Below are 54,238 nucleotides of genomic sequence, written 5' to 3'. Positions count from 1 at the left end.
AGCCAACCTTTTATCCGCTGGACGCTAACCACACGTTAATGGACTCCGCGGTACTGCTCGATCTCCTCGGCAACGAGAACCGGCGGCGCATCCTCCGGCTTCTCGCCACCAAGCCGTGTTACGTCACGGAGATCTCGGAGTACCTGGACGTGAGCCCGAAGGCGGTGATCGACCACCTGCGGAAGCTGGAGGAGGCCGGGCTCGTCGAGTCGACGACGGACGACCAGCGGCGGAAGTACTTCCGGATCGCGCGCAGCCTCCGGCTGGAGGTGAGCGTCTCGCCGTACGGCTTCGGCGCGAAGAGCGCGTACCCGGCGAAGAACAGCCTCGACATGTCCGGTCGCTGTCCGCACCTCTCGATCGAGGGCCCCGACGGGTCGGGCACGACCGCCGACCTCGCGGAGCTCGCGGAGGAGTTCACCCGCCTCCAAGACCTCGACCGGGAGCTCTCGCTCGCCCAGCGGTGGGTCCAGGGCCGCGTCGAGGACACGCTCGCCGAGATCGACGAGCGGCTCGGCGGGCAGGCCGACAGCCGCTTCTTCGCGACCGTCATCGCCGCGGTGGTCGAGACCGACGGCACGCCCGCGGCGGTCGCCGACGAGGTCGGCGCGCGCGAGTCGACGGTCGCGGACGCCCTGCGGCGGCTCTCCGACGTGGGCGTGGTCGCCCGCGACGCAGACGGGTACCGGGTCCGCTGACGGCCCCCTCCCGTCGACCGGATCCGGCGACCGCGACCGTTTCCGGAACCTTTTGGCTCGCCGCCCGGAGACGACGACCGTGAGCCGTCTCAGAAACCTCTCGCTGTTCCTCGTCCTCGCCGCCGCGTGGGGCTCCGCGTTCGTCGCGATCAACGCGGGATTGGCGTACTTCCCGCCCGTGCTGTTCGCGGCGTTCCGGTTCGACGTCGCCGGCGTCGTCATGCTCGCGTACGCGGCGTACGCGGTCGACGACCCGGTCCCGCGCGGCCGGGACCAGTGGCTCGAGGTCGTCTCCGGCGCCGTGTTCATCATCGCCGCCTACCACGCCTTCCTGTTCGTCGGGGAGAGCGACCCGGCGGTGACGAGCGCCGTCGCGGCCGTTATCGTCAGCCTCTCGCCGGTGTTGACCACGGTGTTCGCCCGCGCCCTCCTGCCGGCGGAGCGGCTGACCGCGGTCGGCGCGCTCGGCCTCGGGATCGGCCTCGCCGGGGCGGTCGTCCTCGCGAACCCCGACCCCGCCAACCTGACCGGCGGCGGCACCGTCGCGAAGCTGCTCGTGCTGCTCGCGGCGACCTCGTTCGCGCTCGGCTCCGTCCTCTCGCGGGCCTCGGAGGCCGACATCGCCATCGAGACGATGGAGGCGTGGTCGATGCTCCTCGGCGCGGGGCTCACCCACCTGCTCGCGCTCGCGCTCGGCGAGTCGGTCGCCGACGCGACCTGGACGACGGAGTCGCTGCTCGCCTTGGGTTACCTCTCGGTCGTCGCCAGCGGGATCGGCTTCCTCATCTACTTCGACCTGCTCGACCGGCTCGGCCCGATCGAGATCAACCTCGTCTCCTACGTCGCGCCGGTGTTCGCGGCCGCCGTCGGCTGGCTCGTCCTCGACGAGGGGATCACCCCGACGACGGTCGCGGGCTTCCTCACCATCTGTGTCGGCTTCGCGCTGGTGAAACGCGACGCGATCCGCGAGGAGCTGCGGGCGGTCGGCGTCGCGGGCTGAGTCGGGGCCCCGACGGCCCCACCGACCGCCCGACAGCCGACCCCGCCGCAACCGTCTTGTCGGCGGGGCGACGACTTCCGGACCGTGAGCGCCGAACAGATCGACCCCCAGGCGGAACGCGTCGCCGCCCGACAGTCGCGGGTCCCGCTCCCGCACGGTCGCTACCGGCTGAAGCTCCTCCGTCGCCTGACCGACCCGCTGATGCGGATCCGGAACCGCGACCCGCCGAGCGTGGGCGCAACCGAGTCGCTGACCCTTCCCGGACCCGAAGACGACGACGCGCGGCGCGCCCTCGGCGACCGGGCGACGGTCGGCGACCTCGACGCGCGGCTCTACCTCCCCGCCGCCGAGCCCCCCTACCCGACGGTCGTCTTCTTCCACGGCGGGGGGTTCGTCCTCGGCAGCGTCGAGACCCACGACTGGCTCTGTCGGCACCTGACCCGGGAGAGCGGGTGCGCCGTCCTCTCGGTCGAGTACCGGCTCGCGCCTGAACACCCCTTCCCGGCCGCGGTCGCGGACGCGTACGCCGCCGTCGAGCGGGCCGCGGACGCGACCGAGCGGCTCCGCGGGACCGGCGACCTCGCGGTCGCGGGCGACTCCGCCGGCGGCACCCTCGCCGCGGTGACCGCCCTCATGGCCGCCGAGCGGGACGGCCCCGACATCGCCCGACAGGCGCTCCTGTACCCGGGGATCGGCGTCGACCCCGACCAGGAGTCGATGCGGAAACACGCCGGGACCGTCCTCTCCCGGGCGGACATCGAGTGGTTCTCGGCGGCCTACTACCGGAGCGACATCCACCGTCGGAACCCGTACGCCGACCCGATCAACGCCGGCGACCTCTCCGGCGTCGCGCCCGCGACGGTCGTCACAGCGGGCTTCGACCCGCTCCGGGACGGCGGGAGGGCGTACGCGGAGCAGCTCGTCGCCGACGGCGTGGCGACCCGATACGAGAACTACCCCGCGATGGTCCACGGGTTCATGACGATGCCGGAGGTCGACCGGGCGCGCGACGCGATCGCGAGCGTCGGCGGCGACCTCGCCGACGCCTTCGGCGACTGACGGCGTTCGACGACCGACGGCGGTCGGTGCCCGTGACAACCCGTCGCAGGGCGCCGGTGGAATTTATTCGGCGGGCGACGACGCTCACGACGTGTTCCCCGAGACCATCGAGACGGACCGGCTTCGGCTGGAGGTGCGGAGTCCCGAACACGTCGACCTCGACGAGTGCTATCGGATCTGCTCGTCCGATCCCGGCATCGACGAGGTGACCGAGTTCGTCACGTGGGACCCCCACGAGACGAAGAAGGAGACGCTAGAGTTCCTCGAACGCGGGCGCGAGCGCTTCGAGGACGCCGAGGCGGCGACGTACGTGATCTACCCCCGCGAGGGGGAAGACGGTGCGGGCGAGATAGCCGGCTTCGGCGGCTTCGGGGTCGACTGGGAAAAGCGGACTGCGACGCTCGGCACGTGGCTCCGCAAGCGGTTCTGGGGCCGCGGCTACTCCGGCGAGCGCGCCGCCGCGCTCGCCGAGGTCGCGTTCGCGGACCTCGACCTGGATGTCGTCGCCGTGGGCCACCACCCCGACAACGAGAAGTCGCGGCGCGCGATCGAACGGTACGTCGACCGTCTCGGCGGGCGACGCGAGGGGCGGCTCCGCAACGAGCTGGTCTACGCGGACGGCACCGTCCACGACGAGGTCCGGTACACGATCTCGCAGTCGGAGTGGCGCGAGGCGACGGCCTGATCCGACGGTGTCCGCCGATAGACGCACTCCTGCGGCCGTCGACGCGATCGTTTCGCGTCCCGATCCGACCCAACAAACACTTACGCCCGCCGAAACGATACCGGGCGCATGTCTTCGACAGCCAGCGGCGGATCGAGCGCGACAGGGGCGGAAAGGAGCCTCGGCCGCGGCGCGGTCGTCGGGGCGGTCGCGGGCGCGGTGTCGTACGTCCTCGGCTACCTGGTCGTCTACGTCACGCAGAGCGGCCGGGTCGAGGAGGGGCTCTCCGGGATCAACTTCTTCGCCGACCTGTTCGGCGGCGACACCATCTCGGTGTGGCGCGGCGTCGGCTGGGTGTTCTACAACGCGCACTTCGTGGACGTGAACGTGCCCTCGCTGATCGGCGCCGCCCGCTCGGTGAACTTCGTCGCGCAGAGCGACGCCGGGCTGACGTTCCTGTACGCCGTGCCGCCGCTGCTGCTCGTCGTCGCCGGGGTCGGGATAGCGCGCGCGGCCGGCGCGGCGACGCCGGTCGACGGCGCGCAGTCCGGCGCGCTCGCCGTCGTCGGCTACCTCCCGCTCGCGGTGATCGGCGCCTTCCTGTTCCGGTACGCCGTCGGCGACGGCGGCAGCGTCGCCCCGACGCTCGTCACGGCGGCGCTGCTCGCGGGGCTCGTCTATCCGGTCGTCTTCGGCGCGGTCGGCGGGGCCGCGGCCGGCGCCACGGCCGAGTGACTGGTGGATCAGTGAGCGACGGGCCGAGTGACCGGGAGAGCGGCGACGGGCGCGCCGGGTCGGCGCCTCAGTACGCCTCGTCCTCGGGGTCGAACCGGTCGCCGTACTCGCGGACGGGGTCGACCGGCTGCCCCCCGTCGGTCTCGGGCGCGACGTAGTCGATGAACGACTCGACGTCCGGCTCGCGGACGCGCACCTCGACGTCGATCTCACCGAGTTCGTCCGGATCGCCGACCGCGAAGTTGACGACGCCTTCGAGCGCCGCCTGCTTCTTCAACGAGAAGGCGAACCCGTCGTCGGTGCGGTTCTGTCGGAAGACGCGGCGGGCGGTGTCGAGGATCTCCTGCTCGTGGAGCACGTCGGAGAACGCGTCGAGGCTGTGCGTCTCGGAGACGAGCCGCCCGTCCTCGTGGACCGGCTCCGCGTCCGGGAAGACGTTCTCGACCGCGTCGGCGACCCGGTCGGTCACCTCCGTGTCGTGGACCGGCACCTCGATCCGAACGTCGACGCTGTAGATCACGCGCCGTCACCCCTGGCCTCGGCCGCCTCGGCGGCGTCGCCGTCCGAGCGGTCCGCGCCCTCGCCGTCGACGCCCAGCACTTCGCGGACGCGCTCGCGGAACGCCGCGAGGCTGTCGGTGTTGTCGATCTCGACGTCGGCGCGCTCCAACGTCTCGCCGAGTCCGAGGTCGATCTCGCGGGCGTCGCGCTTGCGGAGCGACGCCAGGTCCGAGTCGGAGTCGTCGCGGCCGCGCTCGCCCAGCCGCTCGGCGCGGAGCTTGAAGGGCGCGCGGATCGCGACGAGCGTGAAGTCGTCGCCGAACGCCTCGCGGAAGCGTTCGAGCTCGACGGTCGAGCGGAGACCGTCGACGACGACGGTCTCGCCGCGCTCGCTCTTGGCCGCCGCCTCCCGGATGCGCGGGAGCGTCCGAGCGGCGATGGCGTCGTCGCCCTCCTCCTCGCGGAGCGTGCCGGCCATCCGGCCGTGGTGTTGCGCCGGGTCGAGCCCGCGGCGGCGACACTCGGCGCGGACCACGTCGCCCATGACGACGACGGGGATGCCAGCCGCCTCGGCCACGTTTGCCGCCTCCCCCTTCCCGCTGCCGGGGAGGCCGACGGTTCCGATGACGTTCATTACCGGTCGCTACTCCGCTCGCGGACTTAGGTCTGCTGTTGGCCGGTGCTGAGCGGCCCGCCGCGAACCGCGGGCGTTTTTTAGACGCGGCGGATCAGAGTCGAGTGAGGGCACGTAGCTCAGCCAGGATAGAGCGTCGGACTTCTAATCCGATGGCCGTGGGTTCGAATCCCACCGTGCTCGCTTCGAACCCGTCGGTTCTCGGGTCGTCTGTCAAACACCCGAATTTGGGGTCGATCGCGTCTCTGCGATCGGATTGTTAAATCGTCCGAGACGCTGCGGTTCGGGTCCCGTTCCGCAGATTAACGGGTCCCTCGCACGCATCCGACTTTCACTGGACGCGGCGCTGAGATCGCCTACCCGTGTTGCGGTTCTCCGTGGACCGTCGACCGGAACCGGCTCGGCGGGACCCTCGTCCGGCAGGATCCGAAATCGACCGTCGACCGCGACGGAAACGATACCGAGCCCGGCGGTGTCGACACGACGTCTCTCGAACCACCGATACGGAGCAGTATCGGGCACGCTCGCCCCCGCCACGACCCGGACGGCATCGCCCGCAACCTCGCCAAAGCGGAATCACGGACCTCGGCGTCCTCGATCGATCCCTCGTCGTCGAAGACTGTTGGTGGAACAGGTAGCTGCGGCCTCAGAATGACCTGCGCCTGTACACCACCCCCGGTCAGCGGTGGCCGGCACACCTTGCGCGTGAATCCCGGTCTCATTCCGTCTGGACACAGAGAATCTATCTGGCACCGGATTCTAGCCCGCCGTGAACTCAAAGAAGGCGAATGGATGCGGTCGAGGGGTCGATTTCGACCTCACCGCCGATCGGGATGGGACACGTCGGGTACGTGTGTCCGAACTCGCAATTGAAGACAACGGGAGCGTTCGGATTGTACGTCTCGAACGCGTCACTAATCGCCTCGCGCTGGCGCTCCCGATACTCCGCTCGCCACTCTCGCGGATTCTCTTCGAGGTGTGAGCGAGCGGCGGGGCGTCCGACAAGCACACCGTCGAATCGTTCGAGAAGGCCGCGCTCGCCGAGTGCGCGAAGGTTCGCACCGACGACGGCCGGGTCAGGGACCAATTCGCTCGTCTCTAGCGCGAGGACAGTACCGGTCAGCGCGTCGGGGTCGGGCAGGTACCGATCGGCGAGGAACTGTTCGACGAGGACTGCGTAGCAACCGCCCCAGATCCGACCCGAGACCGCCTCTTCACCGCCGCGCCAGATCCGGCCGTCGGATTGTTCGATCTCGCGAGTAGTCTCGACCGACTCCGGATCTTCCCAGTCCCCGGCCTCGTCAGTGAACACCTCTGCTTCGGTCCAGTCGCCGATCGAGTCCTCGAAGAGCGCACGCCGCAGGTACTCCTCCGTGTAATCGAACATCTCTCCGTCCATCGCGTATTCGAGCAGCGTCGATCCGCCGTAGTACGAGACGATCCCCTGGTTCCAGAGGAACAGGGCCAGGTTCGTGTTGTCTGAGTACCCGTAGAACCGGGTCGGGTGTTCACGGAGTACGTCTCCGTCGAGATACGGGAGGATCGTGATCTGGTCGTGGCCTCCGATGTTTGCGATCACGGCTGAGACGTCCGGGTCGCGGAATGCGTTCATAACCTCCTCGGCGCGTGCCTCCGGATTGTCCGCAAGCCACTCCGGGTCGGCGGTCGCGGTCGGATACTCCACCGGATCGAGGTCGAAAACGTCGCGCATTCGCTCGAGACCGAGTTCGTAGACGAACCGCGCAGATTCGGGTGCGTTCGACGCCGGCGCGACGACCGCGACCCGATCGCCGGGTTCGACAGGGGGCGGAGTGAGGAACTCAGACACGACTGGGATCTACGAAGGACGTCATATATCTTTTATTCACCCGTGTGCCGCAGTATCAGGAATAATCGGGAGACTGGCACGAGACGCACGAGTGGACGCCCGATACCCGCTTCTCACTGCGCGAATTAAGCGTCGAGACGGTCTCCGTCCAGATTCACACGGCAGATCGCCCCGCAGAACACGGGAGAGTACAACGCTTGCGTTCTGCGTTCGGCACGCGCTCAGCGGACTCTCAGCGGGAGAGGGTTCAATTGCGCCGTGATAACGAGTCCAACGTCTCGTGAGCTACCCCTTCCGAGAGCCATACGCCCAAGTGCTCGCTCACCGCAGTGACACACGTGTACCGACGAGACCTCAGAGACACCGACTACGACGGGCTGCTCGCCGACATGGCCGTCGCAGACCGCGTTGTCCAAGCCACGGTCGGACCCGACGGGCGGATCGCGTACGCGAAGAACCGCGAGCTGACCACCGACGTCTGGCTGGCGACCGACGGCGAGGACCGCCGGCTCACGAGCCGGGGGGCGTCGGCCATGCGCTACGAGCGCACCGACGCGCGGTGGCTCGACTGGAGCCCCGACGGCGACCGGATCGCCTTCGTCACCGGTGACGCCGAGCTGGCGACCGTCGACGCCGACACCGGCGCGGTCGAGGTGCTGACCGACTTGGAGGGCGGCATCTCCGGCCTCGCGTGGGGCAAGCCCGGGATCGCGATCGTCACCGACGCCTTCTCGCGGGCGAGCCTCGCGGTCGTCTCCCCCGACGGCGACCGGATCGAGGCGATCGCGACCGGCGAGTACCTCTACGCCGACCCGCACTGGCAGGGCGACAGCGTCGTCGCGACGCGCTCGGCACACGCCGACCTGTTCGACTACGAGGCCGCGCTCGTCCGCGTCCCGTTCGGTGGCGACGGCAGCGGGGCCGTCACCGAACTGTTCGCCGAACCGGGCGTCCGGGCGGCCTGTCCGCGCCCGCGACCCGGCGACGACGAGGCGGTCGCGTTCGTCCACGACGGCAGCGGATACGACGCGGTGTACGGCGTCGGCGGCGACGAACCCGCGGCCGACGGGAGCGACTCGCCGACGCCGATCTACGGCGTCCCGGAGACCGAGATCGCCGCGCCCGAGTGGAACGACGCGGGCGACAGGCTCGCCGTGACCGCCACCGCGGGCGGCCGGACGCACGTCCACGCGGTCGACGTCGACGGCGCGCTCGCGGACGCCGGCCCCGGGACGGGCGCCGACCCCGACGCGGCCGCCGACGCGACCGCCCTCGCGACCAGCGACGCGATCCACGGCGCACCGCGGTGGGACGGCGACCGCGTGCTGTCGGTCCGGGAGACGCCGACCGAGCCGCCGACCGCGGTCGACGCGGCGACCGGCGAGCGACGCACGCCGACGGCGACGGCGGGGCTGTCGGACCGGCTTCCGGCCCCGGAGGCGTTCACCTACGACTCCGACGGGACCGGGGTCAACGCGGTGGTCCACCCGCCCGCGTCGGCCGCCGAGCCGGACTCCGTCCCGCTCCTCGTGAAGCCGCACGGCGGTCCGACCGCCTTCGACGGCTTCGGTTTCGACCACCGGGCGGCGTACTTCGCGGCGCTCGGCTACGCGGTCGTCCGCCCCAACTACCGCGGCTCCGACGGGTTCGGTCGGGCGTTCCGCATGGCGAACGACGGCGACTGGGGCGGCGGCGACCTCGACGACGTGATCCGCGCCGCGGACGCGACGGCGGCGCGCTACGACGCCGTCGACGGCGACCGCGTCGGGATATTCGGCGGCTCCGGCGGCGGGCTGATGACCGTGAACGCGCTCGGCAACAGCGACCGGTTCCGCGCCGGCGCCGCCTTCTACGGCGTGTACGACTACGAGTCGTTCGTCGACGACACCGACGACGTGGGGTGGCAACTACTCAAGCGCGAGCTGGGCGACTTCGTCGCCGACCTCGACGCCTACCGCGACGCGAGCCCGATCCGGGCCGTCCCCGACATCGACGACCCGCTCATGGTGCTCCACGGCGAGGAGGACGCCCGCGTCCCGATCAGCCAGTCGGAGCAGCTCGTCGCCGAGCTGGAGAAACACGACGCCCGCCACGAGCTCCGCCGGTACGAGGGCGAGCCGCACGGGTTCGGCGAACTGGACCACGTCCTCGACGCGTACACCCGTGTGGCGGACCTATTCGCGAAGTACCTGCGTCGGCTCCCGGACGACGGGAGCAGTCGGCCGTACGAGCCGCCGGAGTAGGCCCCGACCGGCGCGCCGACCGTCGGCGATCGCGGCGCGCTCCGAACGTCGGCGATCGCGGCGCGCTCCGCGCCCATCGGCCCAGGCCTCAGTCCGCCGCTGGCGGCGTCCCGAGGTACTTCTCGTTGAGTTCGTACTCGCCGTCGTCGCCCTCGACGAGGTACTCGCCGTAGTAAGGAACCCGATTGGCCACCACCTCCTCGAACGTCTCCGCGATCTCCTCGCGGGTCATCTCGCCCATCGACCGGAGGTCGTCGTTGCGGTTGAGACACCCCTTCAGGTACCCCTCGTGGGTGACGCGGACGCGGCCGCAGTTGGCGCAAAAGTCCTCGTTCTCGACGGGGTCGACGATCTCGACCATGCCGCCCGTCTCGTCGTCGCTCGCCTCGCCGACGAAGTAGCGCTTCCGGTCGTGCATCTCGCGGTGTTCGACGCGGTCCGCCTTCTCGGCAAGCCAGTCGTGGACGCGCCCGATGTCGACGTTCCACTCCGGCTTGCCGGTTAGCTCCGGCATGTACTGGATGAGCTGGAGCTGGAGCCCCTCGTTGTCGGCGACGTGCTCGACCATCTCCTCGACGTAGCCCGCGGTGTGCGTGAACACGACCATGTTGAGCTTCACGGGGTCGAGCCCGGCCTCGACCGCCGCCTTCACGCCTTCGAGGACCTGCTCGTAGGCGCCGGACTTCGTCACCTCGGCGAAGTCGTCCGGGTCGAGCGCGTCCTGCGAGACGTTGACGCGGTCGAGGCCGGCGGCCTTCAGGTCCGCGGCGCGCCCGGGGAGGAACGTGCCGTTCGTCGTCATCGACACCTCCATCGAATCTGGCGTGCGCTCGATGATCTCCTCCAGGTCCTGCCGGAGCATCGGCTCGCCGCCGGTGAACTTCACAGCGTCGACGCCGTATCCCTCGACGACCTCGAGGAACCGGACCACGTCGTCGGCGCTCATCTCCGCGTCGCTCGGCTCCATCGGCCCGCGCGTATCGCCTAACCCCTCGTTGTGACAGTAGACGCAGTCGAAGTTACACCGGTCGGTAAGCGAGATCCGCACCCCCGTCACCTCCCGTCCGAAGTCGTCCGCGAGTGGGCCGGCCATGGAAGACAGGAACGACCACGCGCGCTTAAATATCCGGGTCGTTCGTGCGGATAGGTAACGTTTGCCGGTTACGTCCAAGCCGACGTGCGGCCGACCGACGGTTACGTCGAGACCGGTGAGCGGCCGACCGACGGCAACGTCGAGACCGGTGAGCGGCCGACCGACGGTTGCGGTCCGAGTCCGCGCAGCGGTCACAGCGACACGCGCAGTCCGTCGGCCGCGGCCCGTACCTCGCCGTCGAACCCCGCCTCGCGTACGCTTTCCGTCATCTCGCGCTCGCGGCCGCCGGTGTGCGGGTAGAGGTGCGAGAGCAGGAGCGTCCCGACCTCGACGTCCGCCAGCGACTCGCCGAGGCTCATCGGCGTCGGGTGATTCGACACGTCGACGTCATCTGGGAACGAGCAGTCGTGGACGAGGCAGTCGGCGCCGTCCGCGAACCGCGCCATGCCCGCGAACGCCTCGGTGTCTCCGGAGAGCGCGAGCGGGCCGTCAGCGGCCGCGGCGTCCGAACTCGGCGGCGAGAAGCGGTAGGCGAACCCGTCCATCGAGTGGCGCGTCTCCCGGGCCGTCACGTCGAACCCGCCGGCGGCGAACGGGCGCGCGCTCGACACCTCGCGGACGGCGAGGTCGATCCGGCCGTCGAGGTAGTCGTGAACGCCGAGCAGGCCGTCGACGAGCGACTTCGTGCCCGCGGGCCCGACGACTTCGAGGTGTTCCTCGCCGGCGAGCCAGCGGGCCTTCAGGAGCGGCAACAGCGCCGCGACGTGGTCGAGGTGGTGGTGGGTCAGGAGGACCGTCGAGACGCCTTCGTAGCCCGTGTCGGTCCCCGCGAGCCGCTGGAGGACGCCGCTGCCGCAGTCGACGAGCAGCGATCGGTCGCCGTCGTCGAGGAGGTAGCCGGCCTGCGCGCGGTCCGGGACCGGCATCGCGCTGCCGGACCCGAGCACGGTGAGTTCCATGCCGACGGGTCGCGGCCCCACCCACCTAATTGGCTCGGCCGCGCGGCGGTCGACCGTGGTCGGCTCCGGTCCGATCGGACTCGCTCCGAGGGGCGGGTCACTTGATGAGGAACACCGGAACCGACGCGTCGTCGGCGACGCGGTCTGAGACGCTCCCGAGCGACCGAATCCGCTCGCGCGGCGACTTCCCCTCCGGGCTCATCACGATCACGTCGATGCCGGCCTCGTCGGCGTACCCGACGATCTCCGTGTCGGGCGTCCCGTGCGCGACGTGCGTCTCGGCGTCCAGCCCGGCCTCGGCGGCCGCGTCGGCGACCGCCGCGACGGCGGCCTCGCCCTGCGATTCGAGGTCCTCGACGACCTCGTCGTGGAGGTCGCCCGAGTTGGCGGCCGCGATCCGCCGGTCGACGACGTACAGCGCGTGGAGCGTCGCGTCGTGGTCCGTCGCGAGCCGGACCGCGTGTTCGAGCGCGCGGTCGACCGCCTCGCTCCCGTCGGTCGGAACCAGTATCTCGTCGTACATGCGTCGTCGTTCGCCCGGCCGAGGCTTAACCGTGGGGCCTCGGGGCCGGACTCCGGGAGCGCCGCGCCCGTGCTAACCGCCGGGCGCGAAGCGCGCTACTCGCCGCGCCAGCGGCCGCCGATCTCCTCGCGCCGCATGCTGTTCGCCTCGCCGTCGCGGAAGACGCTGACGCGGCCGGTCTCCTCGCTCAGCGTCACCGTCGCCACGACCTCCGGGCGGACCGAGGTCTCGATGGCGCTCATGTGCCGCGACCCCATCCACGGCTCGTAGCTCACGTCGTCGACGAGATCGGTCTCCTCGTCGCGGGTGCCCAGGTCGCGGAAGCGGACCATCTGGGCCTCGATCTCGCCGTCGACCGCGACGACGACGCCGCCGTCCTGCGCGACGCTCACCGACTCCGCCGCCGTCGCGAGCGCGCCCCCGTCGAAGACGGATGGGGCGGTGTCGCGGGGCCAGCGGTTGTCCCCCATCGGGTCGGCGTACGCCCCGTAGTCGCTGTCGCCGATGACGGCGAAGTACAGTCCCGGCCCCTTCACGTGCGGTTCCTCCCACCCGTCGAAGGAGACGCTGACGTGTTCGGCGCAGTACATCAGCCGGTCGACGACTTCGCACACGCGCTCGTGGTCGCCGTAGTCGATGGCGAGGTCGCTCATCGCCGTCGGTCCTCCCGGTTCGGTCGCCCGCCGCGATTGCCGCCGTCGGTCACGGTCGAGCAAACGAGTCCCCGGTATATAAGAGCCACCGAGTGGGGCGGCGTCGCACGGCCGCCGCGCTCGCCCCGGGAGCTCGCTATCGCCGCCACTCCGTGAACAGTCGCGTGTCGAACCGGTCGGCACGGACGAGGCCGACGCCGAACGCGGCCGCGACCGCCGCGGGCAGGAGGTTCCCGAACCAGACGTTGATCCCGCCCCAGAGGATCACGAAGCTCACCATGTCGTCGAGCATGAACTCGCAGTCGCGCAGCCGGTCGCGGATCCCGACCGCCGCGAAGGCGCGGTCGAGCGTGACGACGGCGACGATCGCCGACAGCACCCACCCGGCGTAGTTCGAGAGGGGCACGCCGTAGAACGGTCCGCCGCCGAAGTTCCAGAAGCCGAGCGACACTGCGCCGGGGTCCAACACGACGTCCATCGCGACGACGACCGGGATCACCGTCGCCAGCCGGACCCACACGCTGTCGGCGCGCGGGCCGAGCAGCAGCAGACACAGCAGGTAGGCGTTCATCACGAGCGGGATGAAGAAGACGGGAAGCGCGACCGGGACCCCGCCGAGCATCGGTCCGAGGTCGACCGTGTACGCGAACTCCCCGTACGGCCACCCGGTGGCGACGCCGACCGACTCGATGAGGTACGTGTACGCCATTAGGACGCCGATCCAGCCGAGCGCGCGGCGGTCGATCGTCGGCAGCACGCCGACGACCAGCGGCGAGCGCATCACGATCACGCCGAACAGCACGAACCACGGGTGGAACGCGAACGGCTCGGGCACCCACCCCTCGGCGCTGCCGACGAGCGCGATCGCCCCGACGAGCGGGAAGACGACCGCGATGGTGAAGCGGTTCTCACGGACGAGCCGGTCCAGCAGCGCCTCGGCCTCGTTACGCGTGTCCGGCGCGCGCTCGCGGAGCGCGTCGAGCCGAGAGCCGGTCGTCGCGGCGGCGGTCGTCCCGGCCGATCCCGCCCGGTCGCCGTCGCTCACGGTAGCGCCTCCCAGAGCGGGTACACCCGCCAGAGGCCGCCCATCGACAGCAGCGTGCCGACGACGGTGTTCAGCGCCGGGAACCACCAGTACGCGCGGTCGACCGAGACCGACGAGCGCGCGACCCACGCGACGAACAGCGGGTACACGCCGAGCAGGGCGCCCAGCCGCGGGTCGACGAGCCAGAACGCGGCGGCCGCGGCGGTCCACACCCCGAAGCAGTAGGCGTACGTGCGCGCCTCGCCGAGGACGGTCGCGGTCGTGTCGATCCCCGCCGCGCGGTCCGGCTCGATGTCCGGGATCGCGGAGAACGTGTGCATCCCCATCGTCCAGAGCCACGCGCCCGCGAGCGCCGCGAGCGGCGGGTGCGCGCCCGCAACCGTCGCGTACGCCGCCGCGCCGGGGAGGACGTACAACCCGTTCGACAGCGAGTCGAGGAACGGCGTCGTCTTGAACCGGGCCGGCGGCGCGCTGTAGCCGACCGCCAGGGCGAGGAAGCCGAGCAGGTACGGCCACGCGACCCGCGGGGTGATCGCGAGCGTCGCGAGCCCCAGCGCGCCGGACGCGACGACGGCGACCGAGACGAACCGGCTCCCTCGCCAGCGCGCCTCGCGGCCCTCCTTCTTCGGATTCAGCTCGTCGATGTCGGCGTCGAACACGTCGTTGACGCCGTAGAGGAAGACGTTGGCCGGCACGAGGAAGTACGCCGCGAGCGCGACCGTGACGGGCGTGAACAGCCCGCTCACGTCGCCGATCCCGTAGGTGACGCCGACGGCGACCGGCCCGGCGAGGTAGAGCCAGAACCGCGGCCGCGACAGCACCAGCAGGTACCGGAGCCCCTCGCCGCCGCTTCTCGCGGGCCGGTCCCCGCCCTCGGCGGTGGCTCGCTCGCCGTCGGTCGCCGGTCGATTCTGGTCGCTCACGGCGGAGATCACACGTCGTCGCCGGCCATCGCTTCCGCGGTCAGCCCCCCGCTGATGAGACACATCGGGACGCCGATACCGGGCGTCGTCGTCGATCCGGTGAAGTACAGCCCGTCGACCGCGTCCGAGGTATGCCCGGGCCGGAGCAGCGAGGTCTGCGTGAGCGTGTGCGCCAGCCCCAGCGCGCTGCCCGCGTAGCTGTTGTACCGGTCCGCGAAGTCGTCGACCGAGAACGTCTCCTCGACGACGACCCGGCCGCAGAGGTCGGTCCCGGTGTTCTCCGCGATGTCGTCGATCACGAGGTCGCGGTACCGGTTGCGGATCTCGGGGGTGTCACGGATCCCGGGCGCGATCGGGACGAGCGCGAAGAGGTTGCTGTGGCCCTCCGGCGCCACCGTGTCGTCGGTCTTCGAGGGGACGCAGAGGTAGTAGGCGGGGTCGTCGGGCCACTCGGGATCGTCGAATATCTGTTCGAAGTGTTCGTCCCAGTCGGTCGGGAGGACGAGCGTGTGGTGTTCGAGGTTCGGCACGTCGCCCTCGACGCCGAGGTACAGTAGGAACGCGGAGGGCGCGTACGTCCGCGACTCCCAGTACTCCTCGGTGTACTGCCGCTTGCGCTCGGGCAGCAGTTCCTGTTCGGTGTGCGCGTAGTCGGCGTCGGAGACGACGCGGTCGGCGAGGTAGCGCTCGCCGTTCTCGGTGTCGACCGCGAACGCGCCGTACCGCCCCTCGATCCCCGTCACCTCGGCGTCGGTGACGAAGTCGACGCCGAGGTCTTCGGCGAGTTCGACGATGCCGTCGACGACCGCGCCGATCCCGCCGTCGGGGTAGTAGACGCCCATGTTGTAGTCGACGTGGCTCATCAGGTTGTACAGCGCCGGCGTGTTCGTCGGCGAGCCGCCGAGGAACACGAGCGTGTACTGCATCAGCTGCTGGAGCTTCGGGTGGTCGAAGTAGTCCTCGACGTGCCCCTGCATCTTACCGAGCAGCGAGAGCCCCCACGAGTAGCGCATCACGTCGGTGTCCACGTAATCGCGCAGCCGCGGGCGGTCCTCGTACACGAAGTGTTCCATCCCGATCTCGTAGGTCCGCTTGGACTCCTCGAGGTACGCGTCGAACGCCTCGCCCGCGCCCGGCTCGTACGACTCGAAGATCTCCCGGTTCGCATCGCGGTCCGGCAGCACGTCGACCTGATCTCCGTCCTTCCAGAACACGCGGTAGTGTGGGTCGAGCCGCTCCAGCTCGTAGAACTCGTCCGGCGACCGCCCGAAGTGCCCGAAGAAGCGCTCGAAGACGTCGGGCATCAGGTACCACGACGGCCCCATGTCGAACTGGAAGCCGTCGACTTCGAGCCGGCTGGCGCGGCCGCCGAGCTGTTCGTTCTTTTCCAACAGCGTGACGTCCGCGCCGGCGTCCGCGAGGTAACAGGCCGTCGAGAGTCCGCCGAATCCGCCGCCGATAACGACGACGGACTCGCCGGCAACGCCGTCGATGTCCGGGACCACGTCCATACGCGATCCTAGGGACGGCTCCGGTATAAATCCGGTCAGACGCGTCGCGGGAAGGTCCCTGACACGTTCGGTCGGCGGGGCTCGCGACGGCATCGCAGCGGTCCGCCACGGCGACGGGAGCGCGCGAGCGGAGCGGCGGGGGCGGCCGGAGTGGATACCACTAAGTCGCCGACGCGCGTACTCCCGTTCACATGGATCTGACGGTCGCGATCACCGGAGCAACGAGTGGGATCGGGCGGGCCGTCGCCGAGGCGTTCGTCGACGAGGGGGCGTTCGTCGCCGTCTCCGGACGCGACGGCGCGGCCGTCGATCGGACCGTCGCGGCACTGAACGGCGCGGGCGACGACCCGGACGGCGACGCCGAGGGCGACGCGGACGCCGGGGACGGCTCGCCGGCGGACGACGGCGGGACCGCGTGGGGCGACCGCGTCGACGTGCGCGACGAGTTCGACCTCGAACGCTTCTTCGAGCGCGTCGCCCGCGAGGCCGGCCCGGTCGACGTCGTGTTCGCGAACGCCGGCGTGTTCCACGGCGCGCCGGGCGAGCGGCCGACGACCGAGGTCACGTACGCCGACTACGACGACACGATGCGCACGAACGCGCGCGGCGTGTTCGCGACGATCCGCGAGGCCGTCCCGCACCTGACCGACGACGCGCGCGTCCTCGTCCCGTCGGGCGCGGTCGCCGCCGAGTCGAAGCCCGGGATGGGCGCGTACGCGGTGTCGAAGGCGGCCGCCGAGGGGGTCGCGCGCGGGTTCGCCGCCGACCTCGACGCGACGGTCGGCGTCGTCGACCCCGGGCTCGTCGCGACCGACCTCACGGGGAAAGAGCGCGCCCGCGACCCCGAGAGCGTCGCGCCGCTGTTCGTCTGGGCCGCCACCGAGGCGCCGGCCGAGGACCTGAACGGCGGTCGCCTCGGGTTACGGGAGTGGAAGTCCGCGACGCGGTAGGCAGTTTGGCGCGCGTTACTCGCCCGTCTCGATCGGCGCGCCGACGAGGTTCCCCCACTCGGTCCACGAGCCGTCGTAGTTCCGCACGTCGTCGTAGCCGAGCAGCTCGTGGAGGAGGAACCACTCGATCGACGAGCGCTCGCCGACGCGGCAGTAGGTGATCGTCGACTCGTCGCCGTCGACGCCGGCGTCGCTGTACAGCTCGCGGAGCTCGTCCGCGCTCTTGAACGTCCCGTCCTCGTTCAGCGTCGTGCCGATCGGGACGCTGCTCGCACCGGGGATGTGACCGCCGCGCTGGGCGGTCTCGTTGAGCCCCTCGGGGGCGATGACCTCGCCGGAGAACTCCTCGGGCGAGCGGACGTCGACCATCGGGATCCCCTCCTCGATCGCCTTGTCGATGTCGTCCTTGTACGCGCGGACGCTCTCGAAGGGACCGCGGGCCTCGTAATCGCGGAGCGTGAAGTCGGGCTCCTCCGTGGAGAGCGGGTAGTCGTTCTCGACCCAGTACCCCTTCCCGCCGTCGACCACGCGGATGTCGTCGTGACCGTAGTACTTGTAGATCCAGTAGCCGAACAGCGCGAACCAGTTCGGCACGCGGCCGCCGCCGTACACGACGACGGTGGTGTCGGCGTCGATGCCGCCCTCACCGTTTCGCGCCGCGAAATCCGCCTTCGAGACGATATCGCGCTCCGTCTCGTCGGTGAAGACCGCGTCCCACTCGAAGTTCAACGCGCCGGGTATGTGGCCCTCCTCGTAGGGCGTGTACTCCGACTCGTCGGTGACGGTCGGGTTGTTGATCTCGACGAGCCGGTGGTCGGCGTCGTCGTCCTGAAAGGTGTCGAGGCGCTCTTCGACCCAGTCCGCCGTGACGAGTACGTCTTCGGACATCACCCGTAGTATGGCCTAAGCCCGCTTTGAACGTCCGATAATGGCGGTTCTTTCCGGCGCCTGTGACGACCGGCAGCCGGCCGAAACGCCGGATTTCGACCGCCTCGAGCGCGCTCGCTCGTTTATTCCGGCTGACACCTACCGGATCACCGTCACTGGCACGTCCGCCTTGTCGACGACGCTCTTGGCGACGCTGCCCACGACCTGCTCGCGCTCCTCGGAGAGCCCGCGGTGACCGACGTAGATCGCGTCGACCGTCTCTTCGGCCGCGTACTCGGTGATCGCGTCGGCCGGCCGGCCCGTGAGCAGTTGGGTCTCCACGGTGATCGGCTCGTCGACCGCCTCCTCGGCGATGGCGCGGGCGCTGTCTAAGACCCCCTGCCCGGCCTCGACGGCCGCGTCCTCGCCCGGGAGGATGATCGTGCCGTCGACCAGTTCCGAGTCCGGCGTTAACACGTGGGCGATCTCCAGCGTCTCGTAGAACGCGACCGCCTGTCGCGCCGCGTACCGGACCGCCTCGTCCCCCTCCGTCGATCCGTCGGTCGCAACGAGGTAGCTCATACGCGGAGATGCGTCCGACGGACACATAATTCCTGTCGGGCGTTCCCGGTCTGCGGCTCTGCCGGCGGCGACTCCGCGTCGCGCCGCGGGCGGCGACGGCGGATTCCATCGTCCGCCGGCACCCGCCACCGGTCGGAGCCGACCTTACCGTCCGCCGGCGTTCGCTCCCGGCCGGACCGAGTCGCCCTCGGAGGCGTGGATCGCGTCGAGCACTTCCTGAACGCGGGTCGCCTCCGCGAACGAGACGAGGTCGCCGTCGTCGCCGTCGAGCGCGCTCGCGAACTCAGTCAGGAGCGCGCGCACGCTGTCGCCGCGCTCGTCGACGAGCGTCGCCTCGGTCTCGCGGCCGCGGTCGCGAACGAGCCGGTACCACTCCGTCAGCGACAGCGACGCCTCGTCGCCGACGACGGTGACGCTGTTCTCTTCCTCGCCCTCGTGGTCGCACAGCAGGTCGAGCGTCCCGCGGACCCCGCCGGCCCGGAACGTCGCGACCGCGTCGTCCTCATAGGTGTCGGGTCCGGAGTACCCCACGTCCGCCGAGACGGTCTCGACCGGGCCGAACAGCTCACGGACGCCGAACAGGAAGTGCGTCCCCACCTCCCGGAGCGGGCCGCCCTGCTCGCGCGACTCCAGCCACGCCACGTCCTGCCACTCGCGGGGCCACTCGGGGAACCGGAACCGGAGTTCGACCCGACGCGGGTCGCCGACCTCGCCCGCTTCGACCGCCTCCCGGAGCCGGACGAAGCCGGGGGTGTAGCGGAACGGGAGGTTCACGGCCGTGACGCGGTCGGTCTCCTCGGCGAGCGCGACGAGCTCGCGGCCCGTCTCCGCGTCCGCCGCGATGGGCTTCTCGCAGATCACGTGTTTGCCGGCCGCGAGCGCGTCGGCGACAACCTCCCGGTGCGCGAGCGGCGGGACGCCGACGTAGACGGCGTCGAGGCCGTCCGTCTCGACGAGCGCCTCGTGGTCGGTCGTCGTCGCGGTGCGGTCGGTCCCGTGGTCGGCCGCGAGCGACGCGGCGCGGTCGGCGTCGAGGTCGCAGGCGGCCGCCAGCTCGAACCGGTCGTGGTCCGCTATGACGCCCGCGAGGCGGTTCCCGATGACGCCGCAGCCGACGATGCCGATCTGTATCACGCCCGACGAGAGCGGGCGGACGCGCTTGTAGCTTCGGGAGCCGGACTCGACCCGGGCCGCCTTCGGCCGGTCCCGACCGCCTCAGGAGTCGTCCAGCGGCCGCGCGACCATCTCGCCCCACGGCTCGAAGCCGTGGCGGTCGTAGAACCCCCTCGCGCGGTCGTTCGCCGGGTCCACGTCGAGGACCAGTCGGTCGAGCGGGAGCTCCTGGTCGGCCGCGAGGTCGAGCGCGGCGCCCAGCAGGTCGTCGGCGACGCCGGTCCCGCGGTGCTCGGGCGCGACGTAGAGCTCGTTCAGCACCGCCGCGTCCCATATCATCGCCAGCCGTTCTGGGAGGACGAAGACGTAGCCGACGACGGCGCCGTCGGCCGCCGCTTCGTCACCGGGCCCGTCGGCGCTCCCGTCGACCGCGACGGTCACGCACCGGAGGTCGTCGGCGACGCAGCGGTCGACCCAGTCGAGCCACCGCTCGCGGTACGTGTCGGTGAGCTTCTCCGCGTAGGCGGCCGCCTTCCCGTCGCCGCCGGTGCTCTCGCCGAGGCCGCGCTCGAAGGCCACCTTCGCCGCGTAGAGCCCGTCGGCGTCGCGCTCGCGGTCGTAGGGCCGGATTTCGGGTGTCACGCGTCGCCCTCCGCGGAACCTCCGCTCCCGTCGCCCGCCGACTCGTCGCCCCCGGTCTCCGCGCCTCCACCCTCCTCGCCCTCCAGCACGTACTCCGCGAGCGTCGGGACGAACGTGCCGATGTCGGTGACCATGCCGACCGCCTGCGCAGAGCCGCGGTCGAGCAGCTGGGTGACCGTGGCGGGGTTGATGTCGACGCAGACGGTCTTCGTCGTCGACGGGAGGCAGTTGCCGACCGCGACGGAGTGGAGCAGCGTGGCGAGCATGAGCACGATGTCGGCGTCGCGGGCCTGCTCGCGGATCGCGTCCTGCGCCTCGACCGCGTCCGTGATCGTGTCCGGCAGGGGGCCGTCGTCGCGGATCGACCCCGCGAGGACGGTGTCGACGCCGTTCTCGACGCACTCGTACATCACCCCCTCCGTGACGACCCCGTCCTCGACGGCTGCCTCGATCCCGCCGGCGCGGATGATCTCCGAGATGGTCCAGATGTGGTGTTTGTGTCCCTTCCGCGGGTGTTCGAGCGTCTCAACGTCCATCCCGAGCGAGGTGCCGTAGATCGAGCGCTCCAGGTCGTGGGTGGCGAAGCCGTTGCCCGCGGAGAGCGCGTCGACGTAGCCCGCGGCGACGAGGTCGGCGAGCGCGTCGCCCGCGCCGGAGTGGATCACCGCGGGGCCGGCGACCACCATCACGGTCCCGCCGTCCGCCTCGACGGCGCGGAGCTCCGCGGCGACCTCACGGATCGTCGACTCGGAGGGGCGCTCCGCGGAGACGCCGCCCTGCATGAAGCCGAACGCGCCGCCGCCGCTCCGGGGGCGCTCCGGCGGGTTCACCCGGATCCCGGACTGGTCGGTCGCGACGAGGTCGCCCGCCTCGACCGCGCTGAGCGTCTTGGTGCGGGCGCGCGCCGCCCCGTCGTTGCCCGCGTCCGATGCGTCCGCTCGGTCTCCCTCGCCGGCGTCCGCTGCCGGCTCGGGTTCCACCACCAGCGCGCAGTCCATCTCGATCCCCTCCACGTCGATCCACTCGCCGTCGTACAGCACCTCGGTCGGGTGGTTCGTCGTCGAGTAGAAGTTCGGCGGCACCACCTTGTCCGCGGGCGCGCGGACGAGCTCCACGTCGGACGGGTCCTCCAAGACCGCGCCGTTCTGGTGGAGCTCGTGGAGGATCGCGCGCAGCGTCTCGGGGTCGTCGGCCGAGACGGCCAGCCGGCAGTACGACTCCTCGGTCTCGTGTTTCCCGACGTCGAACCGCTCGACGTCGAACGAGCCGCCAAGGTCCATCACCGCGCCGAAGCAGCGCTGCATCGTCCCGCTGTCGATGAGGTGTCCCTCCAGCTCGACGGTCCGCGACTGGGTCATACGGAGGCGTCGCGCCCCCCGGTAAAACCCGTTTCCCTGCCGCCGTCGCTACCGCCCGATCGTCCCCTGCCGCGTCACCGGCGCGTCGGGGTCGACGAGGAACGCCACGACGGTCGCGCCCTCGTCGCCCGCGGTCACGGTCGGCGGGGCACCCTCGCCGGTCCACAGGGCGCTCTCCGTCTCCGAGAGCGCGGCGTCGCCGACCTCGGCCGACCCCTCGAAGACGTACACGTAGGCGTCCCGCCCCTCGACATCGGGGAGCGTCGCGCCCGCGCCGGCGTCGAGCCGAACGTCGTGGCAGTCGACCGCGTTGCGCACGGTGAACGGGTGGTCCGACCCCGCGGGCGCGAACACGCGACGCCACTCGTCCGGTTCGGGGTCCGGGAGCGGGCCGTGCTGGATCCCGGGCTCCAGACCGAGGTCGTGCGGGCGAACGAATATCTGGAGCATCCGGAGCGGCGGGTCGTTCGCGAGCGTCTCCTCGGCGTGCCAGAAGCCCGATCCGGCGTTCATCACGAGGAGGTGCTCCGCGTCGGTGACGAGTTCGTTCCCCTCGCGGTCGTCGTGGCGCATCACCCCCGCGGGCACCCACGAGACGATCTCCTCGTCGCGGTGCTGGTGCATCCGGATCAGCGTGCCGGGGTCCATGAACGACTCGACGACCGTCGAGAGCGGGCCGTACCCGTGGTCGTCGTGGTCCGGGAGGTTCCGCCCGGGGAAGTTGAATCGCGTGCGGAACTTGCCCTGATCTCGAAAGACCTCGGAGCGAGGCGCGGGGAAGAGGTCGCGGTCGGCCGCGGCGGCGGAATCCATTACCAGCCCGTAAAGTCCCGTCGAGCAAAAGCCGTCCGGTGGGGGCGACGCCCTCTTACTCCCCGGGCCCCTCGATCCGATATCGTGACGACCGTCCTCTCGGACCGCGACCGGCGCAAGCGGGACGACCGCCCCGACGGGACGTTCTACGCCGACCCGCGGTTCGTCACCCACGCCGACGACGCGTTCCTCGACCGGCTGACCGCGCTGTACGCGTCCGTGACCGATCCCGGCGACCGCGTCCTCGACGCGATGAGCAGTTGGGTCTCGCACCTGCCCGACACCGACTACCAGCGCGTGGTCGGTCACGGGCTCAACGAGGCCGAGCTGGCCGAGAACGACCGGCTCGACGAGTTCGTCGTGCGCAACTTCAACCAAGATCAGTCGCTCCCGTTCGCCGACGACGCGTTCGACGCCGTCTGCTGTGCGCTGTCGGTCCAGTACCTCCAGTACCCCGGCCCCGTGTTCGAGGAGTTCGCCCGGGTCCTCGCGCCCGGCGGAACGATAGTCGTCAGCTTCTCGAACCGGATGTTCCCGACGAAGGCCGTCCGCGCGTGGCGGGCCGCCTCGATGGACGAGCGCGCCGACCTCGTCGAGCGGTACCTCGACGCCGGCGGCTTCGACGTGACGGACCGGATCGCGGAGCGCCCGGGTCAGGACCCCTTCTACGCCGTGGTCGGAACGCTCCCGTGACCCCCCGCCGTGCCGCGGCCGCCGTCGTCGACATCGGACTCGCGCTGGCGCTCGGCGCGGCCGCACGCCTCGCGCACGTCTACTGGTACCGCGCCTTCGCGACGAGCGTCCCCGTCGACCTCGCCGGCTCGGTCGCCCTCGGGGTCGTGTTCGCCGTCGGCCACCTCGTCGTCGCCTCCGGCGACCGCGTCTCCGCCGCGACGGAGCGACGGCCCGACTCGCGGGCGTGGGGGCCGCGTCGAACCGCCGCCGCGTTCGGCGTCGGGTTCCTGCTCCACGCCGCCGTGGCGCCCGCGTTCACGCCCTTCGGCCTCGAACCGGCCGGCGTCAACGCGGCGCTCGCGGCCGGGGGTGTCGCGGTCGGGCTCTGGTCGCTCGGGGTCCGTCGCGCGGCGCGGACGGGAGCGTAGCCGGCCCGGAACAGGAGCCGGGACCGACGGCGGTCCCGGTCAGTCCGCCGCCGCCGACTCGGCCGCTTCCAGCCCCGAGCCGCTCGGCGGCCGGAGGACGAACACCGCCAGTCCCGCGGCGACCGCGAGCGCGCCGCCGAGGGCGAACGTCGGCGTCCAGCCGAGCGTCGCGACGAGGTAGCCGGCGACGGTGCCGGAGAAGACGCCGCCGCCGACCTTCGCGGTGTACAGGACCGCGTAGTTGCCGGAGGAGTTGGCCGAGCCGTAGTAGTCGGCCAGCAGGGACGGGAAGTAGACGTACAGCGGCGAGGAGAAGAACATCGCGCCGAGGACGAACGCGACGAAGACCGCGCCGTTACCGGCCTCGCCGGCGGCCACCAGCCCGACCCGGAACAGCCCGGCGAGGAGGAACGAGCCCGCCATCACGCGCTTGCGGCTGAACCGGTCGGTCGCCTCGCCGAGGATCAGCCGCGACACCCCGGCGGCGATGGGGAGGAGCGTCGCGGAGAGCGTCGCGATCAGCGCCGCGAGCCCGAAGTTCTCCGCGAACCGGACCACGTTGGCGATCACGAGGAGGTCCGCGCTCGCCATCGCGATGAACATCGCGTACAGCAGCCAGAACTGCCACGTCGAGAGCATCTCGCGCGTCGAGTAGTCGCGGCCGCGGATCGACGCCGCGAGCCCCTCGTCGCCGTCCCCGCCGTCGGCGTCGTCCGTCCGGTCCAGCCAGTCTTTCGGCGGGTCACGGAGGAGGAACGACCCGACGAGCGTCACGAGTAAGATTCCGATCCCGATGTTGCGGAGCACGTCGCCGTACCCCGCCACGGTCGCGTTCGCCCGGACGTACGGGACGACGAGGGCGCTTCCGGCCGCGAACGCCATCGTCCCGACGCCGGTCGTCAGCCCCGTGCGGTCGGGGAACCACTTGACCGCGGTGTTGACCGCGACGGTGTACACGATGCCGACGCCGACCGCGCCGAGCGAGTACAGGAGGTACAGCTGCCAGAGGCTCGTCGCGTACGCCAGTCCGATGTACCCGCCGCCGGCGAGGATCGCCGCGAGGAACGTGAGCGTCCCCGGGCCGCGGCTGTCTCGCCACTTGCCCGCGGGGAACTGCGAGAGCGACTGGAACACCACGTAAAACGAGAACACCGCGCCCAGCGCCGGCAGCGCGATGTCGAGGCTGTTCGCGAGCGGCTGCTCGATCGACGACCAGACGTACTGGTACGGGCTCACCGCCGCCATCATCCCGGCCGCAGCGGCGATCTGCCACCATCGCGAGAACCCGAGAATGTCGGCCGCGCGCGCGGCGTAGTCGACGCCGCCCGCCGCCCCCTCCTCGGCGGCCGCCTCCGCCGACTCGTCCTCAGCCATCGTCGTCCGTCGTCCGCGTGCTGTCGGTCTGTGTCATGTGGTCTCCGTCCCTCGTCGGACCGCGGCGCGCTGCCGACTCCCCGTCGACTCCCCGCCGACCCGCTGCGGCCGTCTCGTTTCCACCCACCGCGCTCGCCGACTAAAACGCGTCGTTGGGGTCGGTCCGCGGCCCCGACAAATAAATTATGATAATCGTTTATCCTGTCGAAAAATGTTAAGAACAGCCAGATCTTATCGAAATCCGAACAACAGGTCGGTAGCTATCCGACCTTTTTCGCAATTCATGTCCACCGATATTGACGCCACCGACGCGACGGGCGAGACCGCGGCCGTGTCTCCGGACACCGACGCCGCAGCGACGGGACGCTTCGAGCGCGTGCTGGTCGTCGCGACCGACGATCCGGCCGGACGGGCGGCGGTGTCGACGGCCGTCGACCTCGCGGCGACGCACGGAGCGGTCGTCGACGCGCTGTACGTCGTCGACACGGCAGAGGCGTGGGACGTGGTCGTCGAGCGCCGCGAGCGGACCGGCGAGGAGCTCGTCGAGGCCGCCGAAGACGCGGGTGCCGCGGTCGGCGTCGACGTCGAGAAGCGGTTCCGCTACGGGACCACCCACCGGGAGGCGGTCGACTTCGCCGCCGCGCACGACGCCGACCTCGTGGTTGTCGGCTCCGCGCGCCGGACCGGGCTCGACCGGCTCCTCCGTCCCGACCCGGTCCCGGCCCGCGTCCGGCGCGGCGCCGACGTCCCGGTCATGGTCGTCGGACCGGACGACGGCTGAGCCCGTCTCGCGCCATCGGAGGCGCCGCACGCGACCGGTTAAGTGGGCCCGGCCCCAACGATCGGTGTGACAGACGTAGGCATCGTCGGCGCGGGCGCGGGGGCGGCCGCGGCGGCGTTCGTCATCGACCGGACCGTGCCGGAGGCGGACGTGACCGTGCTGGAGAAGTCGGGCGGCCTCTGTGGGCGCGCGGCGACCCGCCGCCACGACGACCTCACGTACGACTACGGGGCGAACTACCTGAAGAGCGACGACGACCGCGTCGTCGAGCTGATCTCCGAGACGCTCGACGACGAGGGGCTCGTCGAGGTGACGGAGCCGGTGTACACCTTCGACGTCGACGGGGCGGTGTCCCCGGGCCGCGACGCCGACGAGCACAAGTGGAGCTACCGGCGGGGGCTTACACAGATCGCGAAGCGGCTGTTCGGCCGCACGGACGCCACGGTCCACCGGCGCACCCGGGTCGAGACGGTTCGACGGACGAGCGCCGAGGACGCGTGGGAACTCGACGACGCGGACGGCGAGACGCACGGGCCGTTCGACCGCCTCCTCATGAACCCGCCGGCCCCCCAGACCGCGGAGCTGCTCCGGACGGCCGAGTGGGACGACCCGCTCCGCGAGACGCTGGTCGACGCTGTCGGCGGGGTCGAGTACGGCAGCGTCTGGACCGCGGTGTTGCGCTACCCGTTCGAGCTCGACGTGCCCTACTACGCGCTCGTGAACACCGACAAGGAGCACGCGGTCGGGTGGATCTCGCGCGAGGAGTGTAAGGCCGGGCACGTCCCGGACGGCGAGACGCTGCTCGTCGTCCAGGCGAACGGCGCGTGGTCGACCGAGCACTACGAAGACGACCCCGCGGGGAACGTCGCCGCGCTCGCCGACCACGCCGCCGACATCATCGGCGACGACCGGCTGGCCGACCCCGCGTGGACGGACCACCAGGGGTGGCGCTATGCGCTCCCCGAGGCGGGCGTTGACGGCGGCCCCGTCGACTCGGCCCGCGACGCGGGGCTGTACCTGCTCGGCGACTGGGTCGCGGGCGAGGGACGGCTCCACGCCGCAATCGCGAACGGGCTCGACATCGGCGAGCGCGTCGCGTATCGGATCTGAGAGGGCGGAGACGGCGTCGGCCGGTCCGAGGCGCTGTCACCGGAGAAGTGGTCGGTTTGTGAAGCGGTTCGACGGCGCGCCGAGCGGCGGCGTCAGTTCGTCGTGATGCGGTACTCGACGGTCCCCAGCCCGGGGAGCGTGAACGTCTGGACCCGACCGCTGCGCCGGCGCAGGGTCCGCAGGACGGACCGCGAGAGGACGGCGAGCGCGACGGTGCCGGTCAGGACCGCGACGGTCGCGACGGGGTAGGAAAACGCGACGAACGGTGCGACGACGAGCGCGAGGAACGCGAGCGTCCCCAGCGGCGAGCGGCTGCCCGGCGGCGAGCCCGAGCCGATCGGTCGGTGTTCCTCGGCCGGCGTGATGTAGCCTTGATACATATCTCACTGTACACGCTCGGGCGACTAAAAACTTTCACTTTCCAAATAGGTTTTGAGAAACGGTACCATGTCACATGCCCGTAAATCAACTGAAACGGTCGTTAATGCGGTGTAAGTCGTACCATGCTACTCGTTGGTACACTTCTCATATTTCTGTGAGGAGTCCCGTCGTCCGCGTCGACGACTCCGATCGCCGGGGCCTCGACAGAGACGGACGGCGGTCGCGGTCTCGGCGGCGGGCGGCTCGTCTCCCCGGCGGCGATTCCGGTGGTGCGACGGGTCGGCGGTGCTTTTATTCCGCTCCACCGACTTCCGTAGATACGGACAGACACGATGACACTCGACACACCCACCACCGATCCGACGGTCGTCGTCGCGGCGCCGGAGCGCAGGCGCGTGGTCGCCGGTCTCGCAGACGAGGCCGTCGAGACCGTCGCGGACCTCCGCGTGCGCGGGCGGGCCGAAGAGATCGCCGCCGAACTCCGCGAGACGCACCTCCCGGCGCTGGAGGCGGCCGGCTACATCGAGTGGGACCGCGAGGCCGGGACCATCGAACCCGGCCCGAACTTCGAGGAGGCCGCGGCTCACGTCGACAACCTCCCGATGCCGGACGGCGAGCCCTCCGACGACTGACCGCTCCGCCGACCGATCGCTCCGACGGCTGACCGCTCTGTCGGCGGCTCCGGCGGGACGGTCGAGCGCGCGTGGCGGCCCGAGAGCGACTGCCGCGGACGCGGCCCGAGACGTTTATCCCCGGGCGCGGGCGACACCCGACAGCGATGGCCGAGCCGATCCTGAAGTGGGCCGGCGGGAAGCGCCAGCTGCTCGACCAGCTGTACGCCCGCTTCCCGGCCCAGTTCGGCCGGTACCACGAGCCGTTCGTCGGCGGCGGGGCCGTCTTCTTCGACTTAGAGCCCGCCCGCGCGACGGTCAACGACGCGAACCCGCGGCTGGTGAACTTCTACGAGCAGGTTCGCGACCGCCCCGAGGAGCTGATCGCCCGGCTCGCGTCGTTCGACGACCCCGAGAGCGACCCCGACCCGACCCTCCCGTACGCCGAGGAGACGGCGCGCGGCCGGGACGTGGACTCGTACTACTACCAGCAGCGCGCGCGGTTCAACCGCCGGCCGTACGAGGGCGAGTTCGACCCGCTGGCGGAGGCCGCCCTGCTCTTGTACCTTAACCGGACCTGTTACAACGGCCTCTACCGCGAGAACGCCGACGGCGGGTTCAACGTCCCGATCGGTCGGTACGCCGACCCCGACTGGGTCCAGCGCGACCGGATCCGGCGCGCGAGCGACCTGCTCGCCGACGTCGAGGTCCGGCAGGGCGACTTCGCGTACGTCCTCGACGCCGCCGAGCCGGGCGACCTCGTCTACTTCGATCCCCCCTACGAGCCGATGAGCGCGACCGCGAACTTCAACGAGTACAGCGCGTCCGGGTTCGACCGCGAGGACCAGCGGCGCCTGCTCGACGTGGCCGCCGACCTCGACGACGCCGGCGTGTGGGTCGTGCTCTCGAACAGCGGCGTGATGTACGACGCCTACGTCGACGCGGGGTTCCGCGTCGACCGCGAGGACGCAACCCGCGCGATTAACAGCGACGCCGAGAGCCGCGGCGCCGTCGACGAGATCGTCGCGACCAACGTCCCGCCGGCCGAGCGTTGCGAGGCCGGCCAGCGAGAGCTCTCAAGATACTGAGAACGGCGCGACCGATTCCCCTGACTCCGCCACGCGTCCGCTCCGACCCCGAGCCCCCTACCCGCCCGGCCGGACCCAGAGCACGACGAACCCCCACGCGACCGTCGTCGTCGCCGCCATCGCGACCATCGTCGCCACCGCGGGCAGCGGCTCCTCGCGCCGCGTGAACCGTCGGTAGCCGGGGACGAGCCCGACGAGCGGGAGCAGCGTCGCCGCGGCCACGACCGGCGGGAGCGCTCGCCCGACGAGGGCGACGGTCGCGACGGCCGCCGTCGCGCCCCCGAGCGCGTACGCGGCCCGGAGCCGCCGGGGCGACCAGCGCGTCGCGAGCGTCCGCTTCCCGACCGCGGCGTCCGCCCGGCGGTCGGGCCACGTCGTCTCCAGGAGGTTCACGAACACCGTGGCGCCGAACGGAAGCGTCGCGAGCGCGGCGGCGGCGGTGACCTCGCCGGCGACGACCGCGAACCCGTACAGCGGGAGCGCGACGCCGCCGAGGAGCGCGTTCGCCGGCGCGCCCAGCCCGTTCCACGCGAGCCGGAGCGGACCGACGGAGTACTGCCAGCCGACGACGAGGATTCCCGCGAGGAGGGCGGCCGCTGTCGGCGGCAGGAGCGCCGCCTCAGCGAGCCCGGTCGCCTCGCTCGCGACCCCGAGGCCGGTCAGGGTCACGCCGAGCCCGCCGGCGGCGACCGCACCGCGCAGCGCGATCCTCCGCGGGAGGTCGGTCTCGACCAGCGCGCCGCTCCCGCCCGAAAACGGGGTGCGGTTGGTGAGCGCGTCCGTTTCGACGTCGGCGTATTCGTTAGCGTAGTGGACGCTCGCGGCGACCGGTATCAGCGCCGCGAGCCCGAGTCCGAGCCGCGCTGCGCCCCCCGTCTCGCCGTACCCCCGGCCGTACGCCATCGCGACGCCGAGCGCGTACACTAAGCCGATCAGCGCGACCTGCGACGGCCGCGAGAGCCGCCAGAGGGCGGCCGGGACGCGCCGGTCCATCGGTCAGTCGTCGCCCAGCCCGCGGACCTCGGCCAGCAGGTCGTCGATCTCGGGGCGGTCGGCGGGCATCCGACCCTCGTACGCGTACGAGACGACCGGTTCGCCGCCGCGAGCGTCGAGAATCATCGCCACCGGCATCCGCCCGACGAGGTCGTGGAGCGAGCCGAGGACCCCGAACCGCACGGGCTGGTCGTACGCGTCGCTCACGTCGGTCTCGGGGTCGGCGAGCAGCGGGAACGGGAGGTCGTACGAGTCCTGCCACGACCGCGCTCGGCCCACCGGCTCGGGGAGCACGGAGACGACCGTCGCGTTCAGTGCCTCGAACTCGTCGTACCGGTCGGCGATCGCTCGGACCTGCTTCCGGCAGTTCCCGCAGTGGTAGTCGCGCTGGAACAGGAGGACGATCGCGTCGGTGTCGGGGTCCGCGGCCGCGGCCGACAGTGAAAATCGGTCGGGACCCGCTCCCGCGTTCGGCAACTCGAAGTCGGGAACCGCCTCGGCGGACGTCCGAGTGTCGCTCATGGCGCTCGCTACGCGCTCCCGCCGCATAAACGGGGAGTCGGTGTGGCGCGCCGCGCGCGGAACCGGGACAAATATAGGTCAATGACACTCGTTCACGTAGTATGACCGAACGGAGCGGGACCGCCGGCTCGCCCGTCGAAGCTGCGAGCGGCGCGGCCGCGGAGCCCGCTCCGGTCGACGCCGCGCGGGAGTTCCTCCGGGCCGTCCGAACGGACGGCGACGTCGACGCGGCCCGACGACGGCTCGACGCGCTGCCGCCGGCCGCGCTGGACGCCCTCGACGCCGCGGAGCAGCTGGCGTTCTGGATCAACGTCTACAACGCCGCCACCGGGGACGCCCTCCTCGACGACCCGACGCGGCTGTCGAACCGGCGCCGCTTCTTCGCCGCGTCCGTCGTCTCCGTCGCCGGCGCCGACCTGAGCCTCGACGAGATCGAACACGGAATCTTACGCCGCTCGAAGTGGAAGTACGGGCTGGGATACCTGCCGGACCCGTTCCCCTCGGCGTTCGTCCGCCGGCACCGCGTCGCCGATCCCGACCCGCGGATCCACTTCGCGGTCAACTGCGGCGCCACCGCCTGTCCGGCCGTCTTCGCCTACGACCCGGCGACCGTCGACGAGGCGCTCGACCACGCCGCCGAGACGTACCTGCGAGGCGAGACGGTCGTCGCGGACGGCACCGCCCGCGTCCCGCGGCTCATGCTGTGGTACCGCGGGGACTTCGGCGGGAGGAGCGGGATCCGAGAGCGGCTCCGGCGGTACGGGGTGATCGACGCGGACGCGACGCCCGAGATCCGCTACCGCGAGTACGACTGGACGCCGTCGCTGGAGCCGTTCCGCGGCGGGGAGTGACTCTCGCTCGCTCGCGGCCGCCGAGGCCGTTGGGGCGGGCTTTTTGACCTCCCCCGCCGACGACCCGGGTATGACCGATCTCGACATCGACCTCGTCCTCGTGCCCGTCGACGGCAGCGAGGAGTCTCACGAGGCAGTCGATTACGCCATCGCACTCGCGGCGGAGTACGACGCGAGCGTCCACGCGCTGTACGTCCTCGACGAGGAGGTCGTCCGCGCCATCGACCACGGCGTGGTCGACGAGAGCGAGGTGGCCGACGACTCCGAGGCGTTCACCGACTCCGTCGCCCGTCGCGCGGAGACGGCCGGGGTCCCCCACAGCAACTCGATCGCCTACGGCTTCTCCACGTCGGTGAAGACCGTCCACCCGGGAAGCGTCGTCCTCGACACCGCGGAGGAGTTGGAGTCGGACTTCATCGTGGTCCCGCGCGAGCCGGTCTCCGGTGACCCCGGCGAGGTGCTGGGGAAGGCGGCAGAATATGTCCTCCTGTACGCGAGCCAGCCCGTGCTGTCCGTCTGATGGTCGGCGGCCTCCTCCCGGCCGGCACGACCCTGCCGCCCCTCCCGCACCTCCTCGCCGTCCTGCTCGCGACCGGCGGGGTCGTCGCCGCGCTTCGCCGCCGCCGCCCCGCCGTCACCGGTCGCCGGGTGCTTGCGCTCGCGCCGTGGATGGCGCTCGGCTCCGCCGCGCACGTCCTCTACGTCGTCGACGCGCTCCCGCCCCTGATCGCGCCGCTTGCGGGCTCGCCGACCGTCTACCTCACCGTCGGGTCGCTGGCGGGCGCGGCGTGGCTCGCCGCCGACGCTGCCCGTCCCGAACGGGTCGGGGGCACGCTCGCGACCACCGGCGTCGCCCTCCTCGTCCCCGTCGTCGCGGCCGCGGTCGGGGCCGGACTCTCCCCCGTCGGCGCGCGCTGGTCGGCCGTCGCGCTCGGGCTCACCGTTCCGATCGCCGGGGGCGCTTGGCTCGGGTTGACCCGCTTCCGGCCGGAGGTCGCGGTCACCGGCGGCGTCGGCGCGCTCGCCGTGTTCGGGCACGCGCTCGACGGCGTCTCGACCGCGGTCGGGACGACGCAGCTCGGCTTCGGCGAGCGCACGCCGGTGTCGCGGATCCTCTTAGAGATCGGCGGACTGCCCTCGCTTCCGGTGATCGGCGACGGGTGGCTGTTCCTCCTCGTGAAGCTCGCGGTCGCGAGCGCCGTGGTCTGGCTGTTCGCCGCATACGTCCGGGAGACTCCGGGAGAGGGCTACCTCCTCCTCGGGTTCGTCGCCGCGATGGGGCTCGGCCCCGCGGCGCACAACCTGCTGTTGTTCTCCGTCGCCGCCTGACCGGGGGCTGCGGGTCGTAACGCCTCACCATACGGCGAGCGCGAACACGACCGCGACGCTCGCCAGCATGACGGCTTGGACGAACGCGCTGGCGAGGACGCCGACGGCCGCGTACGCCGCCTGCCGGGCGGCCGCCTCGGGGTCGTCACCGTTCCCGTAGAGGGCGACGACGAAGACGGTCCCGGCCAGCCCGACGACGAGTCCGATCGGTCCCAGCGGGATCAGCAACGCGATGCCGACCAGCGTCCCGGCAACGACGGTCCGGGTCGACGCGCCGCCGAGCCGCCCGGAGACCATGCCGGACAGCAGGTCGACGGCGGAGGCGAGCAGCGAGACGGCGACGAGCGCGACCAGGACGGCGAGCCCCGGCTCGGCGAAGCCGGTGGTGTACGCGTAAGCGAGGACGGTCAGCGCCGCGAGGACGCCGCTGGGCACGAACGGAGCGAAGGCGCTGGCCGTCCAGACGACGAGCAGCGCGATCGCAAGTCCGGCCGCGGGAGAGACCATACGAGGCAGACGCGTCGCGCGTTCAAAAACGCGTCTACCGTCGCACCGTCTCGGGTCCCGTCACTTCGGGACGTACACGAGGGGTTCGTACCGGTGGGCGGCGTACGGCTCGGCGTTGTCGGCCAGCGAGAACACACTCTGCGGCCACGTCCCCAACACCTCGTGGATGCGTTCGTACGAAAGCAAGTTCTCGCCCGCGAGAACGAGTCCGAACCGATCGGTGAAGCGCTCGGGGTCCCACACGGCGTCCTCGCCGAGGTGTTCGTGCGGCGCTTCCGCGATCCGGTTGTAATGGGCCCGCGCGAGCCGGTTGTGGTAGTTGAAGACGAGACACCCACCGGGTTCCACCGCGCCGTAGAGGCGTTCTATCGCCCGTGCGATGTCCGCCACGTAACACAGCGTGAACAGACAGGAGACCACGTCGAACCGGCGGTCAGGGTCGAACTCCGGAAGGACCGCCCGCTCGAAGGCGACCTCGCGGTCGGCTTCGCGTGCGCGTTCGCGGTTCGCCGCGAGGACCGCCTCGGCGGCGTCGTACCCGACGACGGTCGTGTCCGGGTAGCGCTCCGCGACCTCGAACGCGAGGTCGCCGGGCCCGCATCCGACATCGGCGTACGCGTCCGGGCCGTCGCGGAAATTGGTGTCCAGAAACTCGACGAACGGCTCCGCGACGAGGTCCGCGCTCGGCCCCGTGTCCTCGCGCACCGCCTCATCGGCTCCGTCCCAGTACTCGCCCCAGTCGATAGTCCCCGCGTATTGGGTCTCGGTCATCGTTTCGTGGAAGTGATATTTTTGGCGTTCCCTGACCTTTCGGTCGGTTGTTTCGGCCTCAGTCCGAGAATAGAAAAGGAATCGACGAGCAAAAAAACTTACCAAAAATATTTACTTTACTGTTTGCTTACTATTTCGAGACGGAGAGAATTATATTTTGGGGTCCCGTAGCCGCGTTCCGTCGGACTCGTCCGTAGAACCCGTCGAAACCACTGTCCGACCACGCGTCGACGCCCGTTCGAACGAGGGCGACCCTCTCCGAACAGTTACAGCCCGTTCGGGCAGTGTTCTGGCCCGATCCGCGTGGCCCGCAGAAGTGTGCGTAAACCCGTTCTGACGCCGTCGATTCCGGTCCGGTTCGACGCCGTCAGTCCTCTTCCTCGACGACTTCCGGGTCCTCGATGGCCGACTGGAGGGAGTCGAGCCCGTTGACCCACTCGGAGACGAGGCCGTACTCCAAGTCCTCGACGAGTTCGATGTCGAGCGTCTCGCCGTCGATGACGCGCGTCCCGGCCTGAACGACGTAGCCGAGCGCGGCGTCGAGGTCGTCGCCCTCCTCGGCCTCGGCGGCCGCGCGGACGAACTCGCTCACGTCGCCGTCGACGACGCCGCCGACGAGATACTCCTCGGCCGCGTAGAAGACGGGGACGAGCGAGGTCTGGACGCCGTCGATCAGCATCACCTTGTCCTCGTCGTCGAACTCGACGTCAGCGAGGACGATGTCGCGGATGTCGCGGACCTCCTCGACGGCGCGGTCCTCGTCGATGCGGTCCTCGTCGAACGCGGCCAGCACCTTCACCACGGCGATCGCGGCGTCGTCCTGAAGGTTCAGGAGGAGCCGCGCGGAGTCCTCGTTCTCGGGGTCGATCTCCTCTTCGGCCAGCCTGTCGAGCCAGTTCTGCCAGCGTTCGTCGGTATAGAACGTTTCAACGGCGTCGTCGTCGGTCATGTCCCGTACGTCGCCCGGCCAACTCAAATGCCTTTCCTATCGATCGCCGCCCGAGAGACCGTCTCACTCGCGTGAATCCTCGGATTCAGGACTCGCGTTCCAGCGTCGCTTCGGTGTCGATCCCGTACACGGCCCGGGGAGTCTCGACGTGCGCCCGGCGGACCGCCTCGTCGTGTCCCGCCTCCAGCAGCCAGCGCACCCGGCGCGGGACGGTCTTCGGCCCGAGGACCATGCCCGGACGGTCCGGGTCGTCGACGAAGTCGGTCTCCATCAGGAACGGCTCGCCCGCCTCGGCCGCGCGCTCCAGGCGATCCTTGTCGCTCATCACGCTCGGCGTGACGCCGGCGAGTTCGCCCGCGGCGTAGTGTTTGACGACGCGCGACGGGTCCAGCCCCGACTCCTCGGCGACTGCGGCGAGGTCGGTCAGGTCCTCCGTGGCCTCGGTGTGGAGCTGGACCGCGCAGTCGACCTCCGCGCCGAGTTCGAACGCCCGCCGCGTGACCGCGTTCGACGCCTCCCAGACCGCGTCGCTCACGTCGTAGTGTGGGCGGCCGGACTTCAACGCGAGCGCGTCGCCCTCCGCGACGTACTCGCTCGCGACCTCCAGCCCGCCCCGCATGAGGTCGCGGGCCGCCTCGGGGGAGAAGTCGCGCTCGTCGACGAGCCGGCTGATCAGCCCGGGGTGGACGCCGAGGACGGGCCACGCGCGCCCTGGTAAGACCTCCGTCGCGGCCGCGACCGTCTCCAGCGTCTCCTCGAAGACGGCCCGGAAGTCGTCCGGCTCGTCCGGCTCGACGCCCAGCAGCCACGAGGGCTTGTTCACCACGAGCAGGTGGGTGCCGCCGAGCCGGACGAACTCCTCGACGGCCTCGATCCCGCGGCCGTGTCGGGGGTCGAGGTGGAGGTGGTCGTCCAACACCGGCGTGCCGAGGTCCTCGCTCATGGGCGACCGTTCGGCCGCGCGCGATTAGAAGGATCGGTCCGCGGCGATCGGGGGCACGGGGGCCGAGAGGGCGACGGACTCGCCGCGCCCGCTCAGTCAGCGCGGTTCGCCGCGAACTTCCCGTCGGGCCGGGGGACGGTCACGGCGGGGAGCTCGGCCTCGATGGCCTCGCGCCGCCCCTCGAACTCCCCGGGCAACACCAGCCGCTCGCCGAGCGCGTCGAGCGGCTCGTCGCTCGCGTAGCCGGGGTCGGCGGTGGCGAGCTCGAAGAGGACGCCCGCGAACTCCCGGAAGTAGACCGAGCGGAACCAGTGGCGGTCGATCTGCTGAGTTGGGCGCAGCCCCATCGACGCGACCGCGTCGCGCATCCCGGACTGGTCGGCGTCGGTCGGTGTCTGGAACGCGACGTGGTGGACCGTGCCGCGGCCGGAGCTCCCCTGTCGGTCCGTCTCGACGACGTCGACGTACTTCCCGACCGGGCCGCCAGCCGCGAAGCGAGTCCGCTCGTTCCCGGCCGCGTCGTCCGCCTCCGTCTCGGCCGCCGTCAGCCCCATCGTCCGGAGGAGCCGTTCGGTCCGCTCGGCGTCGCCGAGCCACAGCGTCACGGAGTGGAACCCGCGGATCGCGGCCGACTCGGGGACGAACGCGGTCCACGCCGTCGTCGGATCGTCGTCGGGAACCTCGACCGCGACCAGCTCGACGGGGAGCCCGTCGGGGTCGCGGAAGGGGAGGACCGCCTCGCCGAACCGCTCCTCGCGGGCGTCGTAGTCGACGCCGCGCTCGTCGAACCGGTCCTCCCAGTAGTCGAGGCTCCCCTCGGGCACCCGGAACGCGGTGCGCGAGACCTGACCGGCGCCGACCTCGCCCTCCGGGAGCTCCGTCCACGGGAAGAAGGTCATGCTGGTGCCGGGCGTCCCCTCCGCGTCGCCGTAGAAGAAGTGGTACGTCCCGGGGTCGTCCTGATTGATCGAGCGCTTCACGAGCCGGAGGCCGAGCGTCTCGGCCCAGAAGTCGAGGTTCCGCTGCGGGTCGCCGGCCACGCAGGTCACGTGGTGGATTCCGGGCGTCGGCGCGGGGCCGTCGCCGGTTTCGCCGTCTGTCGAGTCGGGTCCGTCGGTCATGTTACCCCGTAGGTCCCGGACCGACTTGAATCGGCGCGGACACGGATGTTACCGGGTCCCGGCGGCGGTGAGCCGGCGGGGCGACCGGTCACCGAGCCAGCGCCATCGCCCGCTCGATCCGCTCTCTGAGCGCCTCGAGCCGGTCGCCCACGGCGCCGACCGCCGCCAACACCGGATACGTGACGTCGAGGTCCTGGTAGCAGTACCCCGGGAGGTCGAGGTCGCCGTCGAGCGCGAGCCGGCGCGTGTGCTCGGCGAGCACGCGCTGGCGGCGCGCGGCGATCCGGTCGCAGTCGTCGCGGAGCGCCGCGGTCCGGGTCCGGCAGGCGTCGAGCGCGCCGAACCCGGCCGCCGCGTCGTCCCCCTCGTCGCCGAGTTCATCGTCGATCGCCGCGATCTCGGACCGGATCGGGTCGAGGCGGGACGCCGCGCGATCGATCGACTCCAGCTCCGACTCCACGGCGTCGAGGAACGCCTCGCGCTCCTGGACCGCGGTCTCGGCGGCGCTCAGCACCGACCGCTTGTACTCCTCGCGGAAGCAGTCCGTCCGGGTGAGCGCGTACGCCAGCTCGGGGCCGAACTCCTCGGCGACGCTCCGCTCGTAGGTGTCGTCGTACTCCTCGGCGTAGTGCGGGACCGACATCACCGTGGCGCGATACGCGTCCCTGACCGTAACGAGCCGAGAGCCGGGGGCCGCAGCCGCGTCGCCGCGACCGCCCGCCCCGTCGCCGACCGCACTGCGCATCGCGTCGGCGACGCCGGCGAACCCGCCGGGCGCGGAGGCGTCCGCGGGACCGGTGCCCCCGCTCTCGCCCGGAATCGACGACACGCGGCTCCGGAACGCCCGGAACGCCTCGCGCTCGTCGACGACCCGGCGCCGCTCGACGCGGAGCGCGGCCCGCGCCGCCCGGATCGGATCGCTCCCCTCGTCCGCGTGAATCGCTGCCATGTGTCGCGGCACGGCGACACCTCCCGTAAACGCTTATATGAGACGTATCCGCCACACCGGACGGCTCCGGAGGGGTATATAGCTCTCGGGCCGGGGACAGCGACTTTCCCGCTCCGCCGCCGATCGGCGGCATGGAGAAGGTGGCCCTCGCCGAGGCGTTCGGCTCGTTCGAGGAGACGTGGTCCCCGCGGCTCGCGGGCGAACTCAACGGACAGGCGGTCAAGCTCGCGAAGGCGGACGGCGAGTTCGTCTGGCACAGCCACGCGGACGCCGACGAGCTGTTCTTCGTTCACTCCGGGCGGCTCCGGATCGAGTTCCGCGAGGCGGACAATGTCGTGCTGGAGGAAGGCGAGCTCACGGTCGTCCCGCGCGGGACGGACCACCGCCCCGTCGCCGAGCCGGAGGCCGAGATCCTGCTGTTCGAACCCACCGAGACGCGCAACACGGGCGACGTCGAGACCGACGAGACCGTGACCGACGTGGAGCGGCTGGACTGAGTCACGAGACGACGGCGCGCGCGAGCGACCCGAACAGGAGGAGCGCCAGTCCCGCGCCGACCGTGAGGTAGACGACCGGACGCATCCCCGGCACCGCGGCGGCCGCGGAACCGAGACCGACCGCGAACGCCGCGAGCGCGACGATACCCGCACCGAGCGCGTACGCGACGCCCCGCCGGACCGTCGGCGCGACGAGCGACGCGAGCGCGCCGGCGGCGATCAGCCCGAGCCAGTGGACCGTCGCGAGCGCGACGCCGACTCCCAGCGCGGCGACGAGCGCGACCGCGTGAGAGCGCGGCTCCGTCCGGACGCGTCCGAGGAGGGGCAAGGAGTCGTCGGGGGCCGGCGCGTCGTTCGGGGACGGCGCGTCGCTCACTGCGACCCCTCCGTCGGGGGGTCGAACCGAACCGCCGGTTCGCCGCCCGCGCCGAGCGGCATCGGACGCTGGTCGTTACCCAGCCAGCGCCGGAGCTGGTCGTCGTAGTGTTCCGAGAAGTAGTCCCCGGAGTTCCCGCCCGGGAGGACCGCGGTCGCGTCGGTCCCCGGGCGCACCACCATCCGCCAGCTCGACCCGACCGCGGACTCGACGCGGTAGTTCTTCACCGTCGCGGGCGAACCGTCAGCGGACAGTTCGTCGTAGTTCAGGAACGCCGCCTCGCCGCCGAGGGGGTGGGTCATCGCCCGCGTGGTGTTGTAGTCGCCGTACGTCTCCCAACCCTCCTCGCCGATCTCGTCGAGCGCGTCGCGGAGGGCCGCGGCCGCGAGGTCGCCGCGCGAGCCCCCCTCGAACAGTGGATCGTCGTCGGGGAGCCGCGCGAGCGTCCAGTCGCTCGGGTAGTAGGACTCGCCGAGGCCGCCGTCGGAGAAGGCGGGCTCGAAGACGCGCTCGCGGAACTTCGGCAGGTACCGGGCGAACAGCAGCGCGGCCCGGGAGTCCCGTCGCATTCGGTAGTTCCACTCGTCGAGGGCGTCCGCGGCGTCGACGAGCGGCGGATCGGGGTCGTCGCGGTCGCGGACCGCGGCGACCAGTTCGGGGACGAGTTCCGGGCCGCGCCCGTCGCGCACGTCGTTCTGGAGGGCGCGGTGGAAGTCGGGGTCGGTCGACCCCTCCCCCCCGTCGATCGTCCCCTCGAGACGGTCGGCGATCCGGGCGCCGCGGTACGGGGTCGCGTAGTCGACGCCGACGTAGTGGATCGGGTCGTCGATCGGGCGCTGGTTGGCGGTCGACAGCGCGTCGGGGTCGATCGCGTGCGGCTTCTCCGCGAAGGGGACGAACCCCTCCCACGACGACTCACCGAACGGCTCGAACCCCGCCCACTCCCCCTCGCCGGCGGAGCCGTCGAACACCCGGTCGCCGTCGACGACCTCGCCGTCGGTGCGGCGGATCGGGAGTTTCCCGGTCGCGAAGTAGAGCGTGCGGCCGTCGGCGTCGGCGTACACGAGGTTCTGCGTGGGGAGATCGAAGTTGCGCGTCGCGTCGAGCAGGTCGTCGATCCCCTCGCTGCGTCCGTACGCCTCGATGGCGACGGTGGTGCGCGTCGCGGTGTGGCCGGTCCACGCGACGCCGACCGTCTGATCCTCGCGTTCGATCAGGGGGCCGTGGACGGTTCGGCGCACCCGGACCTCCCAGTCCTCGCCCCCGGCGACCGGGATCGTCTCGCGCTCGTCGACTTCGAAGGGGCGCCACTCCCCGTCGTACTCGTAGCGGTCGCCCGCCTCGTCGATATCGTACCGGTAGCAGTCCAGCACGTCGGCGCCGAGGTTGGTGAACGACCACGTGCCGCGGTCGTTCGCGCCCGCGATGACGAACGGGACGCCCGAGAACGTCGCGCCCCGCACCGACCGCTCGGGGGTGTCGACCGACTGCTCGTACCACAGCGGGGGCGCCTGAAGCGAGAGGTGCGGGTCGTACGCGACGATCGGGCTCCCGCTCGCGGCGTGCTCTCCGGAGACGACCCAGCTGTTCGAGCCGACCCCCGTCGGCGACTCGAAGCCGGAGAGCCAGTCGGTCAGTTCGGGGTCGACGGGGTCGGCGCCGCCCCCAACGTTCGAGGTCGCCTCTAGGTTCGGCGCGCGCTCGCCCGCCCCGCGAAGGCTCTCGGCGCCCCTCCCCTCGGAGAGCCGCGTCTCGGTCCCGTCGAGGATCGGGTCGTCGTGGTCGTACCGCGTCGGAAACAGCGTCTCGGCGCGCTCGGATCCGAGGCGGTCGGCGACGAGCGCGCGCCGTAGTTCGGCGAAGCTCCCCGTGAGCGTCCACGAGATCTGCTTTTCCATCAGCATCGAGTCGACGGGGGTCCACGGCTCGGGCTCGTAGCCGATCAGCTCGAACTCCAGCGGGAGCGGTAGGTCCTCAATCGCGGCGTTGACGCCGTCTGCGAACGCCTCGACGAGGGGCCCGGCGCGCGTCTTGGCGACCGCGTCCCACGTGGCCGCGGCGGCGTCGGCGAACCCCATCGCGACGTTGAACTCGTCGCTGTCGAGCGTCGCCTCCCCGATCACCTCCGAGAGCCGGCCGCGCATCACCCGCCGCTGGAGATCCATCGCGAACAGCCGGTCGAACGCCTGACAGTAGCCGACCGCGAAGTACGCCGCGGGCTCCTCGTCCGCCTCGATCTGCGGGACGCCGAACTCGTCGCGGGCGACCGTCGCCGCCCCGTGCGGGCTCTCGACGGTCTCCGGGAGGGACCGGTCGGCGGCGTCCCACGCCTCGCCCGACAGCGGGGCGAACGAGTCGAGGAGGTCGGCCGCGTCGCTCGCCGCCAGTCCGGCGCTGCCGGCCGCGAGGACGCTCGCGAGGACCGCGCGGCGCGTGGTGTCGCGTGTCACCTCACGACCGACGACCCGATTCCTCATTATAATTTGGATCGGATCGGGGAGGTTCACGTATCCGAGCGTGAGCAGTGGACGACGGCGAAGCCGTCAGTACGCGCGGACTCCAGTCTGCGCGCTCTCGGACACGCGAAAAAAAAAGCCGCGGCGGCGCTACTCCTCGGCGGCGGGCTCTTCGACCTCCTGTTCTTCGGCTTCCTCTTCCTCTTCGGAGCGGGCGGCCACGAGGGCCCCGCTGGCGACGCTGTACATCGGCTCGTCCGGCGAGTGGACGCCGCTGATGGAGAACGGGATGTTCGCGTCTTCGAGGTGGTCGGCGAACAGATCTTCGAAGCCGTTGGGGCTCGAGGTCCCGCCCGTGACGACGACCGGAACGTCGAGGCCCTCCTCGATGTCCTCCTCGTCGACCTCGCTGGTGATGTTCTCTATCACGTAGTCGAGCAGGTTCTCGTAGTAGATGGCGAGCGCCCCCTCGACGCCCCCCACGTCTGTCCGGAAGTCCAGCTCGAAGTCGTCCTCTTTAATCGAGGTCACCTTGTCGACCGGCGTCCCGGTCGCCTGCGCGGTCTGCTCGTCCACCCAGTCGCCGCCGCGGGCGATAGAGAACTTCATGACCGGAACCGCGTAGTACGCCAGACAGACGTTGGTCATCCCCGCGCCGAAGCTGATCCCCAGCCCGGTGAAGTTGTTGTCGGCCAGCTCGGAGTAGATGACCGCCATGCCCTCGTTGATCGGCTCCGGGTCGTACCCCATGTCGCCGAGCATCGACTCCAGCGTTTTCTCGTGATACAGCGTCGAGAGGTCCGAGTCGATGGGGTCGGCCGGACTGGAGTAGTAGAGCCGCTCGTTGTGCCGCGACGGCTCGCCGACGACCTGCTCCGTGATGAGCTTGATCATCGGGATCGCCGAGGACTCGTCGCTCGAGAGGATCCCGTGTTGCATCGGGCGACGGGTCTCTTGGTTGAAGATGTTCGCGAAGTTGAGCGCGTCGTCCCCGACGACGTACACCTGATCGTCTTTTCGGATGTGGAGGACTTCGCTCCGGGAGAGCATCTGCTCGGCCATGTCGCTGTACTCGATCTCGACGAACGAGTTCCGCTGTTGCACGAAGACGGTTTCTGCGCCTTCCTGACGCGCGGAGAGAATATTCATCGTGCCAACGTCAAGTCCCTTGGCCATACGCTAACCTCAAAGCGAATCCACATAAGTTTTCGTAGGAAGACAGGATGCTTAGAACAGCCCGCGGATCCGGTCGATGAGCCCCTCGCCGGCCGCCTCGGCCTCCTCCTCCTCGCGCTGCTGTTCGCGGAGCTCCCGGAGCGCGGCCGCCTGGTCGTCGGTCCCCTCGCCGCTCGCGGTCTCGACCTCCCCGCCCTGGAGGCCCTGTAGCTGTGAGACCGCGTCGGAGACGTTGCCGTCGCTGGTCCGGGTCTCGATCCCGGAGTCCGGCAGATTCTCGCTGTCGATGTCGTCGATGGCGCTCGTGTCGAGGTTCAGCCGTCGCGTCTCCGTGCGGCTGACGCCGCCCCAGGAGAGCTCCGCGTCGTCGAGCGCGCTGTCGATGTCGGACCGTACCTGCTCGTCGCTGACGGTCTCCGTCTCCTCCGCGTCCGCCTCGGTCGCCTCGGCCTCGCCCGTCTCGTCGACCGCGCGCTCGACCCGGTGGGCGACGAGGGCCGCGCCGGTCGCGGCGACCACGAGCGCGATACCGACGCTGTAGAGGGCGATGACCTGCGCGCTGTAGTCCGGCGGCACGGTCACGTTCCAGTCCTGCGGGTAGGCCCACACGAAGAGGCCGACCGCGACGAGGTCGATCACCGAGCCCGCGGCGGCGACGTACAGCATCCGCTTGTCGACCGGCAGCAGGACAACGATTCCGAGCAGCAGCGCCGGGAATCCGACCGCGCTGGCGACGCCGGCGACCTCGCGGATCGCGTACGAGGACGACGAGGCCGCCGGCAACGTCGCGCTGTAGAGGAACACCACGACGCTGACGGCACCCGCGACCAGTCCGACGAAGAAGAGGCCGAACCCGGCGTACACGTCGACGGTCCGGTCGGGGTCGCCGATGTATCGTCGGTAGTACCGGAGGAGTTGGTTCGAGTCGGTCGCCTCGCTCATACGGGAGCGTTCCGCCCCGACTGTAATCATTGTTCCCCCCGACCCTAGTCCTTAACAACTCCGCGACTGAGGTTCAACTGATCAACAGTGGAGCCGGACTGTCCACGGTGTGGCGACAGCCTGACCGCGTTCACGCTGGCGGGCGTCGAGGCGCTCGCGTGCGAGGCGTGCGGCTACGTCGGCGTCGAGGCCGATCACTCCGGCGATCGGACGGTCGTCGAGAGCTGGGACGACGCGCTCCGGCGGTTCCACGAGGAGTCCTGACCCATGCCATCGATCGACATCACCGACGACCAACGCGACCGCATCGCCGCGCTGCGCGAAGAGCTCACCGACGCGCACGCCGACAGATACACCTCGGTCACACTGCGCGACACCGTGGCCTACCTCCTCGACCTCGCCGACGCCGTCGACGACCCCGACCGCCGGGCGGCGGTCGATACCAACCGATCGGAGGCCGACGACGACGACGGCGGGTTTCCGCGGGAGCGGCTCGAAGCGCGGCTTCGCGAGCGTAATCGCCGCCACAGCGACGCAAACCCGGACGACCCGATGGACCTGTACAGCATCGCTGCGGAGTACGACGTCTCGGGCCGCAGCAGCATGACCAAGGGAGAGCTCGTGACGGCGATCCTCGACGTCGCCGAACGGCGCTACACGGCCCCGTTCGCGCCGGTCGACGTCGAGTTACCCGACGCCGACCACGACGGTGGCTCCGGAGCAGACACCGACTCCGCCGAGGGCGGTTCCGAAGCGGACCACGACGACGACGACGGTAGTCCCGAAGCGGACCACGACAACGCCGAGGACGGCGGCGACGAGAGCGATACCGCCGCCGAGTCCGACGCCGACGACCAAGCCGGAGACGACGGTCAGCTCAACGCGATGTTGAGCCTGCTCGAAACGCACAGCGACAAGTGGGACTCGGCCGACGGCGACGCCCGCTACGAGGTCGAACTGCCGGACGGGAGGGTCGAGACCGCGCGCACCAAAGACGACGTTCGCGCGGCCCTGTTTAAACACTACTAACGATGGGACTGCTCGACACACTCAGATCGTGGCTCGGCCTCGGCGGCGACGGCGACGCCGACCGAGACGGGGACCCACACGCGAACGCCGAGGTCGATACCCCGGCCGCCGACGAGACCGACGGCTCGGCCGCCGACGAAACTGACACCGAGGCCGCAGCGGAGCCGAAACTCGATCCGAGCGGCGTGACCGAAACCCGGGTCGAATCGACGGACAGCGCCGTCGACGCACTCAAGCAGGCTCGTAACGAAGGCGGCGACGACGACACCGGGACGACTCCTGCCGACGGTCCGAGCGCCGGTGCCGATCCGTCGACCGAACGGCGCGACTCCGACGCGTCCGCGGACGACGACTCGTGACGCCACTCCCGCCTGTGAACACCGCGGCTTCCTGTACCGGGGAAGCAGTCGTTCACGCTACGCTGAGGCGGCTTCTAACCTTTATCAGTCCGACCCGCGTAGATACATGTGGTGTGTTCACGTGAAACTCGCATTGATCGGGGTCGGACAGGCAGGTGGGAAGGTAGTCGACGAGTTCCTGGCCTACGACGCACAGACGGGCGCAGACATCGTTCGGGGAGCGATCGCCGTCAACACGGCGAAGGCGGACCTCAACGGGATTGACCGCCTTCCGGAGGACCGCCGGATCCTGATCGGGCAATCGCGGGTCAAGGGCCACGGGGTGGGCGCGGACAACGAGCTGGGCGCGGAAGTGGCCGAGGAGGACATCGACGAGATCCAGGGGGCGCTCGACTCGGTGCCGGTCCACGAGATCGACGCGTTCCTCGTCGTTGCGGGGCTGGGCGGCGGGACGGGATCGGGTGGCGCACCCGTGATCGCGAAGAACCTCAAACGGATCTACACCGAACCCGTCTACGGGCTCGGCATTCTCCCCGGCAGCGACGAGGGCGGGATCTACACGCTGAACGCCGCCCGCTCGCTCAAGACGTTCGTCGACGAGGTGGACAACCTCATGCTGTTCGACAACGACGCGTGGCGCAGTTCGGGCGAGTCCGTCGGAGAAGGGTTCGACGCGATCAACAGGGAGTTGGTCCAGCGGTTCGGCGTGCTCTTCAGCGCCGGCGAAATCACCGAGGGGAGCGACGTCGCCGAGAGCGTGGTCGACTCCTCCGAGATCATCAACACGCTCAAGGGCGGCGGCATCTCGTCGCTGGGGTACGCCGACGTCGAGGTCGACGAACCGAAGCGGTCGGGGTTGCTCTCGCGGTTCGGCAACGATTCGAACGAGGGGATCGACAGCACGGAGGCCACCAATCGGATCACGAGCCTCGTCCGGAAGGCGACGCTCGGTCGGCTCACTCTGCCGTGTGAGGTGAGCGGGACGGAGCGGGCGCTGCTCGTCGTCGCCGGGCCGCCGGAGTATCTCAACCGGAAGGGCATCGAGCACGGTCGCAAGTGGCTCGAGGAACAGACCGGGTCGATGGAGGTCCGCGGCGGCGACTACCCGCGACGCGGCGAGGGAACCGTCGCGGGGCTCGTCCTGCTCGGCGGCGTGACGAACGTCCCGCGAGTGAAGGAGCTTCAGCAGGTCGCGGTCGAGGCGCAACAGAATCTGGGCGAGATCACCGACGAGAGCGAGGACCGCTTCACCGAGCTGATGGATAGCGACGGGGAGCTGGAGTCGCTGTTCTGACCGTCATCGCCTACTCGGAGCCGTCCTCCGAGGCGCCTCGGGCGGGGCCCGCTCCGGCACCCGGCCCGAGAGCGTGAGACGCACGCGCGGCGGCGATCACGCGGACGCGGTCGGCGAAGTGCTCGATCCGTTCCACCGACCCGGGGCTCTCGCATGCGAGCGGCCCCGAAGCGGAGTCGCTCGACGCTCGGTGCCGGGGGAGCGACCTCGTCACCGATCCTCGGTCGACGGCCGCCCGTCGACGAGGATGTCGAACGACTCCTCGATGTCGCCGAGCACGAGCAGCGCGTAGTACCGGAGGTACGTCACGACGGGGACCTGTGAGAGCGTCCCAACGACGAGCAACGCGACGCCGAACAGCACCGCGAGCGGGACGAGGAGGGCGAGTCCGAGCGGCGACGTCACCGAGACGGTCGCGTGTACGATCGCGACCGCGACGAGGAGGGGGACGAGGAGCGCGAACGCGACGAGCGCGACCGCGATCGAGACGACGACCCCGGTGGCGACCGTCAACAGGAACGCGACCGCGACGTACGCCAGGTACTGTTTCCACGCCGCCCTGACCGACGGCCAGAGGCGACGCCACGCCGCGACGACGCCCGAGTCCGACTGAATCATGAGCGGCACGACGAACGCGGTCGTGAACCCCGAGACCAACGCGTACCCGGCGCTGATGAGAGCCAGCACCGGGAGCCCGACGAGGAACGCCGTGGCGGAGCGCGCGGGGTCGCGCCCGGTCAGGACGGGAACGGCGAGCAGTGCGACCCAGCCGCCGAACAGCGCGAGCACCGGGAGTCCGATCGCGACTCGGAACCCGAACAGGCGGATCCCCTGCCGCCAGCGTCGGCGCCAGTGGCGTCGGAGCGACACCTCGCCGGTGCGGAGCGACTCGATCAGCACGAACTCCATGACCGCTCCGACCAGGCTGAACAGCCCGAGGAGCAGGAGGCCGACGGCGACGACCGCGGCTGCGAGCGTCAGCAGCTCGACCGGGAGCCCGGAGGGAATTTCGCCGGGAGAAACCTCTCCCGTCGGAGCCGACGTGCTGAACTGTGTCGTCGGGAAACTCACGCCACCGCCGACGAAGAACACGACGACCGCGAGCTTCAGCCAGCGGCGCACGGTGACGGGCGTCAGAAGCGCTCGAGTGACACCGAGCGCTTCCTCGACGTTTTCGACTGCGTGGAGGGCCATGCGTCGAGGTACACGGATCGCGTAGTTAGCCCTTCTGGTGGCTTCCGTCGGGACTTACCGCGGCGCCTTCAGGTGCGGGAAACCTACATCCGTCGCCCGACCGTACGAGATGCTGATGGAGGTCGCGCTGATCACGGTGGGTGACGAACTGCTCTCGGGCGACACGGTGAACACGAACGCCAACTGGCTCGCCGCCGAACTGAGCGAGCGCGGCGTCGCCGTGGCACGGATCCTCTCGATCCCCGACGACAGGGGAGAGATCGCCGACCGAGTCCGGGAGTACGCCGCGGACTTCGACGCCGTAATCGTCACCGGCGGCATCGGCAGCACCCCCGACGACGTGACGGTGGAGGCGGTCGCGGACGCGTTCGACCGCGAAATGGCCGTCACCGACCTCACGCGCGAGTCCGTCGAGCGCCGGCTGGCGGCGATCCGCGAGCGGGTCCCCGACCGCGAGTTCTACGTCGACGTCGAGGCCGAAGCGGCGGTCCCCGAGGGGAGCCGCCCGCTGGTGACCGACGCGGGGCTCGCGCCCGGCTGCGTGGTCGAGAACGTCTACGTCCTGCCCGGCATCCCGGACGAGCTGAAGGCGACCTTCGAGACGGTCGCCGACGAGTTCGCCGGGGACCGCCGCTCCCGGTTCCTGTACACCGTCGAACCGGAGTCGAACATCGTGCCCGCGCTGCGGGAGGCGATGGACCGGTTCGATGTCGCCGTCGGCTGTTACCCCGACCGCGAGGCGGACCACAACCGGCTGAAGGTGACCGCCACCGACGACGACGCGCTCTCGGCGGCCGCGGCGTGGCTGCTGTCGAACGTCGACGCGAGCGAGACGCCGGTGTCTCGCGACTGGTGACGCGGGCGACGCGGGCAACGCGGGCGAGACGACTCAGTCCGCGGGCTGTCCGCCGTCGACGGAGTCGGTCAGGCCTCTCGGTCGCCACGATGTCCGCCACCATGACGCTCGCCGCCTCCTCGGCGAAGCGCAGCGCCGAGGCGCGGCCGATGCCCGAGCCCGCACCGGTGACCGGCGCCGTCTTTCCGCCGACTCCGCTCACGATTCGATGTCTCGGTCCCGCCGGCGCCTCAAATCCCTTCAGGAACAGGGACCGACAGCGTCGAGCGGTAACGGCCGACCATCGCCTCCGGTCGCCCGTCCGGACCGGTGGGTGACCAGCGAAAAGAGCGTATTGGCACGAGCGACTCGGTGCCACGGCTGCTCCGCGACGTCTCAGCCGTCCGCGGCGGGCGTCTCGTCGGCGGGGCTGGCCGAGATCCGTCCGCTGCTGTGGACCGAGACGACACACTCCGAGAGAACGAACTTGACCACCCCGGTCGAGGGCGTCGCCTCCCCGTCGCCCTCGCCGAACAGTCGGCTGAGGGCCGCCGCGTGCGCGCGGTCGTACCGGGACGCGACCGTCGAGCGGGCCGTCCCGGTGGCGTTCGAGACGGCCTCGGTGACGGCCTCGTAGAGGGCCGACTCGTCCCAGTGAGCGAGCTGGCGGTCGTGCCACAGTTTCGTCGATTCGTCGGCGGATCGGGGGTTGCGGGTCATTGGTCGAACGCGGGCGTCAGTTCGCCCGTAACTTCTACTGAACGTTCGGTAAGTATCAACCTTTCGTCCGCGTTTGGCGTCGAAGGGGCCGACTCCCCGTCGGTGTTCGGAAGTCGCCTCTAGCGCTGTATGACGGGGATTCTGGCAGGTAGACGACTTTGAGACCGCGGAAAGCGCTCTCGGCACACACCCAGAGACGCGGACGAAGCACTTTTACCTACCGAACGTTCAGTATTTAGTATGGCACGCGTTTCGCTCCGAAAGAATCCGCTGCTCGCCGCCCTGTTGGGGACGTTGGCCACCGGGCTCGGCCACCTGTACCTCCGGCGTTGGGTCCGCGCCCTCGGGTGGCTCTCGGCCAGCTTCGCCGCGACGGTCCTGTTCGTCCCCGAATCGACACTGTCCGCCGTGAGTTCGGGGACGCTCGTGGACCCGTTCTCGCTGCTCCCGCTCGTCCTCGTCACCGGTATCAGCGTCCTCGACGCGTACCTCGTCGCGAACGCCGAGCGTCGGTCCGACGACGCTCGGGCGAGCGATGCGGCGGGAGCGACGGAGGCGGACGAATCGCCGACCTGTCCCGCCTGCGGGAAGCCTGTCGACCCGGACATCGGGTTCTGTCACTGGTGTACGACCGAGTTCGAAGCCCTCGACGACGCCGGCACCGGACGGGTCGACGAGCGGGGAGACGAGTGACGATGGCCGCCGACGCACCCGAGCGGGACTGGAGCGCCGCCGAAGCGGAGATCATGGAGGCGACCTACCGAGCGCTGCTCGAACACGGCTACGCCGGGCTGTCGATCTCGCGGATCGCCGCCGAACTCGGCAAGTCCAAGGCCGCCATCTACTACCACTACGACGCCAAAGACGAGCTCCTGGCAACGTTTCTCGAGTTTGCCGTCGACAGGTTCGAAGCGACCGTCGCGACCGAGACCGGCGACGAGCCGACGGCCGACCTCGAACACGTCATTGAGAAGCTCCTGCCGCTCCAACCGGACGAGGAGCAGCGCCAGCTCCAGGCCGTCTTGGTCGAGCTCCGGTCGCAGGCCGTGACGAACGAGGTGTTCCGCGAGCAGTTCACGCGGATCGACGACCGGTTAGCGGCCGCCATCCGGGACATCGTCGAGCGCGGCATCGACGAGGGGACGTTCCGCGACGTCGACCCGTCGCGGGTCGCGGAGCACGTCTTGGCGACTGTCAACGGCGCGATGTACGCCCGCGCGACGACCGACCGCGAGAGCGCCGCGGCGGCGACCCGGGTCTCGCTCGCCTCGTACATCGACTCCGAACTCCGGCGTCACCGGTGAGCGGAGCGGTGACACGACCGCGCGGAGACGCGTAGCTCTCCCCGCGACGACACGACAGCATCATGTACACTATCGCAGACCTCCCGATCGACAACCGACTCCGGACCGTCCAGTACGACCTCGAGCTCGAAACGGCCCTCCGCCGGATGTTCGAGAACGACTACACGCAGGTCGGCGTCGAACGCGACGGCGAGCGCGTCGGGATTGTCACCTACCGATCCGTCGTCCGGACGCTGCTCGCGTTCCACCAGCTGGACGTGGGCCACAAGACGCTGGACAAGATATCGGTCGGGGCGGCCGTCGAGGACGCGCACACGGTCAGCGAGGACGAGACCGTCCTCGCGGTGTTCGACGCGCTCGCGGAGCACACGTACATCGTCGTCGACGGGGGCGAGGCGTGGCAGATCCTGACCGACTACGACCTCCTGACGCGGCTGAAGCGGATGCTCGAACCGTTCCTGCTGATCGAGTCGATCGAGATGCGGCTTCGCGAGCTCCTCGCGCGGGCGTTCGGCGACGCGCTGTCAGACGAGCTGGCCGCGACGTTCGACGAGGACCACCCGCTGCCGACGCCGGCGTCAGTCGACCACTGTAGCTACGCGCACTACGCCCAGTTCATCTCCATCCACTGGGCGGAGTTCGAGCCGATCTTCGACGACCAGCAGGACGTGATCCGCGAGCTCGTGCTCGAAATCGGCGACATGCGGAACCGACTCTTTCACTTCCGGGTCGACGACCCGGAGGAGTTCGACCGCGACCTCCTCCGGTTCGGCCAGTCGTACTTCTCTTCCGTGTGAGTCTCGCCGAGCGCGGAGGCGCATCGTCTCCCAGCCCGGCTCAGTCGGGCTGAACCAACTCCATTCCCTCTCGGACGGCCTCGCGTCGACCGAGCAGCGTGACGTGGTCGCCGCGGTTTACCACCGTGTCCGCGCTCGGCACCGCGACCGACTCGCTGTCGCCGTCGCTGAGAACGGCGATGAGGCAGCCGTCGGGGAGCATCGGACCCACCTCGCGGACGGCCTTACCGATCAGTTCCTCGTTGGTGACCTCGATCTGTTGGACGTCGCCGGTCTCCCCGATGTCGGTCATCCAGTGGGCGAGGTCCGGTCGCTCGATCTGATTGTCGATGGCCCACGCGGCCGACATCGCGGCCGAGATCGTACTCACGCCTAGGTCTTCGAACGCGTCGACGTTGTCGGAGTTGTTCGCCTTCGCGAGGATCTTCTCGACGCCGAAGTTCGTCTTCGAGAGCTGCGCGACGAGCAGGTTCGTGTCGTCGTCTCCGGTGGCCGCGACGAGGATCTTGGCGTTCTCCGCGCCGGACTTGCGCAACACCTCCGTGTCCGTCCCGTCGCCGATCACGGCGGCGAAGCCGTCGTTGCGGAGCGATTCGACCGTCGCCTCATCTTCCTCGATGATGACGACGTTTTCGCCGCGGTCTTCGAGGCGCTCGGCGAGCGCGCGGCCCACCTGTCCGCCTCCGACGATGATGACTCTCATGGGTATCACGTTGAGGTACTGCGCGATGTACCGCGCCAGCCCGCCCTGGACGAGGGCGGTCACGAAGATGACGAGGAACACCGTCCCGATCAGCAGGTCCGCCTGCTGCGCCAGGGCGGGGTCGTTGAGCTCCGTGGCGGCCGCCCGAAGCTCGGTGGCGAACAGCGTCGCGACCGACGCGGGGATGATCCCGCGCGGCCCGATCGCGCTGATGAACAGCCGCTCGGAGAAGGTGAACCGGTCGCCGACGGTCGAGACGAACACGAGCAGCGGCCGGATCACCACCGCGACCACGACGACCACGCCGAGCCCCGCGAGCCCCACGTCGAATATCGCCGCGGGGGGGAGCTGCGCGGCAAGCGCGATGAACACGAACGCCAGCACGAGCAGCGTGATGTCGCCCTTGAAGTCGGTTATCTCCTCCTTGTATGGGATGTCCACGTTCCCGAGTGCCAGTCCGGCGGTGGCGGCGGCGGCGACGCCGGCCTCGCTCGCCAGCTGGTTTGCCCCCGCGTACGCGGCGAGCGCGCCGGCGAGGGCGAGCAGCCGTGCGTTCCGCGGCGCGGCCCCGGGCGACAGGTCGACGTACCGGAGCAGGTAGTAGAGGATGCCCGCGACGATGAGGCCGACGAGCAGCCCCTCTCCGAGGCGGAGCGCGAACCCCTGAATCAGTCCCTCGCCCGCGACAGTCGGGTTCACCGTCTCGAAGAGCACGACCGCCGTGATCGCCGCCGTCACGTCGTTGACGATCCCCTCCGTCTCCAGGACGGCTGCGACCTGATCGCGGACGGGGACCACCTCGAGGATCGGGGAGATGACCGTCGGGCCGGTGGCGACGAGCAGCGCCCCGATCACGAACGAGAGCTCCCACGGGAGCCCTTCGAGGACTCGGACGGCCACCGCGGTCCCGACCAGTGCGATGCCGGCCCCGACCGTGACGAGTCGGACCGCCGCCCGGGGCGCCTGCCGAATGCGCTCGAACTCGAGGTGGAACGCCCCCTCGAAGACGATGATCGCGACCGCGAGCCCGACGATCGCCGGGAGCGAGTCGCCGAAGCTCTCGCTCGTCACGATCCCGAGCCCCGGTCGACCGATCGTCACTCCGACGAGCAGAAAGAAGATGATACTCGGGACGCGGAGCCGAGCGGCGAGGATCTGCGCGAGGACGCCGAGTCCGATGATGCCGGCGACGAGCGGGATCAGAAACTCCTGTGACACACTCGGTCCTCCGTGCCCTGACTCACTTTTTGCTGGATTATAAGTCAGTTGGTGCGTCCCTCGGCCGCCGACTCGGCGCCGATTCGCCGCCCGTTGCGCGACGACCTGCCCCCGGACGTTCCGTTCCGCTGGCGACGTGTGAGCCGCCGGTTCACCGTCCGATCCCTGTCGAACGCCAAGAGAGGGATTACGCCGTCTCCACGAGCCGGTCCGCTATCCGTTCGAGTTCGTCAGCCTCGCCGACGGCGTCGAGCCACCGATCGGGAAGCGTCGATGCGCCGAACCGCGCACCCGCGACCGCACCCGCGATCGCCCCGATTGTATCGGCGTCTCCGCCGCGATTGACCGCGGTCACGATTGCCTCCTCGGCACTCTCGGCGGACAGCCCGTCGTGGAGTGCCGTCCGTAGCGAATGAACGACGTAGCCCGACGTCTCCAGGTCGTCGAGCGAGTCTCCCCGAGCGAGCGGCCGAAGCGCCGTGACGAGTTCAGCGGGTGCGTCCGTACCCACGTAGTCGAGCGCATCCCGTAACGGCGCGTCCGCGTCGTCGAGGAGCCCAGCCACCGTGAGGTTCAGGATCCCGCACCCGTACGTACACCGCGGATCGGCGTGCGTGATCCGCGACGAATCCCGGCTCACCTCGACGAGTCGCTCTCGGTCCGCCGCGTACGGAACTGCGAGCGGCGCGCACCGCATCACGCTCCCGTTCCCGGCGTTCTGCCCCTCCGGGCTGTGTTCCCAGACGTGCCGGCCCGCCTCGTCCCACTCGCCGCCGTGCTTGAGTCGGCTCAACGACTTCATCGTCATCCGGCCGATGTCGAACGGGTCGCTGTCGTACCACGCGACGAACCGCTCCGCGATGTCCGCCGGATCGAACTCTCCCCGCTCGACGAGGCTCCGCGCGATACACAGCGCCTGCTCGGTGTCGTCCGTGATCGTCCCGGCGGGCTGGTTCCACGTTCCGTGGCCGACCATCTCGTCGAGTCGCCCGTGACCGGTACGGATCCCGGACGCGGACATGAACTCGACCGGCCGACCGAGCGCGTCTCCACAGGCGATCCCACAGAGGACACCGCGGGCCCGATCAACGTCCATACGTCACACGACACGAGCCCCCACGAAAAGTGTCGGGTGACGCGCACCGGCTCCGGCAGCTCTCGCTCTCGCAGTCGACGGTTCTGGTCGACCCGTCCGCCGTCGGCACCGACCCGGCCGTATTCGTTCGTGGGGACGCCGGTCCCGATCCGAACCCGGATCGAAATTCAAATATCCGAACACCTGTAACAAGATATGTTCAAATGACAGAGGAAAGCAGTTCTACCCGGGTTCCCAGTCAGCCGGTCGTCGTCCAGGAGGACACCCATCAGAACGAGGTCCCGGACAACATCGACTCGGAGCTGTACTCGGCGGACAGCCCGGACAACTCGTTCCACGAGTTCACGATCGAGCGCGGAGACGAACTCGTCGAGGCGCTCCGCGACAACGGCTACACGGTGGAGTTCAGAGAGTGAAAGCCTACGGATTCTCCGACGCACAGTGAATCTCCGCAGCGGACGACGCG

Annotated in this window: 60 protein-coding genes, 1 tRNA gene and 1 pseudogene; 27 read left to right on the top strand and 35 right to left on the bottom strand. The window is 70.4% G+C overall.

Annotated features, from left to right (window positions below; genetic code table 11):
* Window positions 1-38 precede the first annotated feature (38 nt).
* The 5 genes from EO776_RS10060 (at window position 39) to EO776_RS10040 (ending at window position 4,156) form a co-directional block, all read left to right on the top strand.
* On the top strand, window positions 39-698 hold the full coding sequence (locus EO776_RS10060) for an ArsR/SmtB family transcription factor (RefSeq protein ID WP_094520720.1): 660 nt from the start codon (window positions 39-41) through the stop codon (window positions 696-698).
* 79 nt (window positions 699-777) lie between these two features.
* Entirely contained in the window at window positions 778-1,698 is a 921-nt protein-coding gene (locus EO776_RS10055; RefSeq protein ID WP_049930924.1) for a DMT family transporter, read from the top strand.
* 84 nt (window positions 1,699-1,782) lie between these two features.
* Window positions 1,783-2,757 carry an alpha/beta hydrolase gene (locus EO776_RS10050; RefSeq protein ID WP_094520721.1) on the top strand — a complete coding sequence of 325 codons (975 nt, stop codon included), beginning with the start codon at window positions 1,783-1,785 and terminating at the stop codon, window positions 2,755-2,757.
* 91 nt (window positions 2,758-2,848) lie between these two features.
* The gene (locus EO776_RS10045; RefSeq protein WP_094495215.1) at window positions 2,849-3,442 is read left to right on the top strand and encodes a GNAT family N-acetyltransferase; all 594 of its coding nucleotides are present in this window, start codon (window positions 2,849-2,851) and stop codon (window positions 3,440-3,442) included.
* 108 nt (window positions 3,443-3,550) lie between these two features.
* On the top strand, window positions 3,551-4,156 hold the full coding sequence (locus EO776_RS10040; RefSeq protein WP_086216857.1) for a transporter: 606 nt from the start codon (window positions 3,551-3,553) through the stop codon (window positions 4,154-4,156).
* Window positions 4,157-4,223: 67 nt separating this feature from the next.
* On the opposite strand, the gene EO776_RS10035 is transcribed toward EO776_RS10040, so the two are convergent.
* Together EO776_RS10035 and EO776_RS10030 are read right to left on the bottom strand one after the other, a co-directional pair.
* Window positions 4,224-4,676 carry an RNA-binding domain-containing protein gene (locus EO776_RS10035; RefSeq protein WP_049930931.1) on the bottom strand — a complete coding sequence of 151 codons (453 nt, stop codon included), beginning with the start codon at window positions 4,674-4,676 and terminating at the stop codon, window positions 4,224-4,226.
* Window positions 4,673-5,290, bottom strand: coding sequence for an AAA family ATPase (locus EO776_RS10030; protein ID WP_094520722.1), 618 nt, complete (start codon window positions 5,288-5,290; stop codon window positions 4,673-4,675). The genes EO776_RS10035 and EO776_RS10030 overlap by 4 nt, the downstream gene beginning before the upstream one ends.
* Before the next feature lie 108 nt (window positions 5,291-5,398).
* Between EO776_RS10030 and EO776_RS10025 the strand changes: the two genes are divergently transcribed.
* Window positions 5,399-5,473, top strand: a tRNA-Arg gene (locus EO776_RS10025).
* A 592-nt stretch (window positions 5,474-6,065) separates the two neighbouring features.
* Here the strand turns inward: EO776_RS10025 and EO776_RS10020 are convergent.
* Window positions 6,066-7,118, bottom strand: coding sequence for a S66 family peptidase (locus EO776_RS10020; protein ID WP_094495216.1), 1,053 nt, complete (start codon window positions 7,116-7,118; stop codon window positions 6,066-6,068).
* 338 nt (window positions 7,119-7,456) lie between these two features.
* Between EO776_RS10020 and EO776_RS10015 the strand changes: the two genes are divergently transcribed.
* A complete protein-coding gene (locus tag EO776_RS10015; RefSeq protein WP_129452407.1) occupies window positions 7,457-9,361 on the top strand; it encodes a S9 family peptidase in 1,905 nt (634 codons plus the stop codon).
* An 88-nt stretch (window positions 9,362-9,449) separates the two neighbouring features.
* Here EO776_RS10015 and moaA read toward each other — a convergent pair whose 3' ends face one another.
* From moaA to EO776_RS09980, 7 genes are all read right to left on the bottom strand, one after another.
* Window positions 9,450-10,454 (bottom strand): GTP 3',8-cyclase MoaA, encoded by a 1,005-nt coding sequence (gene moaA / locus EO776_RS10010; protein WP_089308570.1) that lies wholly within the window; start codon window positions 10,452-10,454, stop codon window positions 9,450-9,452.
* A 191-nt stretch (window positions 10,455-10,645) separates the two neighbouring features.
* Entirely contained in the window at window positions 10,646-11,413 is a 768-nt protein-coding gene (locus EO776_RS10005; RefSeq protein WP_094495218.1) for an MBL fold metallo-hydrolase, read from the bottom strand.
* 97 nt (window positions 11,414-11,510) lie between these two features.
* Window positions 11,511-11,936, bottom strand: a complete 426-nt coding sequence (locus EO776_RS10000; RefSeq protein ID WP_049930942.1) for a universal stress protein — start codon at window positions 11,934-11,936, stop codon at window positions 11,511-11,513.
* A 95-nt stretch (window positions 11,937-12,031) separates the two neighbouring features.
* Window positions 12,032-12,589 (bottom strand): diadenylate cyclase, encoded by a 558-nt coding sequence (locus EO776_RS09995; protein WP_049931055.1) that lies wholly within the window; start codon window positions 12,587-12,589, stop codon window positions 12,032-12,034.
* Between the two features lie 136 nt (window positions 12,590-12,725).
* Window positions 12,726-13,634, bottom strand: coding sequence for a bisanhydrobacterioruberin hydratase (gene cruF, locus EO776_RS09990; protein WP_049930944.1), 909 nt, complete (start codon window positions 13,632-13,634; stop codon window positions 12,726-12,728).
* Window positions 13,631-14,569: a prenyltransferase gene (locus EO776_RS09985; RefSeq protein ID WP_049930946.1), complete on the bottom strand. Its 939-nt coding sequence runs from the start codon at window positions 14,567-14,569 to the stop codon at window positions 13,631-13,633. The genes cruF and EO776_RS09985 overlap by 4 nt, the downstream gene beginning before the upstream one ends.
* Window positions 14,566-16,068 carry a phytoene desaturase family protein gene (locus EO776_RS09980; protein WP_094520724.1) on the bottom strand — a complete coding sequence of 501 codons (1,503 nt, stop codon included), beginning with the start codon at window positions 16,066-16,068 and terminating at the stop codon, window positions 14,566-14,568. Before EO776_RS09980 ends, EO776_RS09985 begins: the two co-directional genes overlap by 4 nt.
* A 191-nt stretch (window positions 16,069-16,259) precedes the next feature.
* On the opposite strand from EO776_RS09980, the gene EO776_RS09975 reads away from it, so the two are divergent.
* Complete coding sequence (locus EO776_RS09975) at window positions 16,260-17,018, top strand: SDR family oxidoreductase (RefSeq protein ID WP_086216932.1); 759 nt, start codon at window positions 16,260-16,262, stop codon at window positions 17,016-17,018.
* Between the two features lie 15 nt (window positions 17,019-17,033).
* Here the strand turns inward: EO776_RS09975 and EO776_RS09970 are convergent, their stop codons facing one another.
* The 6 genes from EO776_RS09970 to EO776_RS09945 all read right to left on the bottom strand — a co-directional run bounded on the left by EO776_RS09970 (window position 17,034) and on the right by EO776_RS09945 (window position 22,393).
* Window positions 17,034-17,906: a sulfurtransferase gene (locus EO776_RS09970; RefSeq protein WP_094520725.1), complete on the bottom strand. Its 873-nt coding sequence runs from the start codon at window positions 17,904-17,906 to the stop codon at window positions 17,034-17,036.
* A 138-nt stretch (window positions 17,907-18,044) separates the two neighbouring features.
* Window positions 18,045-18,467, bottom strand: coding sequence for a universal stress protein (locus EO776_RS09965; RefSeq protein WP_049930953.1), 423 nt, complete (start codon window positions 18,465-18,467; stop codon window positions 18,045-18,047).
* 144 nt (window positions 18,468-18,611) lie between these two features.
* Window positions 18,612-19,601: a Gfo/Idh/MocA family protein gene (locus tag EO776_RS09960; RefSeq protein ID WP_094520726.1), complete on the bottom strand. Its 990-nt coding sequence runs from the start codon at window positions 19,599-19,601 to the stop codon at window positions 18,612-18,614.
* 81 nt (window positions 19,602-19,682) lie between these two features.
* Window positions 19,683-20,222: a GNAT family N-acetyltransferase gene (locus EO776_RS09955; RefSeq protein ID WP_094520727.1), complete on the bottom strand. Its 540-nt coding sequence runs from the start codon at window positions 20,220-20,222 to the stop codon at window positions 19,683-19,685.
* Window positions 20,219-21,580 carry an ornithine cyclodeaminase, nickel-pincer nucleotide-dependent gene (locus EO776_RS09950; protein WP_094520728.1) on the bottom strand — a complete coding sequence of 454 codons (1,362 nt, stop codon included), beginning with the start codon at window positions 21,578-21,580 and terminating at the stop codon, window positions 20,219-20,221. The genes EO776_RS09955 and EO776_RS09950 overlap by 4 nt, the downstream gene beginning before the upstream one ends.
* 48 nt (window positions 21,581-21,628) lie before the next feature.
* On the bottom strand, window positions 21,629-22,393 hold the full coding sequence (locus tag EO776_RS09945) for a pirin family protein (RefSeq protein WP_086219436.1): 765 nt from the start codon (window positions 22,391-22,393) through the stop codon (window positions 21,629-21,631).
* 84 nt (window positions 22,394-22,477) lie between these two features.
* Between EO776_RS09945 and EO776_RS09940 the strand changes: the two genes are divergently transcribed.
* Both EO776_RS09940 and EO776_RS09935 read left to right on the top strand, forming a co-directional pair.
* Complete coding sequence (locus tag EO776_RS09940) at window positions 22,478-23,086, top strand: class I SAM-dependent methyltransferase (protein WP_086216974.1); 609 nt, start codon at window positions 22,478-22,480, stop codon at window positions 23,084-23,086.
* Window positions 23,083-23,496, top strand: coding sequence for a hypothetical protein (locus EO776_RS09935; protein ID WP_049930965.1), 414 nt, complete (start codon window positions 23,083-23,085; stop codon window positions 23,494-23,496). The genes EO776_RS09940 and EO776_RS09935 overlap by 4 nt, the downstream gene beginning before the upstream one ends.
* Window positions 23,497-23,535: 39 nt before the next feature.
* Here the strand turns inward: EO776_RS09935 and EO776_RS09930 are convergent, their stop codons facing one another.
* Complete coding sequence (locus EO776_RS09930; RefSeq protein WP_089308562.1) at window positions 23,536-24,870, bottom strand: OFA family MFS transporter; 1,335 nt, start codon at window positions 24,868-24,870, stop codon at window positions 23,536-23,538.
* 283 nt (window positions 24,871-25,153) lie between these two features.
* Between EO776_RS09930 and EO776_RS09925 the strand changes: the two genes are divergently transcribed.
* On the top strand, window positions 25,154-25,651 hold the full coding sequence (locus tag EO776_RS09925) for a universal stress protein (protein ID WP_094520729.1): 498 nt from the start codon (window positions 25,154-25,156) through the stop codon (window positions 25,649-25,651).
* Between the two features lie 66 nt (window positions 25,652-25,717).
* Entirely contained in the window at window positions 25,718-26,761 is a 1,044-nt protein-coding gene (locus tag EO776_RS09920) for an NAD(P)/FAD-dependent oxidoreductase (RefSeq protein WP_094520730.1), read from the top strand.
* A 92-nt stretch (window positions 26,762-26,853) separates the two neighbouring features.
* On the opposite strand, the gene EO776_RS09915 is transcribed toward EO776_RS09920, so the two are convergent.
* A complete protein-coding gene (locus EO776_RS09915) occupies window positions 26,854-27,141 on the bottom strand; it encodes a hypothetical protein (protein WP_049930974.1) in 288 nt (95 codons plus the stop codon).
* A gap of 333 nt (window positions 27,142-27,474) precedes the next feature.
* Between EO776_RS09915 and EO776_RS09910 the strand changes: the two genes are divergently transcribed.
* Window positions 27,475-27,774, top strand: a complete 300-nt coding sequence (locus EO776_RS09910) for a DUF7344 domain-containing protein (RefSeq protein WP_094520731.1) — start codon at window positions 27,475-27,477, stop codon at window positions 27,772-27,774.
* A 146-nt stretch (window positions 27,775-27,920) separates the two neighbouring features.
* Complete coding sequence (locus EO776_RS09905) at window positions 27,921-28,841, top strand: DNA adenine methylase (protein ID WP_049930977.1); 921 nt, start codon at window positions 27,921-27,923, stop codon at window positions 28,839-28,841.
* 57 nt (window positions 28,842-28,898) lie between these two features.
* Here the strand turns inward: EO776_RS09905 and EO776_RS09900 are convergent, their stop codons facing one another.
* Together EO776_RS09900 and EO776_RS09895 are read right to left on the bottom strand one after the other, a co-directional pair.
* Complete coding sequence (locus EO776_RS09900; RefSeq protein ID WP_094520678.1) at window positions 28,899-29,834, bottom strand: prenyltransferase; 936 nt, start codon at window positions 29,832-29,834, stop codon at window positions 28,899-28,901.
* A gap of 3 nt (window positions 29,835-29,837) precedes the next feature.
* Window positions 29,838-30,356: a peroxiredoxin family protein gene (locus tag EO776_RS09895; protein ID WP_094520677.1), complete on the bottom strand. Its 519-nt coding sequence runs from the start codon at window positions 30,354-30,356 to the stop codon at window positions 29,838-29,840.
* Between the two features lie 101 nt (window positions 30,357-30,457).
* Here EO776_RS09895 and EO776_RS09890 point away from each other — a divergent pair, with 101 nt between their 5' ends.
* From EO776_RS09890 to EO776_RS09880, 3 genes are all read left to right on the top strand, one after another.
* Window positions 30,458-31,207: a DUF547 domain-containing protein gene (locus EO776_RS09890; RefSeq protein WP_086216462.1), complete on the top strand. Its 750-nt coding sequence runs from the start codon at window positions 30,458-30,460 to the stop codon at window positions 31,205-31,207.
* Window positions 31,208-31,277: 70 nt separating this feature from the next.
* Entirely contained in the window at window positions 31,278-31,727 is a 450-nt protein-coding gene (locus tag EO776_RS09885; protein ID WP_049930984.1) for a universal stress protein, read from the top strand.
* Entirely contained in the window at window positions 31,727-32,536 is an 810-nt protein-coding gene (locus EO776_RS09880; RefSeq protein ID WP_049930986.1) for a DUF63 family protein, read from the top strand. Before EO776_RS09885 ends, EO776_RS09880 begins: the two co-directional genes overlap by 1 nt.
* A 24-nt stretch (window positions 32,537-32,560) precedes the next feature.
* On the opposite strand, the gene EO776_RS09875 is transcribed toward EO776_RS09880, so the two are convergent.
* From EO776_RS09875 to EO776_RS09850, 6 genes are all read right to left on the bottom strand, one after another.
* Window positions 32,561-33,043: a DUF456 domain-containing protein gene (locus tag EO776_RS09875; RefSeq protein ID WP_049930989.1), complete on the bottom strand. Its 483-nt coding sequence runs from the start codon at window positions 33,041-33,043 to the stop codon at window positions 32,561-32,563.
* Window positions 33,044-33,103: 60 nt separating this feature from the next.
* Window positions 33,104-33,814 carry a class I SAM-dependent methyltransferase gene (locus EO776_RS09870; protein WP_100050381.1) on the bottom strand — a complete coding sequence of 237 codons (711 nt, stop codon included), beginning with the start codon at window positions 33,812-33,814 and terminating at the stop codon, window positions 33,104-33,106.
* Between the two features lie 367 nt (window positions 33,815-34,181).
* Entirely contained in the window at window positions 34,182-34,763 is a 582-nt protein-coding gene (locus EO776_RS09865; RefSeq protein WP_049930992.1) for a DUF2150 family protein, read from the bottom strand.
* Between the two features lie 85 nt (window positions 34,764-34,848).
* Window positions 34,849-35,706, bottom strand: a complete 858-nt coding sequence (locus EO776_RS09860) for a TatD family hydrolase (protein ID WP_049930995.1) — start codon at window positions 35,704-35,706, stop codon at window positions 34,849-34,851.
* Between the two features lie 92 nt (window positions 35,707-35,798).
* Window positions 35,799-36,827, bottom strand: a complete 1,029-nt coding sequence (locus EO776_RS09855) for a VOC family protein (RefSeq protein WP_086216459.1) — start codon at window positions 36,825-36,827, stop codon at window positions 35,799-35,801.
* An 88-nt stretch (window positions 36,828-36,915) separates the two neighbouring features.
* Window positions 36,916-37,776: a DUF7260 family protein gene (locus EO776_RS09850; protein ID WP_086216458.1), complete on the bottom strand. Its 861-nt coding sequence runs from the start codon at window positions 37,774-37,776 to the stop codon at window positions 36,916-36,918.
* 131 nt (window positions 37,777-37,907) lie between these two features.
* Between EO776_RS09850 and EO776_RS09845 the strand changes: the two genes are divergently transcribed.
* The gene (locus tag EO776_RS09845) at window positions 37,908-38,273 is read left to right on the top strand and encodes a cupin domain-containing protein (protein ID WP_049930998.1); all 366 of its coding nucleotides are present in this window, start codon (window positions 37,908-37,910) and stop codon (window positions 38,271-38,273) included.
* Window position 38,274: 1 nt separating this feature from the next.
* On the opposite strand, the gene EO776_RS09840 is transcribed toward EO776_RS09845, so the two are convergent.
* From EO776_RS09840 to EO776_RS09825, 4 genes are all read right to left on the bottom strand, one after another.
* Window positions 38,275-38,649, bottom strand: coding sequence for a hypothetical protein (locus EO776_RS09840; RefSeq protein WP_394338376.1), 375 nt, complete (start codon window positions 38,647-38,649; stop codon window positions 38,275-38,277).
* Complete coding sequence (locus tag EO776_RS09835; protein ID WP_094520675.1) at window positions 38,646-41,099, bottom strand: penicillin acylase family protein; 2,454 nt, start codon at window positions 41,097-41,099, stop codon at window positions 38,646-38,648. Before EO776_RS09835 ends, EO776_RS09840 begins: the two co-directional genes overlap by 4 nt.
* A gap of 156 nt (window positions 41,100-41,255) precedes the next feature.
* Window positions 41,256-42,281 carry a cell division protein FtsA gene (locus tag EO776_RS09830; RefSeq protein ID WP_049931005.1) on the bottom strand — a complete coding sequence of 342 codons (1,026 nt, stop codon included), beginning with the start codon at window positions 42,279-42,281 and terminating at the stop codon, window positions 41,256-41,258.
* Between the two features lie 51 nt (window positions 42,282-42,332).
* The gene (locus tag EO776_RS09825; RefSeq protein WP_094494666.1) at window positions 42,333-43,223 is read right to left on the bottom strand and encodes a DUF7139 domain-containing protein; all 891 of its coding nucleotides are present in this window, start codon (window positions 43,221-43,223) and stop codon (window positions 42,333-42,335) included.
* A gap of 87 nt (window positions 43,224-43,310) precedes the next feature.
* Between EO776_RS09825 and EO776_RS09820 the strand changes: the two genes are divergently transcribed.
* The 4 genes from EO776_RS09820 to EO776_RS09805 all read left to right on the top strand — a co-directional run bounded on the left by EO776_RS09820 (window position 43,311) and on the right by EO776_RS09805 (window position 45,905).
* Entirely contained in the window at window positions 43,311-43,487 is a 177-nt protein-coding gene (locus EO776_RS09820; RefSeq protein WP_080508566.1) for a zf-TFIIB domain-containing protein, read from the top strand.
* A gap of 3 nt (window positions 43,488-43,490) precedes the next feature.
* Window positions 43,491-44,252: a Rho termination factor N-terminal domain-containing protein gene (locus EO776_RS09815; protein ID WP_094520674.1), complete on the top strand. Its 762-nt coding sequence runs from the start codon at window positions 43,491-43,493 to the stop codon at window positions 44,250-44,252.
* Between the two features lie 2 nt (window positions 44,253-44,254).
* Window positions 44,255-44,611, top strand: coding sequence for a hypothetical protein (locus tag EO776_RS09810; RefSeq protein ID WP_094520673.1), 357 nt, complete (start codon window positions 44,255-44,257; stop codon window positions 44,609-44,611).
* 121 nt (window positions 44,612-44,732) lie between these two features.
* Window positions 44,733-45,905, top strand: coding sequence for a tubulin/FtsZ family protein (locus tag EO776_RS09805; protein ID WP_080508569.1), 1,173 nt, complete (start codon window positions 44,733-44,735; stop codon window positions 45,903-45,905).
* A 210-nt stretch (window positions 45,906-46,115) separates the two neighbouring features.
* On the opposite strand, the gene EO776_RS09800 is transcribed toward EO776_RS09805, so the two are convergent.
* Window positions 46,116-47,099, bottom strand: a complete 984-nt coding sequence (locus EO776_RS09800) for a DUF7544 domain-containing protein (protein WP_094520672.1) — start codon at window positions 47,097-47,099, stop codon at window positions 46,116-46,118.
* A 115-nt stretch (window positions 47,100-47,214) separates the two neighbouring features.
* On the opposite strand from EO776_RS09800, the gene EO776_RS09795 reads away from it, so the two are divergent.
* The gene (locus tag EO776_RS09795) at window positions 47,215-47,955 is read left to right on the top strand and encodes a competence/damage-inducible protein A (protein ID WP_094520671.1); all 741 of its coding nucleotides are present in this window, start codon (window positions 47,215-47,217) and stop codon (window positions 47,953-47,955) included.
* A gap of 82 nt (window positions 47,956-48,037) precedes the next feature.
* Here EO776_RS09795 and EO776_RS19350 read toward each other — a convergent pair.
* Together EO776_RS19350 and EO776_RS09790 are read right to left on the bottom strand one after the other, a co-directional pair.
* Window positions 48,038-48,157, bottom strand: a pseudogene (locus EO776_RS19350) (short chain dehydrogenase); the annotation flags it as partial.
* A gap of 173 nt (window positions 48,158-48,330) precedes the next feature.
* The gene (locus tag EO776_RS09790; RefSeq protein WP_086219264.1) at window positions 48,331-48,654 is read right to left on the bottom strand and encodes a HalOD1 output domain-containing protein; all 324 of its coding nucleotides are present in this window, start codon (window positions 48,652-48,654) and stop codon (window positions 48,331-48,333) included.
* Between the two features lie 240 nt (window positions 48,655-48,894).
* Here EO776_RS09790 and EO776_RS09785 point away from each other — a divergent pair, with 240 nt between their 5' ends.
* The 3 genes from EO776_RS09785 to EO776_RS09775 all read left to right on the top strand — a co-directional run bounded on the left by EO776_RS09785 (window position 48,895) and on the right by EO776_RS09775 (window position 50,755).
* Window positions 48,895-49,347 (top strand): zinc ribbon domain-containing protein, encoded by a 453-nt coding sequence (locus tag EO776_RS09785; protein WP_094520670.1) that lies wholly within the window; start codon window positions 48,895-48,897, stop codon window positions 49,345-49,347.
* A 2-nt stretch (window positions 49,348-49,349) separates the two neighbouring features.
* Window positions 49,350-49,958 carry a TetR/AcrR family transcriptional regulator gene (locus tag EO776_RS09780; RefSeq protein WP_086219266.1) on the top strand — a complete coding sequence of 203 codons (609 nt, stop codon included), beginning with the start codon at window positions 49,350-49,352 and terminating at the stop codon, window positions 49,956-49,958.
* 62 nt (window positions 49,959-50,020) lie between these two features.
* Entirely contained in the window at window positions 50,021-50,755 is a 735-nt protein-coding gene (locus EO776_RS09775) for a CBS domain-containing protein (protein WP_094520669.1), read from the top strand.
* A 40-nt stretch (window positions 50,756-50,795) separates the two neighbouring features.
* Here EO776_RS09775 and EO776_RS09770 read toward each other — a convergent pair whose 3' ends face one another.
* Together EO776_RS09770 and EO776_RS09765 are read right to left on the bottom strand one after the other, a co-directional pair.
* Window positions 50,796-52,676, bottom strand: a complete 1,881-nt coding sequence (locus EO776_RS09770) for a cation:proton antiporter domain-containing protein (protein WP_089308549.1) — start codon at window positions 52,674-52,676, stop codon at window positions 50,796-50,798.
* A gap of 187 nt (window positions 52,677-52,863) precedes the next feature.
* On the bottom strand, window positions 52,864-53,772 hold the full coding sequence (locus EO776_RS09765) for an ADP-ribosylglycohydrolase family protein (RefSeq protein WP_049931026.1): 909 nt from the start codon (window positions 53,770-53,772) through the stop codon (window positions 52,864-52,866).
* Window positions 53,773-53,975: 203 nt separating this feature from the next.
* On the opposite strand from EO776_RS09765, the gene EO776_RS09760 reads away from it, so the two are divergent.
* Complete coding sequence (locus EO776_RS09760; protein ID WP_049931028.1) at window positions 53,976-54,188, top strand: hypothetical protein; 213 nt, start codon at window positions 53,976-53,978, stop codon at window positions 54,186-54,188.
* Window positions 54,189-54,238 lie beyond the last annotated feature (50 nt).

Origin of the sequence: Halorubrum ezzemoulense (genome assembly GCF_004126515.1) — an archaeon.
In the GTDB taxonomy this organism is placed as follows: domain Archaea; phylum Halobacteriota; class Halobacteria; order Halobacteriales; family Haloferacaceae; genus Halorubrum; species Halorubrum ezzemoulense.
Note: the sequence above shows the minus strand (reverse complement) of the source record. Positions and strands in the feature narration are given on the sequence as shown.

Excerpts from the sequence above, each read along its gene's own strand:
- EO776_RS10060 (WP_094520720.1), top strand. The coding sequence starts at position 39 with ATGGACTCCGCGGTACTGCTCGATCTCCTCGGCAACGAGAACCGGCGG.
- EO776_RS10040 (WP_086216857.1), top strand. The coding sequence starts at position 3,551 with ATGTCTTCGACAGCCAGCGGCGGATCGAGCGCGACAGGGGCGGAAAGG.
- EO776_RS10030 (WP_094520722.1), bottom strand. The coding sequence starts at position 5,290 with ATGAACGTCATCGGAACCGTCGGCCTCCCCGGCAGCGGGAAGGGGGAG.
- moaA (WP_089308570.1), bottom strand. The coding sequence starts at position 10,454 with ATGGCCGGCCCACTCGCGGACGACTTCGGACGGGAGGTGACGGGGGTG.
- EO776_RS10005 (WP_094495218.1), bottom strand. The coding sequence starts at position 11,413 with ATGGAACTCACCGTGCTCGGGTCCGGCAGCGCGATGCCGGTCCCGGAC.
- EO776_RS10000 (WP_049930942.1), bottom strand. The coding sequence starts at position 11,936 with ATGTACGACGAGATACTGGTTCCGACCGACGGGAGCGAGGCGGTCGAC.
- EO776_RS09995 (WP_049931055.1), bottom strand. The coding sequence starts at position 12,589 with ATGAGCGACCTCGCCATCGACTACGGCGACCACGAGCGCGTGTGCGAA.
- EO776_RS09980 (WP_094520724.1), bottom strand. The coding sequence starts at position 16,068 with ATGGACGTGGTCCCGGACATCGACGGCGTTGCCGGCGAGTCCGTCGTC.
- EO776_RS09975 (WP_086216932.1), top strand. The coding sequence starts at position 16,260 with ATGGATCTGACGGTCGCGATCACCGGAGCAACGAGTGGGATCGGGCGG.
- EO776_RS09970 (WP_094520725.1), bottom strand. The coding sequence starts at position 17,906 with ATGTCCGAAGACGTACTCGTCACGGCGGACTGGGTCGAAGAGCGCCTC.
- EO776_RS09965 (WP_049930953.1), bottom strand. The coding sequence starts at position 18,467 with ATGAGCTACCTCGTTGCGACCGACGGATCGACGGAGGGGGACGAGGCG.
- EO776_RS09950 (WP_094520728.1), bottom strand. The coding sequence starts at position 21,580 with ATGACCCAGTCGCGGACCGTCGAGCTGGAGGGACACCTCATCGACAGC.
- EO776_RS09945 (WP_086219436.1), bottom strand. The coding sequence starts at position 22,393 with ATGGATTCCGCCGCCGCGGCCGACCGCGACCTCTTCCCCGCGCCTCGC.
- EO776_RS09930 (WP_089308562.1), bottom strand. The coding sequence starts at position 24,870 with ATGGCTGAGGACGAGTCGGCGGAGGCGGCCGCCGAGGAGGGGGCGGCG.
- EO776_RS09925 (WP_094520729.1), top strand. The coding sequence starts at position 25,154 with ATGTCCACCGATATTGACGCCACCGACGCGACGGGCGAGACCGCGGCC.
- EO776_RS09915 (WP_049930974.1), bottom strand. The coding sequence starts at position 27,141 with ATGTATCAAGGCTACATCACGCCGGCCGAGGAACACCGACCGATCGGC.
- EO776_RS09910 (WP_094520731.1), top strand. The coding sequence starts at position 27,475 with ATGACACTCGACACACCCACCACCGATCCGACGGTCGTCGTCGCGGCG.
- EO776_RS09905 (WP_049930977.1), top strand. The coding sequence starts at position 27,921 with ATGGCCGAGCCGATCCTGAAGTGGGCCGGCGGGAAGCGCCAGCTGCTC.
- EO776_RS09900 (WP_094520678.1), bottom strand. The coding sequence starts at position 29,834 with ATGGACCGGCGCGTCCCGGCCGCCCTCTGGCGGCTCTCGCGGCCGTCG.
- EO776_RS09895 (WP_094520677.1), bottom strand. The coding sequence starts at position 30,356 with ATGAGCGACACTCGGACGTCCGCCGAGGCGGTTCCCGACTTCGAGTTG.
- EO776_RS09890 (WP_086216462.1), top strand. The coding sequence starts at position 30,458 with ATGACCGAACGGAGCGGGACCGCCGGCTCGCCCGTCGAAGCTGCGAGC.
- EO776_RS09885 (WP_049930984.1), top strand. The coding sequence starts at position 31,278 with ATGACCGATCTCGACATCGACCTCGTCCTCGTGCCCGTCGACGGCAGC.
- EO776_RS09880 (WP_049930986.1), top strand. The coding sequence starts at position 31,727 with ATGGTCGGCGGCCTCCTCCCGGCCGGCACGACCCTGCCGCCCCTCCCG.
- EO776_RS09875 (WP_049930989.1), bottom strand. The coding sequence starts at position 33,043 with ATGGTCTCTCCCGCGGCCGGACTTGCGATCGCGCTGCTCGTCGTCTGG.
- EO776_RS09870 (WP_100050381.1), bottom strand. The coding sequence starts at position 33,814 with ATGACCGAGACCCAATACGCGGGGACTATCGACTGGGGCGAGTACTGG.
- EO776_RS09865 (WP_049930992.1), bottom strand. The coding sequence starts at position 34,763 with ATGACCGACGACGACGCCGTTGAAACGTTCTATACCGACGAACGCTGG.
- EO776_RS09860 (WP_049930995.1), bottom strand. The coding sequence starts at position 35,706 with ATGAGCGAGGACCTCGGCACGCCGGTGTTGGACGACCACCTCCACCTC.
- EO776_RS09855 (WP_086216459.1), bottom strand. The coding sequence starts at position 36,827 with ATGACCGACGGACCCGACTCGACAGACGGCGAAACCGGCGACGGCCCC.
- EO776_RS09850 (WP_086216458.1), bottom strand. The coding sequence starts at position 37,776 with ATGGCAGCGATTCACGCGGACGAGGGGAGCGATCCGATCCGGGCGGCG.
- EO776_RS09845 (WP_049930998.1), top strand. The coding sequence starts at position 37,908 with ATGGAGAAGGTGGCCCTCGCCGAGGCGTTCGGCTCGTTCGAGGAGACG.
- EO776_RS09830 (WP_049931005.1), bottom strand. The coding sequence starts at position 42,281 with ATGGCCAAGGGACTTGACGTTGGCACGATGAATATTCTCTCCGCGCGT.
- EO776_RS09825 (WP_094494666.1), bottom strand. The coding sequence starts at position 43,223 with ATGAGCGAGGCGACCGACTCGAACCAACTCCTCCGGTACTACCGACGA.
- EO776_RS09815 (WP_094520674.1), top strand. The coding sequence starts at position 43,491 with ATGCCATCGATCGACATCACCGACGACCAACGCGACCGCATCGCCGCG.
- EO776_RS09810 (WP_094520673.1), top strand. The coding sequence starts at position 44,255 with ATGGGACTGCTCGACACACTCAGATCGTGGCTCGGCCTCGGCGGCGAC.
- EO776_RS09800 (WP_094520672.1), bottom strand. The coding sequence starts at position 47,099 with ATGGCCCTCCACGCAGTCGAAAACGTCGAGGAAGCGCTCGGTGTCACT.
- EO776_RS09795 (WP_094520671.1), top strand. The coding sequence starts at position 47,215 with ATGGAGGTCGCGCTGATCACGGTGGGTGACGAACTGCTCTCGGGCGAC.
- EO776_RS09790 (WP_086219264.1), bottom strand. The coding sequence starts at position 48,654 with ATGACCCGCAACCCCCGATCCGCCGACGAATCGACGAAACTGTGGCAC.
- EO776_RS09785 (WP_094520670.1), top strand. The coding sequence starts at position 48,895 with ATGGCACGCGTTTCGCTCCGAAAGAATCCGCTGCTCGCCGCCCTGTTG.
- EO776_RS09780 (WP_086219266.1), top strand. The coding sequence starts at position 49,350 with ATGGCCGCCGACGCACCCGAGCGGGACTGGAGCGCCGCCGAAGCGGAG.
- EO776_RS09775 (WP_094520669.1), top strand. The coding sequence starts at position 50,021 with ATGTACACTATCGCAGACCTCCCGATCGACAACCGACTCCGGACCGTC.
- EO776_RS09765 (WP_049931026.1), bottom strand. The coding sequence starts at position 53,772 with ATGGACGTTGATCGGGCCCGCGGTGTCCTCTGTGGGATCGCCTGTGGA.
- EO776_RS09760 (WP_049931028.1), top strand. The coding sequence starts at position 53,976 with ATGACAGAGGAAAGCAGTTCTACCCGGGTTCCCAGTCAGCCGGTCGTC.